This window comes from Tatumella saanichensis, assembly GCF_000439375.1.
Lineage (GTDB): Bacteria > Pseudomonadota > Gammaproteobacteria > Enterobacterales > Enterobacteriaceae > Tatumella > Tatumella saanichensis.
On sequence record NZ_ATMI01000041.1, the window covers coordinates 1 to 57,671 of the forward strand.

Annotated in this window: 53 protein-coding genes, 1 tRNA gene and 7 pseudogenes (1 of these 61 running past the window's edge); 33 read left to right on the forward strand and 28 right to left on the reverse strand. The window is 50.7% G+C overall.

All coding sequences use genetic code 11. The features are described 5' to 3' along the window. Window positions 1-867 (reverse strand): annotated as a pseudogene (locus DW47_RS17280) (IS3 family transposase); the annotation flags it as partial. Between the two features lie 97 nt (window positions 868-964). Next, window positions 965-1,609, reverse strand: coding sequence for a LexA family protein (locus DW47_RS0111570; RefSeq protein WP_029686579.1), 645 nt, complete (start codon window positions 1,607-1,609; stop codon window positions 965-967). A 347-nt stretch (window positions 1,610-1,956) separates the two neighbouring features. On the opposite strand from DW47_RS0111570, the pseudogene DW47_RS16420 reads away from it, so the two are divergent. From DW47_RS16420 to DW47_RS17510, 5 genes and pseudogenes are all read left to right on the forward strand, one after another. Further along, a pseudogene (locus tag DW47_RS16420) lies at window positions 1,957-2,452 on the forward strand (YmfL family putative regulatory protein); the annotation flags it as partial. A gap of 4 nt (window positions 2,453-2,456) precedes the next feature. Continuing rightward, window positions 2,457-2,660 carry a hypothetical protein gene (locus tag DW47_RS17030; RefSeq protein ID WP_071846644.1) on the forward strand — a complete coding sequence of 68 codons (204 nt, stop codon included), beginning with the start codon at window positions 2,457-2,459 and terminating at the stop codon, window positions 2,658-2,660. Continuing rightward, on the forward strand, window positions 2,641-2,823 hold the full coding sequence (locus DW47_RS0111580) for a DUF4222 domain-containing protein (protein WP_029686580.1): 183 nt from the start codon (window positions 2,641-2,643) through the stop codon (window positions 2,821-2,823). Before DW47_RS17030 ends, DW47_RS0111580 begins: the two co-directional genes overlap by 20 nt. After that, window positions 2,820-3,647, forward strand: coding sequence for a conserved phage C-terminal domain-containing protein (locus tag DW47_RS0111585; protein ID WP_029686581.1), 828 nt, complete (start codon window positions 2,820-2,822; stop codon window positions 3,645-3,647). Before DW47_RS0111580 ends, DW47_RS0111585 begins: the two co-directional genes overlap by 4 nt. Window positions 3,648-3,715: 68 nt before the next feature. Next, the gene (locus tag DW47_RS17510; RefSeq protein WP_161606705.1) at window positions 3,716-3,871 is read left to right on the forward strand and encodes a hypothetical protein; all 156 of its coding nucleotides are present in this window, start codon (window positions 3,716-3,718) and stop codon (window positions 3,869-3,871) included. A 362-nt stretch (window positions 3,872-4,233) separates the two neighbouring features. Here the strand turns inward: DW47_RS17510 and DW47_RS0111595 are convergent, their stop codons facing one another. Further along, a complete protein-coding gene (locus DW47_RS0111595; RefSeq protein WP_029686582.1) occupies window positions 4,234-5,076 on the reverse strand; it encodes a hypothetical protein in 843 nt (280 codons plus the stop codon). A 294-nt stretch (window positions 5,077-5,370) separates the two neighbouring features. Between DW47_RS0111595 and DW47_RS16425 the strand changes: the two genes are divergently transcribed. The 7 genes and pseudogenes from DW47_RS16425 (at window position 5,371) to DW47_RS0111625 (ending at window position 9,011) form a co-directional block, all read left to right on the forward strand. Further along, the gene (locus tag DW47_RS16425; RefSeq protein WP_051150923.1) at window positions 5,371-5,697 is read left to right on the forward strand and encodes a hypothetical protein; all 327 of its coding nucleotides are present in this window, start codon (window positions 5,371-5,373) and stop codon (window positions 5,695-5,697) included. 438 nt (window positions 5,698-6,135) lie between these two features. After that, window positions 6,136-6,612 carry an SLATT domain-containing protein gene (locus tag DW47_RS0111605; protein ID WP_029686583.1) on the forward strand — a complete coding sequence of 159 codons (477 nt, stop codon included), beginning with the start codon at window positions 6,136-6,138 and terminating at the stop codon, window positions 6,610-6,612. After that, complete coding sequence (locus tag DW47_RS0111610; RefSeq protein ID WP_029686584.1) at window positions 6,609-7,241, forward strand: hypothetical protein; 633 nt, start codon at window positions 6,609-6,611, stop codon at window positions 7,239-7,241. The genes DW47_RS0111605 and DW47_RS0111610 overlap by 4 nt, the downstream gene beginning before the upstream one ends. Then, window positions 7,241-7,633, forward strand: coding sequence for a hypothetical protein (locus DW47_RS0111615; RefSeq protein ID WP_029686585.1), 393 nt, complete (start codon window positions 7,241-7,243; stop codon window positions 7,631-7,633). Before DW47_RS0111610 ends, DW47_RS0111615 begins: the two co-directional genes overlap by 1 nt. Window positions 7,634-8,114: 481 nt before the next feature. Next, the gene (locus tag DW47_RS0111620; protein ID WP_241430750.1) at window positions 8,115-8,402 is read left to right on the forward strand and encodes a KilA-N domain-containing protein; all 288 of its coding nucleotides are present in this window, start codon (window positions 8,115-8,117) and stop codon (window positions 8,400-8,402) included. Then, window positions 8,386-8,622 (forward strand): annotated as a pseudogene (locus DW47_RS17035) (DUF968 domain-containing protein); the annotation flags it as partial. The gene DW47_RS0111620 and the pseudogene DW47_RS17035, both read left to right, overlap by 17 nt. A 17-nt stretch (window positions 8,623-8,639) precedes the next feature. Further along, window positions 8,640-9,011, forward strand: coding sequence for an antiterminator Q family protein (locus DW47_RS0111625; RefSeq protein ID WP_029686587.1), 372 nt, complete (start codon window positions 8,640-8,642; stop codon window positions 9,009-9,011). A 27-nt stretch (window positions 9,012-9,038) separates the two neighbouring features. Here the strand turns inward: DW47_RS0111625 and DW47_RS0111630 are convergent, their stop codons facing one another. Then, a complete protein-coding gene (locus tag DW47_RS0111630) occupies window positions 9,039-9,443 on the reverse strand; it encodes a hypothetical protein (RefSeq protein ID WP_029686588.1) in 405 nt (134 codons plus the stop codon). A gap of 1 nt (window position 9,444) precedes the next feature. Continuing rightward, complete coding sequence (locus tag DW47_RS0111635) at window positions 9,445-10,443, reverse strand: hypothetical protein (RefSeq protein WP_029686589.1); 999 nt, start codon at window positions 10,441-10,443, stop codon at window positions 9,445-9,447. 357 nt (window positions 10,444-10,800) lie between these two features. Here DW47_RS0111635 and DW47_RS16435 point away from each other — a divergent pair. The 6 genes and pseudogenes from DW47_RS16435 to DW47_RS16665 all read left to right on the forward strand — a co-directional run bounded on the left by DW47_RS16435 (window position 10,801) and on the right by DW47_RS16665 (window position 14,181). After that, a pseudogene (locus DW47_RS16435) lies at window positions 10,801-11,044 on the forward strand (phage holin family protein). Next, window positions 11,031-11,456 (forward strand): annotated as a pseudogene (locus tag DW47_RS16440) (lysozyme). Before DW47_RS16435 ends, DW47_RS16440 begins: the two co-directional pseudogenes overlap by 14 nt. After that, window positions 11,453-11,887, forward strand: a complete 435-nt coding sequence (locus DW47_RS17705; protein WP_029686590.1) for a lysis protein — start codon at window positions 11,453-11,455, stop codon at window positions 11,885-11,887. The pseudogene DW47_RS16440 and the gene DW47_RS17705 overlap by 4 nt, the downstream one beginning before the upstream one ends. A gap of 52 nt (window positions 11,888-11,939) precedes the next feature. Further along, a complete protein-coding gene (locus DW47_RS0111655; protein WP_029686591.1) occupies window positions 11,940-12,383 on the forward strand; it encodes a hypothetical protein in 444 nt (147 codons plus the stop codon). Between the two features lie 83 nt (window positions 12,384-12,466). Next, window positions 12,467-12,643, forward strand: a pseudogene (locus DW47_RS17840) (DNA-packaging protein); the annotation flags it as partial. Window positions 12,644-12,897: 254 nt separating this feature from the next. Further along, complete coding sequence (locus DW47_RS16665; RefSeq protein ID WP_051150925.1) at window positions 12,898-14,181, forward strand: phage tailspike protein; 1,284 nt, start codon at window positions 12,898-12,900, stop codon at window positions 14,179-14,181. Window positions 14,182-14,367: 186 nt separating this feature from the next. Here DW47_RS16665 and DW47_RS0111670 read toward each other — a convergent pair. The 3 genes from DW47_RS0111670 to DW47_RS0111680 all read right to left on the reverse strand — a co-directional run bounded on the left by DW47_RS0111670 (window position 14,368) and on the right by DW47_RS0111680 (window position 16,518). Beyond that, a tRNA-Pro gene (locus DW47_RS0111670) sits at window positions 14,368-14,444 on the reverse strand. A gap of 73 nt (window positions 14,445-14,517) precedes the next feature. Continuing rightward, on the reverse strand, window positions 14,518-16,272 hold the full coding sequence (gene yejM / locus DW47_RS0111675) for an LPS biosynthesis-modulating metalloenzyme YejM (RefSeq protein ID WP_029686594.1): 1,755 nt from the start codon (window positions 16,270-16,272) through the stop codon (window positions 14,518-14,520). 18 nt (window positions 16,273-16,290) lie between these two features. After that, complete coding sequence (locus DW47_RS0111680) at window positions 16,291-16,518, reverse strand: YejL family protein (protein WP_029686595.1); 228 nt, start codon at window positions 16,516-16,518, stop codon at window positions 16,291-16,293. Window positions 16,519-16,803: 285 nt separating this feature from the next. On the opposite strand from DW47_RS0111680, the gene yejK reads away from it, so the two are divergent. Next, window positions 16,804-17,814, forward strand: coding sequence for a nucleoid-associated protein YejK (gene yejK / locus DW47_RS0111685; protein ID WP_029686596.1), 1,011 nt, complete (start codon window positions 16,804-16,806; stop codon window positions 17,812-17,814). 53 nt (window positions 17,815-17,867) lie between these two features. Here yejK and rplY read toward each other — a convergent pair whose 3' ends face one another. Both rplY and radD read right to left on the reverse strand, forming a co-directional pair. Beyond that, window positions 17,868-18,152: a 50S ribosomal protein L25 gene (gene rplY / locus DW47_RS0111690; protein WP_029686597.1), complete on the reverse strand. Its 285-nt coding sequence runs from the start codon at window positions 18,150-18,152 to the stop codon at window positions 17,868-17,870. A gap of 140 nt (window positions 18,153-18,292) precedes the next feature. After that, window positions 18,293-20,047, reverse strand: coding sequence for a DNA repair helicase RadD (gene radD / locus DW47_RS0111695; protein ID WP_029686598.1), 1,755 nt, complete (start codon window positions 20,045-20,047; stop codon window positions 18,293-18,295). Window positions 20,048-20,189: 142 nt separating this feature from the next. Between radD and rsuA the strand changes: the two genes are divergently transcribed. Together rsuA and DW47_RS0111705 are read left to right on the forward strand one after the other, a co-directional pair. Beyond that, window positions 20,190-20,924, forward strand: a complete 735-nt coding sequence (rsuA, locus tag DW47_RS0111700) for a 16S rRNA pseudouridine(516) synthase RsuA (protein ID WP_029686599.1) — start codon at window positions 20,190-20,192, stop codon at window positions 20,922-20,924. Window positions 20,925-20,952: 28 nt separating this feature from the next. Beyond that, window positions 20,953-22,134 (forward strand): Bcr/CflA family multidrug efflux MFS transporter, encoded by a 1,182-nt coding sequence (locus DW47_RS0111705; protein ID WP_029686600.1) that lies wholly within the window; start codon window positions 20,953-20,955, stop codon window positions 22,132-22,134. Between the two features lie 95 nt (window positions 22,135-22,229). Here the strand turns inward: DW47_RS0111705 and mepS are convergent, their stop codons facing one another. Beyond that, window positions 22,230-22,811 (reverse strand): bifunctional murein DD-endopeptidase/murein LD-carboxypeptidase, encoded by a 582-nt coding sequence (mepS, locus tag DW47_RS0111710; protein WP_029686601.1) that lies wholly within the window; start codon window positions 22,809-22,811, stop codon window positions 22,230-22,232. Between the two features lie 694 nt (window positions 22,812-23,505). On the opposite strand from mepS, the gene DW47_RS0111715 reads away from it, so the two are divergent. Beyond that, window positions 23,506-25,068, forward strand: coding sequence for an APC family permease (locus tag DW47_RS0111715; protein WP_029686602.1), 1,563 nt, complete (start codon window positions 23,506-23,508; stop codon window positions 25,066-25,068). Between the two features lie 287 nt (window positions 25,069-25,355). On the opposite strand, the gene DW47_RS0111720 is transcribed toward DW47_RS0111715, so the two are convergent. Together DW47_RS0111720 and yeiP are read right to left on the reverse strand one after the other, a co-directional pair. Then, window positions 25,356-26,054, reverse strand: coding sequence for a phosphatase PAP2 family protein (locus tag DW47_RS0111720; RefSeq protein ID WP_029686603.1), 699 nt, complete (start codon window positions 26,052-26,054; stop codon window positions 25,356-25,358). 256 nt (window positions 26,055-26,310) lie between these two features. Further along, window positions 26,311-26,883, reverse strand: coding sequence for an elongation factor P-like protein YeiP (gene yeiP, locus DW47_RS0111725; RefSeq protein WP_029686604.1), 573 nt, complete (start codon window positions 26,881-26,883; stop codon window positions 26,311-26,313). 203 nt (window positions 26,884-27,086) lie between these two features. Here yeiP and DW47_RS0111730 point away from each other — a divergent pair, with 203 nt between their 5' ends. The 4 genes and pseudogenes from DW47_RS0111730 to fruA all read left to right on the forward strand — a co-directional run bounded on the left by DW47_RS0111730 (window position 27,087) and on the right by fruA (window position 31,541). Next, window positions 27,087-27,341, forward strand: a complete 255-nt coding sequence (locus DW47_RS0111730) for a YkgJ family cysteine cluster protein (protein ID WP_029686605.1) — start codon at window positions 27,087-27,089, stop codon at window positions 27,339-27,341. A 410-nt stretch (window positions 27,342-27,751) separates the two neighbouring features. After that, on the forward strand, window positions 27,752-28,885 hold the full coding sequence (gene fruB / locus DW47_RS0111735; protein ID WP_029686606.1) for a fused PTS fructose transporter subunit IIA/HPr protein: 1,134 nt from the start codon (window positions 27,752-27,754) through the stop codon (window positions 28,883-28,885). Further along, window positions 28,882-29,820, forward strand: a complete 939-nt coding sequence (fruK, locus tag DW47_RS0111740; RefSeq protein ID WP_029686607.1) for a 1-phosphofructokinase — start codon at window positions 28,882-28,884, stop codon at window positions 29,818-29,820. Before fruB ends, fruK begins: the two co-directional genes overlap by 4 nt. Window positions 29,821-29,836: 16 nt before the next feature. Then, window positions 29,837-31,541 (forward strand): annotated as a pseudogene (gene fruA, locus DW47_RS0111745) (PTS fructose transporter subunit IIBC). Window positions 31,542-31,597: 56 nt separating this feature from the next. Here the strand turns inward: fruA and nfo are convergent. Together nfo and DW47_RS0111755 are read right to left on the reverse strand one after the other, a co-directional pair. Further along, complete coding sequence (gene nfo / locus DW47_RS0111750) at window positions 31,598-32,455, reverse strand: deoxyribonuclease IV (RefSeq protein ID WP_029686609.1); 858 nt, start codon at window positions 32,453-32,455, stop codon at window positions 31,598-31,600. A gap of 54 nt (window positions 32,456-32,509) precedes the next feature. Then, on the reverse strand, window positions 32,510-33,568 hold the full coding sequence (locus tag DW47_RS0111755) for a YeiH family protein (protein ID WP_029686610.1): 1,059 nt from the start codon (window positions 33,566-33,568) through the stop codon (window positions 32,510-32,512). 140 nt (window positions 33,569-33,708) lie between these two features. Here DW47_RS0111755 and yieE point away from each other — a divergent pair, with 140 nt between their 5' ends. Together yieE and DW47_RS0111765 are read left to right on the forward strand one after the other, a co-directional pair. Then, entirely contained in the window at window positions 33,709-34,611 is a 903-nt protein-coding gene (gene yieE, locus DW47_RS0111760) for a DNA-binding transcriptional regulator YeiE (protein ID WP_029686611.1), read from the forward strand. Window positions 34,612-34,732: 121 nt separating this feature from the next. Further along, a complete protein-coding gene (locus DW47_RS0111765) occupies window positions 34,733-36,208 on the forward strand; it encodes an amino acid permease (protein ID WP_029686612.1) in 1,476 nt (491 codons plus the stop codon). Between the two features lie 75 nt (window positions 36,209-36,283). Here DW47_RS0111765 and DW47_RS16670 read toward each other — a convergent pair whose 3' ends face one another. From DW47_RS16670 to ptrR, 3 genes are all read right to left on the reverse strand, one after another. Beyond that, complete coding sequence (locus DW47_RS16670) at window positions 36,284-36,889, reverse strand: DUF305 domain-containing protein (RefSeq protein WP_051150926.1); 606 nt, start codon at window positions 36,887-36,889, stop codon at window positions 36,284-36,286. A gap of 157 nt (window positions 36,890-37,046) precedes the next feature. Beyond that, window positions 37,047-37,886 (reverse strand): S-formylglutathione hydrolase, encoded by an 840-nt coding sequence (fghA, locus tag DW47_RS0111775; protein ID WP_029686614.1) that lies wholly within the window; start codon window positions 37,884-37,886, stop codon window positions 37,047-37,049. A 58-nt stretch (window positions 37,887-37,944) separates the two neighbouring features. Further along, entirely contained in the window at window positions 37,945-38,850 is a 906-nt protein-coding gene (gene ptrR, locus DW47_RS0111780) for a putrescine utilization regulator PtrR (RefSeq protein WP_051150927.1), read from the reverse strand. 239 nt (window positions 38,851-39,089) lie between these two features. On the opposite strand from ptrR, the gene folE reads away from it, so the two are divergent. Continuing rightward, window positions 39,090-39,755 carry a GTP cyclohydrolase I FolE gene (gene folE, locus DW47_RS0111785; protein ID WP_029686616.1) on the forward strand — a complete coding sequence of 222 codons (666 nt, stop codon included), beginning with the start codon at window positions 39,090-39,092 and terminating at the stop codon, window positions 39,753-39,755. A 55-nt stretch (window positions 39,756-39,810) separates the two neighbouring features. After that, window positions 39,811-40,950 (forward strand): DUF418 domain-containing protein YeiB, encoded by a 1,140-nt coding sequence (gene yeiB, locus DW47_RS0111790; RefSeq protein ID WP_029686617.1) that lies wholly within the window; start codon window positions 39,811-39,813, stop codon window positions 40,948-40,950. On the opposite strand, the gene sanA is transcribed toward yeiB, so the two are convergent. The 4 genes from sanA to metG all read right to left on the reverse strand — a co-directional run bounded on the left by sanA (window position 40,933) and on the right by metG (window position 46,775). Beyond that, window positions 40,933-41,712, reverse strand: coding sequence for an outer membrane permeability protein SanA (gene sanA / locus DW47_RS0111795; RefSeq protein WP_084689066.1), 780 nt, complete (start codon window positions 41,710-41,712; stop codon window positions 40,933-40,935). The two genes, yeiB and sanA, sit on opposite strands and share 18 nt — an antisense overlap. Window positions 41,713-41,820: 108 nt before the next feature. Next, window positions 41,821-43,518, reverse strand: coding sequence for an NAD-dependent malic enzyme (locus DW47_RS0111800; RefSeq protein ID WP_029686619.1), 1,698 nt, complete (start codon window positions 43,516-43,518; stop codon window positions 41,821-41,823). 96 nt (window positions 43,519-43,614) lie between these two features. Then, the gene (gene cdd / locus DW47_RS0111805; protein WP_029686620.1) at window positions 43,615-44,505 is read right to left on the reverse strand and encodes a cytidine deaminase; all 891 of its coding nucleotides are present in this window, start codon (window positions 44,503-44,505) and stop codon (window positions 43,615-43,617) included. Window positions 44,506-44,708: 203 nt separating this feature from the next. Next, entirely contained in the window at window positions 44,709-46,775 is a 2,067-nt protein-coding gene (metG, locus tag DW47_RS0111810) for a methionine--tRNA ligase (protein WP_029686621.1), read from the reverse strand. Between the two features lie 176 nt (window positions 46,776-46,951). Between metG and apbC the strand changes: the two genes are divergently transcribed. The 3 genes from apbC (at window position 46,952) to ahpF (ending at window position 50,395) form a co-directional block, all read left to right on the forward strand. Continuing rightward, on the forward strand, window positions 46,952-48,064 hold the full coding sequence (gene apbC, locus DW47_RS0111815; RefSeq protein WP_029686622.1) for an iron-sulfur cluster carrier protein ApbC: 1,113 nt from the start codon (window positions 46,952-46,954) through the stop codon (window positions 48,062-48,064). 129 nt (window positions 48,065-48,193) lie between these two features. After that, entirely contained in the window at window positions 48,194-48,757 is a 564-nt protein-coding gene (gene ahpC, locus DW47_RS0111820; RefSeq protein WP_029686623.1) for an alkyl hydroperoxide reductase subunit C, read from the forward strand. A 66-nt stretch (window positions 48,758-48,823) separates the two neighbouring features. After that, window positions 48,824-50,395 (forward strand): alkyl hydroperoxide reductase subunit F, encoded by a 1,572-nt coding sequence (gene ahpF / locus DW47_RS0111825; protein ID WP_029686624.1) that lies wholly within the window; start codon window positions 48,824-48,826, stop codon window positions 50,393-50,395. A gap of 41 nt (window positions 50,396-50,436) precedes the next feature. On the opposite strand, the gene dbpA is transcribed toward ahpF, so the two are convergent. The 6 genes from dbpA to mdtD form a co-directional block, all read right to left on the reverse strand. Then, on the reverse strand, window positions 50,437-51,813 hold the full coding sequence (dbpA, locus tag DW47_RS0111830) for an ATP-dependent RNA helicase DbpA (protein WP_029686625.1): 1,377 nt from the start codon (window positions 51,811-51,813) through the stop codon (window positions 50,437-50,439). 130 nt (window positions 51,814-51,943) lie between these two features. Continuing rightward, the gene (yegS, locus tag DW47_RS0111835; RefSeq protein ID WP_051150957.1) at window positions 51,944-52,879 is read right to left on the reverse strand and encodes a lipid kinase YegS; all 936 of its coding nucleotides are present in this window, start codon (window positions 52,877-52,879) and stop codon (window positions 51,944-51,946) included. Between the two features lie 148 nt (window positions 52,880-53,027). Continuing rightward, window positions 53,028-54,392 (reverse strand): prephenate-dependent tRNA uridine(34) hydroxylase TrhP, encoded by a 1,365-nt coding sequence (trhP, locus tag DW47_RS0111840; protein WP_029686627.1) that lies wholly within the window; start codon window positions 54,390-54,392, stop codon window positions 53,028-53,030. A 120-nt stretch (window positions 54,393-54,512) separates the two neighbouring features. Continuing rightward, a complete protein-coding gene (gene baeR / locus DW47_RS0111845; protein ID WP_029686628.1) occupies window positions 54,513-55,232 on the reverse strand; it encodes an envelope stress response regulator BaeR in 720 nt (239 codons plus the stop codon). Further along, window positions 55,225-56,625, reverse strand: a complete 1,401-nt coding sequence (baeS, locus tag DW47_RS0111850) for an envelope stress sensor histidine kinase BaeS (protein WP_029686629.1) — start codon at window positions 56,623-56,625, stop codon at window positions 55,225-55,227. Before baeS ends, baeR begins: the two co-directional genes overlap by 8 nt. Further along, a protein-coding gene (mdtD, locus tag DW47_RS0111855) for a multidrug transporter subunit MdtD (protein WP_051150928.1) crosses the window boundary here: on the reverse strand, window positions 56,622-57,671 show its 3' portion. Its footprint extends 378 nt past the window's final position; the window shows 1,050 of its 1,428 coding nt (coding positions 379-1,428); its start codon lies off the right edge, out of view — the gene reads right to left on this strand; its stop codon occupies window positions 56,622-56,624. The genes baeS and mdtD overlap by 4 nt, the downstream gene beginning before the upstream one ends.

The following is a 57,671-nucleotide window of genomic DNA, read 5'->3' on the forward strand; positions in this document are numbered from 1 at the left end:
TTCTCACCAACATAATACCCCATGATTTTTCTTGAGCAGGCATCGGTGACAAGACTCAGATAAGCTGTTCCGGTGCGCAGTGGCAGATAAGTAATATCTGCACCCAGACCTGTTCCGGATGAAGCACCTTAATCTGCCCCGGACCGGGTTTGAGCAGATTAGGATGCCGATAAAACCGATGATGGCTGTTGGTCGTTTTATGATAAGCGCGTTTTACGGGTATCAAGAGGCGGTGTTCATTTAACAGCGTAAACAGGCGGTCCCGCCCGATATTCAGGCACTTGTTTGTCTCACTGTTCAGAAGATGATGGAGTTTACGTGTACCGATACGGGGCTGACGACACCGGATACGAGCAACAGAATCAAGTGCCTGAGCATCCTGCTCCTGACGTATAGTGTATCGAGCATTACACTGATACCATGCCTGTCTACTATGCCCCAGAAATTGACATGCCCGAGTTACGGTGACTCCGGAGCCCTGGTTTTGCGAGAAGACTTGCCGGGCCGCTTTTTTACGATACTCACTCCGTAATCACTTTTTAGAACGTTAATAACCGCTTCAAAAAACTCCGCTTTTTGATTTGCCAGTTTAAGCTGCTCTTCCAGTTCTTTGATTTTTTGTTCAGGTGTTAGAGGCATGTTTATCTTAGGCACGGACAGTCTCCTCTTTGAAAGACCTGGAGTCCCGGGGTTCCAGTCAAGCCGGCCGTACTTACGCAACCAGACAAGAACAGTAGAGCGTCCCTGGATACCATATCGTTGCTGAGCCTGTTTATAGGTCATTTCGCCTTTTTCAACCTGTTCAACAACAGCTACTTTAAAGGATAGAGGATAATCTCGTTGGGTGCGTTTGAACTCTGTCATCATCACGTTCTCCAGAATTAGAACAGGAACGTGTCAACGCTATTCAGGACGGGTCAGGATCAAGAAAAAAGCCTAAATAATTTTAGGCTCATCTAAAAATTTATCGGCGAATAAGTCTGCGATGCTCGACAAGTACACCGATGATATGAAATTTTTCTTTTGCTGAGCTTCTTACAGCATAGTCATTATTCAGGGGGACGAGTTCGAAAATATCCTGACCTTCGTCATCGTAACCTCTCGCGCGGTATTTTTTGAAAGTTGCTTCGTCTTCACCATTTTTAGCGACAACGAAATCGCCGGGATGAGGGGTTAACTCAGGGTCAACCAGAATCAAGTCACCTTCAACGAATTCTGGTTCAATTGATTTACCTTTGATTTTAAGCGCAAAAGTTCCTTGAGATATATTGCTTCCGCTTAGGATGTATTCAATATTACCCTCAAGGTCCCTGGCATAGCTCTTAGCACTCCATGCACCAGCCTGAACGTAATTAATCACCGGTACTTTTACTGCTCCAAGAACAGCAGGTAAGGCCTTGGAATGATCCTCTTTACCATAGAGCAAATATGTTTCACTCACCCCGAAGTATTGCGACAACTTAGATAGAGACTTTCCGCCGAGAACATTGAGATCCCGCTCCCAGTACCCAACCGTCACATCAGAAACACCAATCGCCTTACCAAGCTGACCCTGGGTAAGTTTTCGCTCTTGTCGTAAGGCGTAAATTCTTCTGCCGAGTGAACTCACAGTCACGTCTCCCAATAAAATTAGCTAAGTAATCTTAGTTTTTATTGGCCGAATTTAAATTGGAAAATAACATCTAAAAATTCTTAGCGAGGTGGCTATGACGACCGTAAAGTTAGAAAAGTACTTCGGTACCCCAAACAAGGCAGCAGCTTTTTTTAGCGTCTCACCCGAGGATTTTTATTAATGGCGAAAAAGACCTAGGGGATTAATCCCAAGAGGTAGAGCTGCAGAAGCCGATTCTAGAACTAACGGAAAACTTAAATTCAATCCGTCCCTTTACGGAAAGATTAACGGAAGTTCAGCTAAGTAAATACCACAGTATCGAGGTATGAACCGTAGATCAGAAGAACTGGAAAGTAGAGAAACAACCGGACTGGTGGCTATGCAGAGGCATCTGACTGGATTGGTGTAACGGAGAACGCGCTGTTTAACCGGCTGCGTCATGTCGGTGACCAGGTATTCACGATGGGCTGGGCTGATGTGTTGCAGAAAGCTGGTGGCACTCACCACGTTGCACATGCCGTTGCCAGAGCATCCGGTGGTGTCTTTGTCCCAATGCCGGCAGATATTGGCGAAATCGACAACGCAGATATTAATCAGCGGCTACTTGAGGCACTGGAACAGATCTCTGTCTATTCGAAACAGGTCAGGGAAGCGATTGAAGACGGTGTTATTGAGCTCTACGAAAAAGAAGCGATAGACGATGAACTTTACAGCGCGATCAGCAAGCTGCAGGAACACACAACGCTGGTTTACAGGATTTATTGCGAGTCAGAAAGGTTGAACGCCCCAAGTTGCAGCTCAGGGCGTTCGGGTGCGACCAAACTTACGTGTGGAGAATAATCGCATGAGCATTGTAACAGCAGAACGAAGACTCCCGCAACTCAGGGTACTGCCTGTCACTGGTGGAAAAGCTCCGGCCATTTACTGCTATGCGGTGATGGTACATGGCAAATGGGTACCGGTGAACCACAGCTTTGCGGAATGGGCTATGGGCGATGTGGCCAGCCTGAATAAACAGGAGGCAGTATGTGGAAGACGAGATCATTAAACCATGGTTTGAAAGATACAGGGACTGGCGGGGTATTACGGTGGAAACCGTTGGTGTCGATATTGCCAATCAGCGGGTTATACACCGGCGCCCTGGTTATGAGTTTGTGTGCGTCTGCCCGCGGCGTGACTGGTCAAAGAAATTCAGGAAGGTAGAGCAATGAGTGTGGAATTAAGTTCGCACGTCTGGGATGGCTGTGCTGCATCAGACGTTAAAGGCACTCAGTTACTGGTTATGGCGCGCCTGGCTGACTTTTCCAGTGATGAGGGTACCTGTTTCCCAGGCATAGACACCATCGCCCGCCAGGTTGGCGCTGGCCGCAGTACTGTAATCACAGCGATCACGCAACTGCAAAACGCTGGCTGGCTTACACTTAAGGAACGGCGTACCGGTAACCGTAATAAAACCAATATGTACTATCTGAATGTGAAGAAACTTCGCGATGCGGCATCTGCTTATTGCCCTGATAGTCCAGAAAATGAACATTCAAATACTGAACATTCAAATACTAAATATTCAGATTTGGAACATTCAGAATCTGAACGTACAGAATCTGAACGTTCAGAATCCGGAGAAAACACCGGTTTTGACCGTCCAGAATCTGGAGGGGATCCGTCAGTAACTTCCAAACCAGATCCATCAGTAAAATCAAAACCCTTTTGTCAGGTTGCGCCGCAACCCGACCCGGATGTGGTGATCACTGACCAGGCCAGAGAGGTTTTAAAACACCTGAACCAGACCACCGGCTCACGTTTCACGGCCTCGAACTCATCGCTGGAAAACATCAGGGGCCGTCTGCGGGAGAAATATACACCTGAAGAGCTGCAGCTGGTCGTCGATTATAAGACCGGGGACTGGCGGGGTACGGAGCAGGAGCAGTATCTCCGGCCGGCAACTCTGTTCATCCCGAAAAACTTCCCGGGCTACCTGCAGCGGGCTGGAAAGTGGGATACCGCCGGGCGGCCGAAGAAATTGAATGGCCGCTAGGCTAAGCCCGGGGCTATCACCAAAATCGATACACCGGACAGCGCCACGCCGGCCGGTTTTAGAGGGGCATGATGGAACTTGAAAACAGAATTATCGCGGTAATTGCGGAAAAGCATCCGGTGAAGTCCTATGAAATTTTCGCTGCGGTAGGCGGATCAAAAATTGAGTACAGCAGGACGATGAAGTTTCTGGTTAAAACCGGCCGCATTGATCGTGACAAATAGAACTACTTTACTATCTTTTTTAAGATCATATACGAGCCAACTAGAGATGTTAATGGAGGTGTTTTTAATACATATTGGATACTTCATTTTATGCATCAAATCTCCAATTAGTTACAATTTTTTTGTTTTTCATGATTCGCAAACTTAACTTTTCCAGAAGTTTTGTTGGTTTAATTACATGGTATTTATCGCGCCGGATTAATAATCAACGCGGAAGGAATAGCCACATACAATTTATATAAAGTTAACTCATGTAAAAATATTTACTTTGTATGTTAGAGATTCCTATGGCCGGCTAAAATCATAAAAGAAATGATAGTAGCCGGCTAAATTTATTTACAATGAACAGTTTTAAAGCTCGTCTAATTCTTTCGTCCAATTATTTTTAGTTGCCGTCCATCAAGGTTATATAATGCACTAGGCCTCCCAATGCCAAAATTACCAATGGAGTTTTCACTGTCAATCGAATTGTTTAAAAAAGTGAATATTGCTTCAGATGGTTTGACTGTAGGGGCGCAATTATTTAAAGCATTTAAAGCATTGGCCCTGAACTTAATTTTTTCACCGATAACAGCCAGTTCATTAATTTTTATTTGACGGAATTCTACTTTTGCACCTAAATTATCATCAGGAACTATTTCATATTGATATAGCATATGTTTTTTTGTTTTTTCACATTGAACACCAAAGATGAATTCAGCTTGATAGGCAACAAATAGTTTCTTCATTGAACCGTGTTTTTTTGCTTCTTTGAGTACGGCTTCTATTGAATGACAAACTACTTTGGATAAGTATTCACCTGTAAGAATTCCATCTAAATCTTTTTCCAAAAACATATCATCACTATAAATACCATTGGCTTTTAAATGCACCTCCTTCTCACAAGGCATTGCGATTTGATAACGACCATCCCTGTATATAGGATAAAGTTCTGAAAGATGATTTTTCATAGAGTTAATAATATGCTGAGCAACTAAAGAACTACCGGCAAATGCAATAGCACATGAACTTTCATAATTGTTTTCAGCGTAGCTATGAAAGTATTCACCACAAAAATTCAATCCTTTAACTCTAATAGGCAACTCTATTACTTTTTTAAACCCCTTGACTAATATGTTGTTGTTTTGGCTTATATGGCTGTCTGCAGCGAAATAAACTCCATTTTCCAATACACCCTTACTATAACCAGCAATAACAAGCGTCATATTAAATTTTCACCTTTTACAATTAAATGTTGGGTAATTAAAGCATAAATCTACGTTGATTAGTCTGCTTCTTTAAATCTTAACTGAAATATAATTGTATGAAAATAAAAAATCATATGGATAGTGTGTTTACAGCACTACAAGTAAAGGTTGTAACCATTCATTTAAAGATAATGGCACCGATACAAAAGTTTATAAAAACATATTCTTAACTACAGATGGGCGATGTATCAACTAACCTTCCTTTCTCCTGCTGTACAGGCATATGTGTTGTCATAACGGAAACCATTGCAAATGGCTATGGCACTGATGAATGAAACAGCAGGACAAATCTGTCACGCAATATCGCTAGGCTTGAAAAAGGTATCCATTATTTTTCTGACTGGCTCAGAACTAAAGGTGTTCAAGAACAGAGTTGCTAATAGTAACGCTGTTGGAAGCAATGCCAGAACACTGACTCTGTGGACAGAGAAGGGTGCCGCCCGTATGTCCAAGATAGTTGATACCAATCAAGCCTGGGATTTCTTCGAGAAACTGGAAGACAGTTATTTCAATCTGCGTGAAGTGTACGGCGTTATACTGCCCAACATAGATGATCCGATTCAACTGGGCAGAGGCTGATTTGATGCTATGAAATTAGCATGAAATTTTGCTTAGAGCGAACAGTGGATGTTAAACTGATAGCGTAACCTATCGGGATTAAATTTTTGGGGTTCTAACGAAAAAAAACGTGCGATTTGAAGTACCATTTCATTTCTCCTGCCACATTTTTGTTGAAGTACTATTGCAAATTATTGATATTAATGTGTAATATTGATTCCCATTAAAGGTTTTTTATATCAGTGTTTAGGTCGGGACATCCTTTTCAGCTTTGATAAGCCATTTTTTGATTTGATTTTTTTTAAGATAAGTAATATATATCAGTTAAAGGATTAAGTTGTGGTTATCGCATGGATTACATAAGGTTTTTCTCTTTGAGAGCTAAGTTTAATGTTCTCATTGAATTGATGAAAATATATTTTTGATTTTAATTCTAAAATTTATCTAAGATGGTGTTTCGTGAATACAGAACATAACCTAAAGAGTTTGGTCGAACTGGAGACTCAGATTGGAAGGCGTATTTCAGAGTTCGAGGGGAAACGAAGGGAGAATCAGAGGAATAATAAGTTTTTCTCTATCTCTCAAATTATATTGTCTGCTATTACAACTCTTCTTGTAGCTATCAATGCAGATGTTCATATGTTATTTGTTGCAATATTAACTCTTATTGTAAGTATGTGTTCAGGTATTGCAGGGCAGTTGCTGAATAAATTTATGTACCAAGAAAGAATGGCTATGAATATTGCTACAATTTGCTCCCTTTATGAATTGCAGCAGGTCATTACTATGGCAAAAAGGATTGAGGAAGATGATGCAAATAGTAAAATTACAATCAGAGATGTAGTGAAATATCAGGGCCAATATCAAAATATCCTGAATGCGGCTAATGGCCATTGGCAAAATAACATTCAAAACTCTAAAAGTTCAGAAAAATGATTTTTTTCTCTAAGATACTAACGCTTAATAAACTTCATATTGTTGAAAATGTAATTGGTTGTTTAGATGGCGGGAGTTATAAATCCGATTATTATCATATTGGCTATCCGGTGGGGAACCCCCCTCTTTTGCGCGGTTCAATAGTGATTGAGTTAAACCTAGATTTTCTCACTGAAAATATTGACTGCTTTCGCATGGGAAGTCCAGTTGACACTGGTGGTATTAAATTTGGCTTTCTCAATCCAAATATGGATAGAGAGCTTTTTCTTAAAATGGCGATCTGTGATTATGATAAGTTCTATTCTCTAATATCAGACCTAAATAGTCTTCCTGAATTATCTATAAATAGTATTAATAATCATACTTCCTGTGTGACATTAAAACCAGTCCTGACTAAGTATTTTCAAGACGTATTAATAAATTTTATGTATACCTCAGGAAATCCTCATTCTTGGCTTTTCGAGTTTTGTTTAGATTCGGGGTATGTTATCAAGGGAGAGCATATTAGGAAGTTATTTATTCCCAATACTTATCAATCTAACCCTAAGATAAGACAGTTGAGTAAATTACTCAAAGGTAAATTGGTAAAATATAATCCTAAATATGGAATCGAAGGGAGGATGTATTGATGACGTCATTTTATGTTGTTGGAGCCTATGAAGATTACAAACTGGATATTTTTCCCTCTCATGTTTCTCCTATCATTGCGGAATTTAATATGGGGCAATACCGGCGATGGGCTTATCGGATTGAAAATCCGTATAAAATAGTTCCTTCCCATGCCGTAGGTGTTTTTCATGACTCCATTGATAAAATGTTTCCATTTTTAACTTATAACCTTGTGGCACCAGTGATGTTAAGGCAGGATTCGCAAATTATCGCTATATCTAAAGATAAGTTAATAGTAGAGTGTAATGTCTATTTATTATGTTGTAAGATTTTTATTGAGGCTATTAAGAGAATAGAAAATCCAAAATTTTTATATCGTTCTTTAATATCTATAAAGAACTGTTTGACTTGATTTAATGTAACTAATTTTACGTTGAGTTAGAAGTAATCAATGTTACGAGTACATTATCTATCGCAGTCACAACATATATTGCTCCTTGTGAGTATTAATAATCAATTACTACTCTTAGATTAATCCATAATACGCTAAGTATAGCAAAGAAATACTACGGGGTATGTTACATGACTCAAACATAGGCATCCAGGTCGCTATGGATTTTATACATCATGTTGTTCTCTACTCAGAAAAATTAAATTTTATTAACTTCCGTTTCTGGCATAAAGTGGATGTAGTATCTCTATGTACTGGATATTTAATCAGCACCTGTAGTAAGCTTAGTGGTCTGGTGTATTTGCAGCACCACCAGCTCAGGTTGGTCCCGTTCATTTGCAGATGATGGGGCGGGACCGATACAAAAATAGTGTGGAGAATCATATGAAACAGAAATTCATTATCAATGAAGTTGCTGTATGCGATGACGATTGTTAATCGTATGAGAATTAACGATTTTCACCGGGATTCCGGTGGTGAAAAGAAGAACAACTCTTACGAATGGCTTAGGCTAAATCAAACTCAGGAACTGATAGCCGAGATTCAAAAAGAAACTACGGTGATTCCCGTAGTTACTGTTGAGGGCCGAAATGGCGGCACCTATGTCTGTCGGGAACTTGTGTACTCATATGCTATGTGGATCAGTCCGACCTTCCATCTGAAGGTTATCAGGACTTTTGATCACTACGCTACATCTGAAAATGTGCCTGATGTGTGCATGCTGTGGTAAACCTGCAGATGACCCGCACCACATCATCGGGTACGGTCAGGGGGGAACTGGTACGAAAGCCCATGATATATTTGTTATACCGCTTTGCCGTGATCACCATGACGAATTACACCGGGACCCGGCAGAGTTTGAAAGTAAATATGGCAGCCAGCTTCTGCTGCTTCTAAGAATTCTTGATCACGCCTTTGCAGTAGGTGTCATCAGGACTGATAAAAAATAAGTGTGGAGACAGAGATCATGCGTGATATTCAGCAGGTATTAGAACGCTGGGGCAACTGGTCAAAGCACCGGATTGAAAGCGAAACAGGCCATTCCTCTACTGCTGCCGGCTTCAAAGGGTTGCTTCCCGAACGTGGCTGTGGCATCAGCTGTACAGAGAACGATGCGCTTATCATCGATACCTGTGTTGGCCGGCTGAAACAGAAACGCCCTGATGAATACGCCTTGCTGGTGGACCATTACATCAAAGACATTTCAAAGCATGCGATAGGCAGAAAGCTGAAGCTGTCAGAGGGCATGATCCGGATTAAGTTTCAGATGGCCGAGGGGTTCATTGACGGGTGTCTGTCCATGCTGGATGCAGAGCTTGAGATGGACAACACGTTTTAGCGACAGAAACCCACCCGGTGTGGTCTTTTAAAGCTGCATCATGACCATTTTTATCAGACTCATTACAATAAAAATTGCATATAAAAATAACGCTAAAACTGAAAGGTAATAATAATTATCGATCCACTTTGTGATGCTTATATCAAGACTTCTCAGAAATTCGGAAACAGCAACCTTCTCTTTTGGTTGAAAAATTATTTTTTTACCATTTCTAAGTCTTGAGAAAAAATAAGACATTCCAAAAGACCCAAAAAAACCCATAGCCCCATAAAATTTATACAGTGGTGGTAGTTCAAATTTGCTATCGTGATAAATGGATAACAAAACGTTGTATTTTTCTTTGTTGATAGAAAAAATTACAAACTGTAAAAAAGTAATAAAAAAAGGGATGACGGCACATCCCATAGCTATGTAAAGCAGAATATATTTCATACTATTTTAGCCAAAGGTCGATGATATGATCGCTTGCTGAACCTGCAACAGTTCCACCGACTAATGAACCGACAGCAGCGCAAGCAACACCTCCTACGCCAGCGGTGGCTATGCCGACCGCAACGCAAACACCCATACCAGCAGACGCACCCAAAACACCGCCAGCCATGCCAGCGAATGTACCGCTTGTGAATTTCGCATATTCTTTAAACGCAATTTTCCCGCATTCCCTTTCGCGGCCTTTGCTGCATGCTTCAATCACATCATTAGTGGTTCCTGCAAAGGCGAATCCAATGCCAATATATCCACCCATCCTGAGGAATCGCGCCGCTCTGGCTGCATTGCCGACATAATACGAATATCCGGGTATACCACCCAGTCCCGCTGTGGACCACTCATGTACAATCGAACGGCTGGAGAGGTTTAACGCCCGTTTCATATTGTCATACTGTTGGAATTTCACGGTATTCCGGGCAAGGGATTTTAACAGTGGCTTGTTAACCAGTTCTTTTAACTGATTCAGCAGACGATTACGCTCAGTGAAAAACTGCTGACCGATTAATGTTCCCCGGGTACGAAACTGATTCTGATAGCTGGCCTCGATTTTTTTCAGGGTCTGGTTAATGGCGTTGAAATACTTTTCACCCGCATCTCCCGCAGTACTGAAAATCCTGTCACCGGCACCGGTCAGTGCGGCAATCATCCCGTAGTGTTTCTGCATAAACCCGGCATCTTCATCACTCAGGCCGGTAAATGCCGCGTTGGTGTTACTTTTTACCCGGCGGAGTGTTGTCAGCATCTGCATCGTCAGCAGGTCAGGTGCATCCGGGTCAGCCACAATCAGAATCTGGCCTGGTTTGAGGTACTGCGTATCTGCATTGAGTTTCATAAACAGGCGGGCGGCGGGGGAACGCACATCCCTGAATAATTCCCGTGCCTGATAATCCAGTGTACCTTGTCGTTTTGCTACGCAATATCCGAGGGCTGAGTTACGCGCCATGCTTCCTTTCTCCGTTGGTTGTTAACCGGGCGTGATGCCTGCCATACCTGGCACTAATCTGATAGCTCAGAAAATAACCGTATTAAATATAAAAAAAGAATACTGCGTTACGCAAAAAGTGTTGTAACTCTGCTAAGAGTGGTCACTGCGACACACTGCTTAATCATCGAAATCCTGCAGCTGGCGGGGTTTTTTCGTTTCGGGTGCATAATGATTTCATACAGGCTCTGCTACGGCAGGGCCTTTTTTATTTCTCATTTTATATATAGCCACTCGTCCCGGGAGGCGGAGTAACTAAAAATGCCAGGTCGTGCTCCGGATTCTTATGGGTTGTTCGCGTGGGTACTTATAACTGCAATGTCGATATATGGGGGCTTCGTGAAATACATCATCGATGTCCGTAACAATAAATTCTCCTGGAGCTGGTTAGCAGCACTGGCACAGGTGGCAATATCCGGCTTCGCTGGTTTTGCTGGCTATCGAGTCTGGCCTGAGTATTAATTACGTTCCGGTCGCCGCAGGGATATCTGGCACGATGGGCAGCGCTGCACTGAACTATTCCTGGGAACGTCTGACGGGGATAAAAAATGAAAATCAGTAACCGTGGTCTGGACTTGATTAAGCGGTCTGAAGGACTGCAGACGACGGCCTGTCTCTGCCCAGCGGGTATCCGGACTATTGGCTACGGTCACACGCAAGGTGTTAAGTAGGGCGATGTGGTCACCGGTCAGCAAGCTGATGCATTTCTGCGTGAGGATTTAGCGGTTGCTGAACTGGCTGTTAATACAAACGTTAAGGCTCAAATGAGCCAGGGCCAGTTTGATGCACTGGTATCGTTTGTATTCAATGTCGGTGCAGGGAATTTTGTCCGGTCCACGTTGTTGCGAAAACTGAACGCAGGCGATTATGACGGTGCCGTTGCTGAATTTGGCTGCTGGGTATTCGCAGGTAAAACCGTGCTGCCGGGGCTGGTCAGACGTCGTGCCGCAGAGCGTGAGCTGTTTCTGTCATGAGCGGGAGAACGCTCGTTATTGTCATTCTGCTGGCTGCTGTTGTGGTGTTGTTTCGTACCACGTTTTACTACCGGGAACAGAACACTGCTGCTGCGAGTCTGGCAGCTGAACGACAGGAAACAATCAAAGATATGCAGCGAAGGCAGAAAGATGTCGCGCTGCTGGATGAAAAATACACCAAGGAGCAGGCGGATGCTCGGCGTACTATTAAAAATCTTGAGTCCAACATTGCTGCTGATCGTAAGCGGCTGCGTGTCGCAGCAACCCGTAGGAAGCAACCAGCCACCTTCGGCAACATGGGCGATGCTTCCGGCACCCGACTTAATGACGCCGCTCAACGGGATTATTTCATTCTCAGAGAGCGAATCACCACCGTCACAGGGCAGGTGAAATACCTGCAGGATTACATCCGGCAACAATGCATGAACTAACCTGGCCTCGCTGACGCGGGGCTTTTTTTATTCCCAGTATAGCGAGAACCTTATGGCTCAACCTCCGGCCACACAATGGCCTATGAAAAATATTTTCAATCCCTGGCCGGTTTATACGGACGATGTGTCAAATGTGATTGCGGTCAAAATTGCCGGCATCCTGCCGCATACCGATGGCTCAATCACTATCGTGCCTGAAGGGGATTACTGCGCGGTTTATGAACCTCAGATGTTCGTAACAATATTTTCGCCTGAGGCGGGCGGCTATCTGATACGCGATTCTGATAGTCAGGATCTCTACATGCCTTCAGCAACGTTTGAAAGCACGGATAAAGCGGTTCCGCGAGGCTCTGACGGTCAGGATGGTCAGGATGGTCATGCCACACAGTTCTGCAGTCTGACGACAAAGACAATGAAACCGTTGAGTCTTGCAGGTGGCGACGGAGGAACGGATCCAAACTATTTACTTACATACTGGTATCAGAAACCATCCTGAGGAACTGAAATACTCAGGCTGTTTATGAGTACCTGAATACTAATGCGGTTTATTTATATCGGTGCAGGGAGGGAGTAATCAAAATGGCAGCACCAAAAGGCAACCGGTTCTGGGAGGCCCGCAGCAGTCACGGGAGAAATCCTAAGTTCGAAGCTTCCGGAGCATTGTGGCTGGCATGTTGCGAATATTTCGAATGGGTGGAAGCCAATCCGATGTGGGAAATGAAAGCATTTGCTTATGTGGAAAAAGCCATACAGGAAGCAGGTAATGCGTTAAAAGCCGGAGGGTCAAAAATGACTGTTGGTGCTGCTGAAAAAAGACTTTTCCGCGATCCGAAGATACCGGCGATTCTTAATAAAGAATTCAGCCGGGAAGAAGCCAGAGCCATCCGGAGAATGGGTATTGTAATGACAATCAGCGGGCTGGAAGCATGGCAGGCAGATTAATAGCGATTAATCCCTTGCCCGGAAATGCCTGAATTGAGTGAATTCAGACAATTGTGAGGATATTTAAAATGTCAGCAAACTCAGTATCACTTTCACTTCCCGTTGAAATTTACACCCTTCCAAGGCAGTTCAGCACCGTGTTTAACGGAAAAATTTATGTCGGTAATCCGGACACAGACCCGACAGCAGAGGTGAACCGCCTAACCGTTTACCATGAGGGTGAGGGCGGAACACTGACGCCCATAGCTCAGCCGATCAGCATTAACGCTGGCGGGTACCCGGTTATCAGCGGGCAGGTGGTGAAGCTGGTGGTCACACAGGATTATTCGATTGCGGTTTATGACCAGCTCGATGCCCAGGCCTTATATTTCCCGCGCTGCTCCGGGCCGTATGTGCTCAGGGTATTTCACGACCAGACCCTGCACGGTGAAGGGACCGAAACTGATCCATTGGGAGTAACGTTGTCGGAAAGTGCAGGTAACCTGCTGGAAATCCGGGACGATGGCCTCTACTACGGCACGTCAGCAGATGATGAAACCTTAAATCTGTATGTCGATGCTGTTAATGGCAGTGACGACAATATCGGATCGCGGGAGAAGCCTCTCAATACGCTGAACAGGGCCCTTGAATTGACCCCCGAAAATAAAAGTAACACCATCCATCTTAAATCCGGGCAGACCTTTATTCTGGACAGGGATGCAAATATTGTGGGCTGTACACGGATAATCCAACCGTATGATGATCCATGGATGGACGGGGATAAAGTTCCGGACATTACCTCGGCTAATCCAGCCTATTTTCCGTGGTGTGCTAAAGCACTGGCAAGACCCGTGATTAAAGCACACCTGAGTTATAACTCTGCGAACCACCGTTATACTCATAATCAGCTGTATCTGACCACCGGCGCGACCCTGAAAATGTTCGGTCTAATAATTGATGCTGTTCCTGATAACGACAGACAGGAAACCGGAGACTGGCTGCCATTCAATTTTGGTCCTATTTACGGTGACTCAGGCTGCACAATTATGTTTGGTGGATGCTATCTGATCACCAGCCCTGATAATCCGCCTGCCGATTATGATTACCCGTCAGTGGTTGTCGCAAGCTTATCTCAGGGGGGAATGCCATCATTACTGTTCTGCCGTTGTAATATCCTCAGTGGTTACTCTGTTGTTGAAATGCAATCATGTCCCTCCGGAAGCATCGCATGCCAGGATGACTGGCCGACTGAGTACGAGGTTGACTATGTCGAGGGGAATACTGCATCGGCATTTAAGGAAGGGGCAATAACAGGTATTTTGCGTGGGCCGAATAATGAGCCGCGTAATCTGATGATAAATATTGTGATTTAATTGGAGTGATTATCATCCTCAAATGCACTGTCGGATCGTGATTTAGCGGAGTTTTCGGGAGTTGAATTCGCAGCTATTTTCCCGCGTAAGAGCGCTACTTTTAGCAGACTTTTACCATCTTTTTACAATTTTTAAATTTCAGGTAATAAAAAAGCAGCCGTAAGTGGCTGCTTTTTTTGGATTATTTGGTCGGCACGAGAGGATTTGAACCTCCGACCCCTGACACCCCATGACAGTGCGCTACCAGGCTGCGCTACGTGCCGACTCTGTGGCTACAATAGTACGGAATATCCGACAAAAAGCAATATCCTTAGCGGCTAACTGTGTTATTTATCATCAGTTTGCGATGAAGCGTTTTTCTTGGGTTAGTACCTGCAGTAGTAACTCCAGCTCCGGCCGCTGTTTGTCCAGTTTACGGCCATTAACATCATAAGTGGTGTAATTACCGTCATTATCCAGAACCAATGTCAGTTGTGGAGTGGTAATGATCAGACGGTTATCATTATTGCTGGTCACCCACTGATGCTGACGCTCCGGACTGAACAGGTCTTCACCCTGCGAGTAATCCTCAGGCGGGGTAGTGACTTTCAGTAATCGCTGCATCACGGTGGTCATGATATCCTGCTGATCGGTTAGATGATCGATGGTCTGTGCTGGCGTTGATGGCCAGTGCAACACCAGTGGCACCTGGATCAGACGGCGATCCCCGTCATTATCCTCAGAGCTGCGTGGGTCGATACCCCGGGCAGCGGTAATGATCACCACTGTATTTTTCAGCGCATCTTTTTGCTGTAAAGCGGTTAAGATGCGGCCTATTTGCTGGTCAGTGGACAATGCACTGCGATGATAATCGGCATTACGTGTCGTCGGCGTATTACCGTTATCGCTAATCCCGTTCAAGGAGACCCAAGAGAACCAAGGGGTAGTGCTGTTTTGCTGGCTACTGTACCAGTCTTGCCACTGTGTGACTGTTTGCGAATTGTTCTGTCTGCTGGCTGCCGGCAGTGAGTAATCGGCCAGTAGTGCTTGCCGATATAAGGGTTGGCTGAAACCATCGGAAGAAAATAACCCGAACTGATAACCCTGCGCATTCAGTGTCGAAAGCAGTGCAGAAGGCATCCGGTTGGCAAGAATACCGTTCATGTAACTGGCAGAAATCCCGTAGAACAGCCCGAAGAGTCCACTTTCCTGTTGGGTACCCGAACTGAAATGTTGGCTAAAGCGGACATTCTGGGTGGCGAACTGGTTAAGTATCGGGAAGTCATCAGCCAAATGCGAACCTTCCGCTTGGTTAAGGGTGATCAGCAGTAAATTGTGCGGATGCGTATTACTGGCGGACTGAATATCGCTGAGCGGATAGGCCACCGATACTGCGTCCGGGTCACCCTGCTGGATCAGACGGCGCTGATATTCCTGCGGATCCAATAGACCATGTTTTTCCAAGAAGCGTCGCGCCGTCATCGGATAGGAGAGCGGCAGGTTTGCTTTCTGCATGGTGATTGGTCGGTAGAAGTTGGCATCTGCCCAGATATACATCATATGACTGGACACAAAAGACAGAATAAACAAGAGTGCCAAGGGCTTACCGAAACTGCGCCGGTTGAGGCTGCGTAATTTCTGCCAACTCCAGGTGGCAAACAGCATCTGCACCAAGAAAATCACCGGCACAGCAATAAACATCAGTTGCCAGTCACGGCTCATCTCACTCTGCTGTGGATTGATCACCAAGTCCCAGACCACTGGATTGAGATGCAGGTGAAAACGGTTGAACACTTCACTGTCGACCAACAGCAGTGTCATGCCACTGGTCGCAATGATGGCCGAAATCACCCTGAGTAGGCGTTGTGACATCACCACAAAGGTGAGAGGAAAAAGCACCAACAGATAAGTGGCAAATACCAAAAAGCTGAAATGGCCGATCCAGCTACAATAAGCATAAACTCTGCCTGCCAGCGAGGCAGGCCAGTCAGTGACCAGCAGGTAACGGCTACCCAGAATAAGCGCAAAAAAGATATTGAACAGGGCGAACCAATGCCCCCAGCTTATCATCCGGGAGACTTTTTCCCTGTAGCTCTGCTGGCTGTTTACCATAGGGTTCAGATCACGTCATTAATGTGCATGGTCATCACGTACCGAGGCCTGTAGGGCTTCTGCAAAGGTACGCGCTAAGGTACGACGTTGCGCTGGCGCAACGCTGGAGTTGAACAGGTTCGTCACCATATTTCCGAGTACCATCAGGGAGAGGTCGGTGGGAGCCTGATCTTTTTCGAGTACTTCTGCAAGTTCTGCGAGCAGGCGTTCAACGCGCTCGTCACTGTATCTGGATGATTGTGGCATATTATAAAATTAATTGAGTCGTAAAAGGCGGCTATTCTACTGCAAACACGACTTTTTTTCTGCAACTTTATTGTCTGATTTGCTTCAAGATAACGCTAACTGACAGTGAACGGTAGAGGATAGTTGGCGGCGATGATCGGAATTTAGTTTTTCTATTTCAAATGCTTAAAGAAAACCTCTCCCTATGCCTGTAGGGCTTGGGGGCAGTGTGCGTTCGGCAAATAACATTGAAACACAGGCAGGGCAGTGGTTGAATACGCGTCTGCAAATGAAGGAGAGACTGCCATGAGTCTGGATATTGACCAGATTGTTGTACATCAGTTGATTAAACGTGAAGAAGATCAACTGGAAGTCGTGCTGCGTAATTCGTTGCTGCCTGCCAGTGAAGCGGTTGCTGACATGCTGGAAGAGCTGCATCGGCTGTACAGTGCGAAGAACAAAGCCTATGGGTTATTCACTGAAGAGAGTGAATTGGCAGCGTCCCTGCGGGAATGCCGACAGGGTCAACAGGATTTTCTGGCCTTCAGCCGCGCGGCTACCGGAAGATTACGCGATGAACTGGCAAAATACCCGTTCGCCGATGGCGGCGTGGTGTTATTTGCTCACTACCGTTACCTGGCTACTGAATATCTGCTGATTTCGGTACTTAACAGCCAGAGCAGCATGCGGGTCAATGAAAGTTTGGATATCAGTACCACCCACTATCTGGATATTAACCATGCCGATATCGTCGCGCGCATCGATTTAACTGAATGGGAGGTGCAGCCGGACTCTCAGCGTTATCTGACCTTCCTGCGTGGACGCGTCGGGCGTAAGGTTGCCGATTTCTTTATGGATTTCCTCGGTGCGACCGTCGGCCTGGATACCAAGGCGCAAAACCGCAGTCTATTACAGGCGGTCGATGACTACTGCGAAGAAGCCAGCCTCGATAAAAAAGAGCGTCAGGAATACCGGCAGCAGGTTTACAGTTACTGCAATCAGCAGTCCCAGGCGGGAGAGGAGATCAGCGTTCAGGAACTGTCTGCTGAGTTACCGGAAATCGGTGAGCGCAGTTTCGGTGATTTTACCCGTGAGCAGGAGTATTCACTGGAAGAGAGCTTCCCTGCGGATCGCAGTACGCTGCGTCAGCTCACCAAATATGCGGGGAGTGGCGGGGGACTGACCCTGAATTTTGATGCCATGCTATTAGGAGAACGCATTTTCTGGGATCCGGCTACTGATACCCTGACCATTAAAGGGACGCCGCCGAATTTGCGTGATCAGTTACAGCGCCGTACCGGGCCAAAAGGTGGATAACGCCCATAAAAAAACGCCGCATAATGCGGCGTTTCTTCTCACTCAGTCAGCGATTACGCGCGAACGAAGTCGATGTGCTGCAGTTTTGGCTTGAACGGGTGACGCTGAACAGCCTGAACTTTAACTTTAGTTTCTTTACCTTCAACAACCAGGGTCAGAACTTCAGAGTAGAACTCTGGGTTCGTCTGCATGTTGATCACATAGTCGTGGTCCAGTTCAATTGAAACAGCTGCTTCATTACCGCCATAAATGATGGCTGGGAATTTTTTAGCTGCACGCAGGCGGCGGCTCGCACCCTTACCCTGCTCTTTACGAGTTTCTGCATTAATAGTAAACATCATTATTTCTCTTGGTAATTCTGTTACAGGCGACCCAGCAACAGAAGGTTATTCAAAAGCGCCTTCACAGGATGTAAAAGCGCGCGGCATTATAACGGCTCAGCCCGCTACGGGCAAATAAAAAACTACCGGCCCGCTCTTCAGCGCAATTGATGGGCTTTGCGGAAACGACCTTGGTAATCAAAGACCTTATGGCGGATCTGCCAGTAATTGTTTTTACTCCGCGCCACGATAAAGTCGGGATAACGGAAATGATCGCTGAGCGCCACCAAGTCCGCAGCGCTTTGCCATGAGAGGGCCACCCCCGGCGCTTTATGGTGAGGGCGAATAAACAACTGTTCCAATATATGGCGCTGTGCGGGAGTTTGTAGCCGAAAACGTTCGCTGACTTCGGTGCCATCCTCATCGTAATAGCTGACCTTAAAACTGTCACCACGGCTGTCTTGTTCAGCTTTTAGGACCATGCCACCACAGCGTAGCACCAACGCATCTTTCAGTTTTAGCGCTGCTTTCAGCATATCATCGGGGTCGGTTAGCACCGCCTGGCACTGATGACACACCCGGGCAGCGATATCGTTTTCCGCATTACAGTGTGGACAGGATTTAAAACGAAAGCGGAAATCGCACTGTAATTTATCACCGTCTGGCGGCTCAATGACCCCCTGGCAGCGGCGGCCAAAGTGTTCGATAAGCGTGCCGTCGGCCGCGGTCTTGCCCCAGAACGTATTGGCAAAGCCACAGGCAGGACAAAACACTTGTACCGGCTGATTATCGCTAGCCCCTTTTGGCGTCCCGATTTCTGGGCTGTAGAGATCGTGGGGATTGCCCGCGTAATCGAGGATCAGGCAATCGGTTTTACCCGGTGATAAGCGTAGCCCGCGACCGACAATTTGCTGATAAAGGCTGACAGATTCGGTAGGACGCAAGATAGCGATAACATCGACATGGGGGGCATCAAAGCCAGTGGTTAACACCGATACATTAACCAGATATTTGATCTGCTGTTGTTTAAAGGCATTCAGCAATCGGTCACGTTCTGCACCAGGAGTCTCGCCACTGATCAGCGCACTGTCCTGCGGCAGTAAACCGAGAATTTCCCGAGCATGCATGACAGTGGCAGCGAAAATCATCACCCCTTTTCGTGATTCTGACAGTTCGACTATCTGGCGGACGATGGCCGGGGTAACCCGTGGCTGTTTACTGATCTGTTCATTCAACGCTCGCTCGGAGAACAGACCTTGCTGCGTGGCAAACAGGGCGGAGAAGTCGTAATGGATCACCGGCATATCCATCCGCTGCGGCTCGGTCAGATACTGATTCTTAATCATATAGCGCAATGGTAATTCATAGATGCATTCGCGAAATAGGGCGTTTTCATCACCGCGCACCATACCGTGATAGTGGAAATGGTAGATCCAGCCTTTACCGAGGCGGAAAGGGGTAGCGGTCAAACCGAGTAAACGCAATTCAGGACAGCGCTCGCGCAGATGGGTGAGTATGGTCTGGTATTGGCTTTGCTTATCGTCGGCAATGCGGTGGCACTCATCGACAATCAGCAAGGAGAAGGCATCGTCGAAAGCGTCAAGATTACGGGAAACCGATTGAACACTGGCGAACACGACTTTTTGGGTGCTCTGTTTTTGTTGTAATCCTGCGGAGAAGATCCCCGCATCCAGCCCCAATGCCTGATATTTTGCATAGTTCTGGGCGACCAGCTCTTTAACATGAGCCAATACCAATACCCGCCCCTTGGCTTTTCGCGCCAGTTCGGCGATCACTAAGCTCTTTCCTGCCCCGGTCGGCAGGACGATCACCGCCGGTTGTCGGTGTTTGCGGAAATAGCGGATGGTGGCATCCACCGCTTCCTGTTGATAGGGACGCAGGGTAAAAGACATATACTCACTTTTTTAAACACGCAGCTAAGGAATTTCAAGCCATCACTGACAGCAGGACCGGGTTCACGGTATACTGGCGGCCTGAAAATGACGGTCTGCGTCATTGTATTAACCCTTCGCTGCAACAGGCAAAAAGAAATTCATGCGACTCGATAAATTCATCTCTCAACAACTGGAAGTCAGCCGGGCGATTGCATCCCGTGAAATCCGTGCCCAGAAAGTGACCGTCGATGGGGACATTGTCAAAGACAGTGCCTTTAAAGTCACGGCCGACCACGAGGTAGAGTACGACGGTAACCGCTTACAGATGATCACTGGCCCACGCTATTTTATGCTGAATAAGCCGCAGGGATATGTCTGTGCCACCGAGGATGAAGAGCATCCGACCATCCTCTATTTCATTGAGGAACCACTGGCTTGGAAACTGCACTCTGCTGGGCGTCTGGACATTGATACCACCGGCCTGGTCCTGCTCACTGATGACGGTCAGTGGTCACACCGCATTACTTCACCGCGCCATCACTGTGCTAAAACCTATCATGTCACACTGGATACGCCGCTGGATCCGTCGGTTGCAGCTAAGTTTGCAGAAGGCGTGGCATTGCATGGCGATAAAGAACTGACCAAACCTGCGGTATTGGAGGTGATCACCCCGACAGAAGTGCTGCTGACTATCAGTGAAGGGCGCTATCACCAAGTGAAACGCATGTTTGCTGCGGCCGGTAACCACGTAGTGGCCTTACACCGCCAGCAGATTGGTGACATTGTACTGGATGACGATCTCGCCCCCGGCGAGTACCGCGAACTGACCCATGAAGAGATCGACAGTATCGGTCTACCTGCTGAATTACAGCAAACCTCTACCCGCCGTAAATGATCGGCGCTGAGCGCCGTGGAGAGACATTGTGAAATTGATCGTCATTCTAGGCTTACTGGCGATGTTGATGCCGCTGTCCATCGACATGTATCTGCCAGCGATGCCCCAGATTGCCCACGAGTTAATGGTCTCTTCCGGCCAGGTGCAGATGACCTTGAATGTGTACATTCTTGGGTTTGCCGTCGGTCAGCTGTTCTATGGCCCGCTATCTGACAGCCTAGGGCGCAAAAAGGTCCTGTTACCGGGGATTGCGATATTTATCTTGGCGGCGGTAGGGTGCGCACTGTCTGGTAGTATTGAGCAGTTAATTGTGATGCGTCTAATTCATGGGTTAGCCGCGGCTTCTGCTGGCGTGGTGATCAATGCAATCATTCGTGATTCTTACGCCAGTGCGGAATTTTCACGGATGATGTCAGTAATGATGCTGATCACCACCTTAGCGCCGTTGCTAGCGCCGATCCTAGGCGGCTGGTTGCTGATGACCGGTGACTGGCAATCTGTATTTTGGGCACTGGCGCTGGCAGCGCTGGCAGGTTTTACTTTGGTCTGCCTGCGGGTAAAAGAATCTCTCCCTCCGGCACGGCGTCAACCCCTGCATTTTCGTACTATCATCAATAATTTTGTGATCCTATTTCGTAACAAAACGGTATTTGCCTTGATGATGGCCAGTGGCTTCTCGTTCGCTGGGCTATTTGCCTTCTTGAATGCCGGTCCCTTTATTTACATCAGCCTTTACCATATTTCACCGCAACACTTTGGTTACTATTTTGCGGTCAATATTGTGGTGCTGTTTATCATGACCTTTATTAACACCCGGTTGGTAAGGGTCACGGGGGCATTATTTTTATTTAGGCTGGCGTTGAGTATTCAGTTTATTGCTGGGTTGGCATTGCTGGTGGTTTGTGCGCTGGATCTCGGCCTGTATCCGTTGATTGCCTGCGTAGCGCTGTTTATCGGGTGTGTGTCGATGGTTTCCTCAAACGGGATGGCGGTGATCCTCGATGAATTCCCACACATTGCCGGCACAGTTTCCTCCCTAGCGGGTACGCTGCGTTTCGGTATCGGTGCCCTGACTGGGGCATTGCTCTCTCTGTTCAGTTTCAGCAGTGCCTGGCCGATGGCGGCCACCATCGCGGGGTGCGCGAGCTGTTCAGTATTGCTGTTCTGGTATGCCAGTCGGGCAAAGGGTAGGGCGGTCAAACACGTCTAACCCGAACGACTTATCGCTCATAGAGCGCGACCATAAAAAAGCTGCCAGTTGGCAGCTTTTTTATGGTGTCTGGCTAAGACTTTGGCCCTGCGGTATTAACCGTTGACGTTATTTACGTTACTTAATACTCGGCGAGCTTCGCGGTAGCGTTTTTTCCAGTAACTGTCATTCAGGCTGGAAATCATTACACCACTACTGGTAGAGGCATGCACGAAATTACTGTTGCCGAGATAAATACCGACATGACGGCCAGTTGAACCTGAATGGAACAGTACCAGGTCGCCAGGACGCAGCTTGTTACGGGCTATTTCTGAACCAGTGTCCTGCTGCTCGTAGGTTGAGCGCGGCAGGTCTAAACCAAACTGTTCGCGGAATGTCCGCTGAACAAACGCAGAACAATCGATGCCACGCTTAGTATCACCGCCCATACGGTAACGGACACCTTTCCATCCGGCGTACTGATCCATGATGCGGGTTTTAATATCCACATTACGAACCATCTGCTCGAACTCAGCCTGAGACGCCTGAAGTAAAAAACCATTTTGGTTGTTAACTTCATGCTTCTCTACCCGAGCGGTTTGGTTACTAGGAGTGCTACAGGCTGACAATAACGTTGCTAATACTACTGCGGGGACTGCCCGCCACAGATATCTCAGGGTAGGTTGAGATTTGACCATTGTGAGTGATTTCCTTCAAAGTCCTTACGACAGAATGTCGCTAGCCAGATAACAAAAAAGAAAATGCCCGGCAGATAAACAGCATCAGCTTTATTCACTTAACCTAAAAAAGCAGTGAAAGCGGGAATAAAGCACATTAAATAACAGCACTTGGCCGGTGGAAAGCAGATTACCGCATAAAATCTTAACTGGCGAGAGCTTTCAAGTAAATTTTAAGCAATTTTTTGATATGAATTAAATTCTGATTTCTTCGCCTGATCTTTTTACATGGAATTCCCGCCATGATGGTTTCGTAGTAGCTTAATAACCTCGCTAATGATTTGTTGGGTGAGCATTTTGTGTGCACAGCTTATTTTCGCCTATATTGAAATAATTCCTTTAATTCTCAACGAATAGACCTCGGTCCAATACCGACGATGCGCTGAAGTGAGGGGGGATCATTATGGTGCAACAGCGGGTGGTATGCACCTTCAGTGATCATCATTTACGTGCAGTCAGCTGGATCTGGTTCCAGCCTCGGAAAATAATTGTTTCGCCCGTTATCCCCTATATTGCGGCTTGGGATAGGTTAAGACTATTCTTATTTATAAGTGATGATTATTTATGGCACGAAAAATGCTTTAATTAGGGGGCAAGGAAATAACAACAGCAATGATCTCTAAGGTCAGCAGCAGCACAACATAATGAGGTATTTATGGCGAAGGGTGCATTTAAACAAAAATTAGGGCTGGTGGATCTCAGCCTGCTCGGCATTGGGTCGATGATTGGGTCAGGTTGGCTGTATGCAGCACTGACCAGCGCCGGCTATGCGGGGGCTCAGACTGGCTGGGCATGGGTATTGGGTGCCATTATTGTTTTACTGATCGGTTTAGTGTTTGCTGAACTCTCCTCGGCCATTCCCCGTGCCGGCGGTTTTGTACGCTACCCTAACTTTTCTCACGGTAATGTCGTCGGGTTTGTTATCGGCGTTAGCTCACTGCTGGCTTATACCAGTACGGCGGGTGTAGAAGTCGAAGCCGTACGTCAGTATGCCCAATACTGGTGGCCAGCACTGAGCCACACCGACGGTAGTCCGACCTCCCTGGGCTTCCTGGTACAGATCCTGTTACTGGTCGGCTTTTTCCTGTTGAACTACTGGAGCGTTAGCGTCTTCGGTCGTGTCAACACCATCATTACCACCTTTAAATTTGTGGTGCCGTTACTGACGATTGGTACGTTATTTATGTACTACCACGGCAGCAATTTAGACGTGCCACCACCACCACCAGGTGGCGCCCATGGCATCTTCACCTCTCTGACCGGTGCCGGGATTGTGTTTGCCTACCTCGGTTTCCGTCAGGCGGTAGACTTCGCCAGTGAAGCGAAAAACCCACAGCGTAACGTGCCGTTGTCGATCTTTATCGCCATCGCGGTCAGCTTTGTGATCTACTTGGCGCTGCAATACGCGTTTATGGGTGCTGTGCCTTCTGAAGCGTTATCAGCCCACGGTTGGGATGGACTTAAGCAGGTGTTCCAATCCCCGTATGCGGATCTGGCGCGTAGCCTGGGTATTACTTGGCTGATAAACCTGATCCTGGTGGATGCGGTGATCTCCCCAGCAGGTACCGGTAACATCTATCTGGCAGGGGCTAGCCGTGTGCTATTCGCTTGGGCACGTAACGGCCACCTATTCAAAGTCTTTGGTGAAGTTGACCCGAAATCGGGTGTGCCACGTGGCGCACTGTGGTTATCCCTGTTACTGGCGATTGCGTGGACCTTACCGTCTGAATTCCAAGTATGGGGCGGTTTGATCGGTGCAGTAACTTCCGCGACGGTGTTTACTTATATGCCAGGTCCTGTGACGCTGGGGGCTTTCCGTAGTCACCTGCCAGGTATGGCTCGTCCATTCCGTCTGCCGATGGCTGCTATCTTAAGTCCATTAGCCTTCGTCGCCAGTACTCTGCTGATTTATTGGAGTGGCTGGTCAGTGAACGAATTGCTGATCCCTGTGCTGATCTTAGCGTGGGTCGGTTATGTGGTATTTGCCAAGAAAACCGTGACCTCAGCCCGTGATCTGAAATGTGGCTGGTGGTTACTGGTGTACTACGTGCTGATCCTAGTGATCTCTTATCTGGGAACCTTCGGCGGCATCAATGCCATCGGCGCACCGACCGACATGATCCTGGCGGCGGTTGCGGCATTGGTCTGCTACTACTGGGGCGTCGCTACCAGTCTGCCGGTGCCAGAAATTAACGACCATGAAGAGTTGGAAGACTAAAAAACTGAGCTTCGCTCCCTGATATGGGGCGAACCAGTTATATACAAGACGCCTACGGGCGTCTTTTTTTGTCACTGTGACAAGGGAGAGTGATCCGTGTCGCTATGACGCGGGTGATAGTAAAAGCGGTACCGGCCAAGAGTCATTACCTTGGTAGGGTGACAGCTACAATCCGCGAGATCCAAGATGATGAGTGGGACCCAAGCGCTGTAGGCCATTACGTCCAGGCAAAAAAAAAGCCTGACAGAGAACCTGTCAGGCGCCTTACGCATTGGTCGCTATAGGGATTAACGCTTCCTACGTGGCAGCTTTTTATCCAGATAATTGACCAGATAATCGCTGCCTGGCGTCAGCAGCCACCAGCTCATCCCCACCAGTACCACTGACAGAGAACCTACCGCGATATCGGTAAACCAGTGTGCACCTGCCATCACCCGCGGCGTGGCAAACACCACCAGGATAATCAGCGCCTTGATAAAGGCACGGCCACCAAAGTAGCGCCACATAAAGCAGGCGAAGATCATCAGCATCATCCCGTGGTCGCCTGGGAAGCTGTCGCTAGAACCGTCTTTGGTCGGAATGCCAGTCAGTTCACCAGCGCGGTGTGCATTCTGGAAAAACAGTGACGGGCTGCTATGTACCACCGGAATACGGTGGCCCAGTTGGTTGAGTACCACTGCACTGATAAGCATGGTAATACCGATGGCCAGCATACGATGACGGCCATTGGCGTCATTTTTACGCCAGTAAGAATAATAGAGCAGTCCCATGGCGATCAGAGAAACCACGTCAAAGCCGCGGAAGTTAGTGATCGCAACGAAAATCGCAAAGCCGTGGTGCGTCACCATACGGTCATTAAAGGCGAAGAAGATCGACTTATCGAGATCGAACCAGGCCCCGTGGTTTGCTGGCAGATACCATGAAAAAAACAGTGCAATACCGACAGCATTGAGTAACAGAATAAGAAACAGACGTGAGAGGCGCATTATATAGACTCAATTGGAATTAGCAGAGCAGGGTAGTACAGAAAAACTAAATGAAATTTCAACCTGCCGCAAATGAACAACAAAAGCACGGATAACTGACGTAACAGTCCCGCGGACGCTGACAGCAGCGCCATTATACAGATAATTGAGTAAATAAATTTGTCAAATCAAGTGATAACGTTACAACTCTGCCTACGGCCCGTGGCGGCGAAACAGTTTGTGTACGGGGTCTGCTCACCCCGTACACAAGAGCGTGTTAGTCAGCACGGCCCATATAGCGGCGCTCAGGGATATGAATACGGATTTTATCACCGTTACTCAGGTATTCAGGCACCTGAACTACCAGGCCGGTACTGAATCCGGCAGGTTTAGTACGGGCGCTGGCAGAAGCGCCTTTGATCCCTGGAGAGGTGTCGGTAATTTCCATATCCACGGTCTGGGGCAGTTCCAGAGCCAGGATCTGGCCATCCATGGTCAGGACATGCATGCCCGGGATACCGCCTTCAGGGATAAACAGCAGCTCCTCTTCGATCTGGCTTTTATTAAAGTGATAAGGCGTATAGTCCTCATCATCCATAAATACATACTCTTCACCGTCGAGGTAGGAGAAAGTCACCGCGCGACGGCTCAACGAGATAGCCTCGATAATGTCATCGCCCTTAAAGCGTTCTTCGACTTTTAGACCGGTGCGGATATCAGTAAAACGCATTTTATACAGGGTCGCTGCGCCGCGGGCGCTTGGGCTCTGCACATCAATATCTTTAACCAGCAACAGCTTTCCGTTCCAGCTTACCGCCATACCACGTTTGATTTCATTTGCCTTTGGCATTGAGGGTGTCTCTCTATCAGCAATACAGGGATCCTGCGCGCCACGTTACCCGCGCAATTCCTGCCAAGCAAGTGAAACAAGATAAATATTTTTAGCCCGCTGCGAGCGGTGCCGTTTAATGCTATGGTGGCGGCCAAAATCCCTGTCAGCCGTTAGACGGCGGTAGTTACCTTGCCGTCAACGTATCTATAAAGAGGTCAAAAATGGAGTGTCGTTTCGGCTGTGGTGCCTGTTGTATTGCCCCTTCAATTTCCAGCCCGATCCCGGGTATGCCAATGGGGAAACCGGCTAATACTCGTTGCGTCCAACTGACCGATGAAAACCTGTGTGCCATTTTTACCTCACCTTTACGCCCAGCGGTCTGTGCAGGCCTGCAACCTTCCACTGAAATGTGTCACGACGACCGTCAACAGGCGATGGTCTGGCTGCTAGAGTTGGAAAAACTGACCGCCCCTTAACCCGCCGCAGGAACAGGTGCTGAAGGTGCTGAAGTCGTTGCGTCTACGGAGGTGGGCAGCCCTAAAAGCATAACAGCAGCGCCATCATAGCCTAAGGATAAGGCCTATAATTGGAGCAATGACCTACCTACTGTCATGTGCTGAGCAACCACTGAACCGCTATTATCGTAAAGTTTGATGCTTGAGTCGGCAGCAGCCGGTTCCACAAAATTCTCTTTAAATGAGGGAATTGTGCGTAGCCTCAAAGAATCAGTCGATGAAATAAAGTATTTATTGCAGCACTATTTTTACAGTGTCTATATTAGTGAAACGTTTCAGCGCCCGGGAGGGCCACTAACTACCGGCCGAAATGTTTCTTTTTTAGCCGCTTGCTGAAACGATTCAACTAAAAAGAAAGAGTGAGGAGTCTTATGTTCCAGCTCGATGTAAAGGCGATCCATACCGCTGCTAGTGCCAGTGATAAAACGGATGCTATCCGCCAAGTCGCGGCTGCGCTGGCCGCTGCCGGAAATGTCAGCGATGCCTATGTAAACGGAATGCTGGCCCGCGAACAACAAACCTCCACCTTCCTTGGCAATGGTATTGCCATTCCCCACGGCACCACTGATACCCGCGACTTGGTGCTCAACACAGGTGTGCAGGTGTTCCAGTTTCCGCAGGGGATCCAGTGGGGAGAAGGGCAGACAGCCTATGTGGTGATTGGCATTGCGGCAAAATCTGATGAACATCTGGCGTTATTGCGTCAGCTGACCCATGTGCTGAGTGATGACTCGCTGGCTGATACCCTTAAATCCGCTTCTGCAGAAGAGCTGCGTGCCATCTTAATGGGCGAGAAGCAGGCCGCGGCGTTCCTTTTTGATAGCACGCTTATCCAGACCGATGTTGCCGCCAGTGACTTGATTACCCTGCAGGCGCTTAACGCCGGTCGGTTACAGGCAGTTGGTGCGGTAGATAGCCAGTTTGTCAGCGAAGTGATTTCTCGCCAGCCATTACATCTTGGGCAGGGCGTTTGGTTGAACGACAGTACTCGCGGTAATCAGGTGAGTGCTATCGCTGTCAGCCGCGCGGTGACACCGTTCACTGGCCCTAACTCGCTGCCAGCACAATTGCTGATCACCGTGGCGGTGGCTGACGATCAGCCCCTGACCGCACTGGGCTATCTGCATCAATTACTGATCAAACAGAAAGCCGATGCCCTTCTGAGCGCTGATAAAGCCGGCATTTTAGCGTTGCTGACCAGTGAATATGTCGAGGCCGAGGAAGTGGTGAGCGCCGAGTTCGTGATCAATAACGAGCATGGACTGCACGCCCGTCCAGGCACTGCGCTGGTCACCACTATTAAAGGCTTTAAAAGCGATATTACGGTTACCAACTTGGATGGTAGCGGTAAACCGGCCAATGGCCGTAGCCTGATGAAAGTGGTGGCGCTTGGGGTGAAAAAAGGTCATCGCCTGCGCTTCACTGCCAGCGGCGAAGATGCCGCCGCTGCCATTGCCGCTATCGGTGAGGCGATTGCCAGCGGTCTCGGGGAGGGTGCAGCATGAGTAGACGTGTCGCGACCATTACCCTCAACCCAGCCTATGATCTGGTGGGATTTGTCCCGCAAATTGAGCGCGGTGAGGTCAACCTAGTGACCACTACCGGCCTGCACGCTGCGGGTAAAGGCATTAACGTGGCCCGGGTGCTGAAAGATCTCGGCGTGGATGTCACCGTCGGCGGATTTCTCGGCCGTGATAACCAAGACGGATTTCAGCAACTGTTCAGCGAACTGGGGATCGCCAACCGCTTTCAAGTAGTTGAGGGCAGAACACGTATCAACGTCAAGCTCACCGAGCAGGACGGTGATGTTACTGACCTGAACTTTTCCGGATTCGCCGTGACCGAGAAAGATTGGGAACGTTTCAGCAGCGATTCACTGCACTGGCTGGGACAGTTCGATATGGTGTGTGTCAGCGGCAGTCTGCCGCAGGGTGTTTCACCAGAGGCTTTCACGGATTGGATGAGAGCACTGCGCAGCCTCTGTCCGTGCATCTGTTTTGACAGCAGTCGCGCCGCTCTCGAAGCCGGATTAAAAGCGGCTCCTTGGCTGGTAAAACCTAACCGTCGTGAACTGGAAACCTGGGCCGGTAAACCGTTACCCGAACTCCAAGATGTGATCACCGCGGCGCATCAACTGCGCGATCAGGGCATTGCCCATGTGGTGATTTCGCTGGGTGCAGAAGGGGCGCTGTGGGTCAATGCCTCAGGAGAATGGTTGGCAAAACCACCGGCCTGTGAGGTGGTCAGTACCGTTGGGGCTGGGGATTCCATGGTCGGTGGCCTGATCTACGGCTTGCTAATGGGAGAGTCCAGTGAACATACCCTAAGGCTGGCTACTGCGGTGGCAGCAATGGCCGTTAGCCAGAGTAATGTAGGTGTTGCTGACAGAACAACGCTGGCGGCAATGATGGCACGTGTTGATTTACACCCCGTGCACTGACAGCAGGAGAGGAATTATAAATGAAAACGCTGCTGATAACTGATGCAACACTGGGTAAAGCCAGTGCCTTTATGGCCGCTCAACAGGCGGCAACCGCGGTGGAAGCCAGTGGGCTGACCCTGACTTCTGTTGCCAGCGATGCTGAATTGGTGGTGGTAGCAGGCAATACTGTTCCCGCAGACCCGGCCCTGAGCGGGAAAAAACTGTGGCGTGGTGAATTACAAGCGCTGCTGGATGATCCACTGGCTTTTTTAACCACCGCCCGCCAACAGGCCACGCTCTGGCAACCGGCTGCCGAGGAGTCAGTGGGATCGGCTGCACCCGCGGTCACCACTGAGAGTGCCAAACGTATCGTTGCGGTTACTGCCTGTCCGACCGGCGTTGCGCATACCTTTATGGCCGCTGAGGCTATTGAGGCGGAAGCGAAAAAACGTGGCTGGTGGGCAAAAGTCGAGACCCGTGGTTCTGTGGGAGCGGGTAACCCTATCTCTGCCGAAGAAATTGCCGCTGCCGACCTGGTGATTGTGGCGGCGGATATTGACGTTGATCTGGCAAAATTCGCCGGTAAACCGATGTACCGTACGTCAACTGGATTGGCGCTGAAGAAAACTGCTCAGGAATTTGATAAAGCGCTGAGTGAGGCTAAACCTTACCAGCCAGCGACCCGTGGTGCTAAGCCAGCTGTTGACAGTGATAGCGGTCAAGAGAAAACTGGTGCTTACCGGCATCTGCTGACCGGGGTCTCTTATATGCTGCCGATGGTAGTAGCCGGTGGGCTGTGTATTGCTTTGTCGTTCGCCTTCGGCATCAATGCCTTTAAAGAAGCCAATACCCTGCCTGCAGCACTGATGCAAATAGGTGGCGGCAGTGCCTTTGCCCTGATGGTGCCGGTTCTGGCAGGGTTTATTGCTTTCTCGATTGCTGACCGTCCAGGCTTAACGCCAGGCCTTATCGGCGGGATGTTGGCCAGCACTACCAGCGCTGGTTTCCTCGGCGGCATCATCGCTGGGTTTATTGCCGGTTATGCGGCCAAATTTATCAGCACCCGGTTGACGCTGCCACAGAGTATGGAAGCGTTAAAACCGATACTGATTATTCCGCTGTTGGCGAGTTTGGTCACTGGTCTATTGATGATCTACGTGGTTGGCAAACCGGTCGCTGCCATTATGGAGTGGTTGACTGCCTGGCTGAGTAATATGGGTACTGCCAACGCAGTGCTGTTGGGGGCGGTACTGGGTGGCATGATGTGCACCGATATGGGGGGACCGATCAATAAAGTGGCCTATGCGTTTGGTGTCGGCTTATTAAGCAGCAAAGCTTATGGCCCGATGGCGGCGATCATGGCTGCAGGGATGGTACCGCCGCTGGCAATGGGCCTGGCGACCTTGTTGGCCCGTAAAAAATTCAACAAAGGTCAGCAAGAAGGGGGTAAAGCGGCGCTGGTTCTCGGACTGTGCTTTATCTCTGAAGGGGCGATCCCGTTTGCGGCCAGAGACCCGATGCGGGTGATCCCATGCTGTATGGTCGGCGGGGCAGTGACCGGAGCCATATCGATGGCGATAGGTGCCAAGTTAATGGCACCGCACGGTGGCCTGTTTGTGCTGCTGATCCCAGGGGCGATCACACCGGTACTGGGTTATCTGCTGGCGATTATCGCCGGAATGTTGCTGGCGGGAGTGGCTTACGCACTCCTGAAAAAACCGGAGCCGGTCACCGCCTAACTAGCGATGATTGAGAGCGACAGGGCGCGGAATGCGCCCTGTTTGTTTTTCCTGTTTTAGACCCCGTCGGCAGCGTTCTGCTGGGCTTTCAGCCAAGCAATTTCATCTTTCCAGATATCCGGATTAACGGTTTCTAGGATCAGCGGGATGCCGTCAAAGCGCGGATCTTTCATCAGCCAACTGAACACCGTAGTACCAATATTCCCTTCCCCTAAGCTGTGGTGACGGTCGACTCGACTACCGAATTCGCTTTTAGCATCATTCAGGTGCATCCCCCGCAGATACTCAAAGCCGACCACCTTATCAAACTCACGGAACGTGGCTTCACAGTCTTCAACGCTGCGCAGCTCATAGCCCGCCGCGAAGGCATGGCAGGTATCGATACAGACACCGACTCGGCTTTTATCTTCGACGTGATGGATGATTTCGGCCAGGTGCTCAAAGCGGAAACCGAGGTTGCTGCCCTGACCAGCGGTATTCTCGATCACTGCGGTCACGCCGTGGGTCTGATCCAGAGTCATATTAATGGATTCCGCAATCAGCTTCAGGCACTGCTGTTCGGGGATCTGTTGCAGATGGCTACCTGGGTGGAAATTCAGTAACGTCAGGCCCAACTGTTCGCAGCGCTGCATCTCATCGAGAAAAGCCAACCGAGATTTTTCCAACGCTTCAGCCACCGGGTGACCGAGGTTAATCAGATAACTGTCATGCGGGAGGATCTGTGCACCACTGAAGTGATATTTTTCGCAGGCCTCACGAAAAGCATTGATGGTTTTAGCAGAGAGATCAGCGGCCCGCCACTGACGCTGATTTTTGGTGAACAAGGCAAAGGCTGTGGCTTCCAATTCGTGGGCACGCAGGACGGCATTTTCCACCCCGCCGGCCGCGCTGACATGGGCACCAATATACTTCATAACTGTTTCTCCTGACTTGCGGGTTCTGTATTGGCGTTTATGATACCTGATGGATCACGACATCACATGCCAAAGCCACAGATCCACTGCTGCACCGCCGATAATCAGCCATAAAAATACCATCAAACCTAACAACAGCGGTTTTCTTCCGGCCTGTTTCAGCTCACTGATACGGGTACTAAGTCCTAGCGCCGCCATCGCCATTGTCAGCAGTAGACTGTCACCTTGGCGGATCATTGCAAGCACTGGAGCAGGGAGCCAGCCCAGGGAGTTTAGGCCGGCGATCATGATAAATCCTAGCGCAAACCACGGGAAGGTCACCGCCTGTTGTTCCTCAGTGACATGACCGTTGCGGTGGCGCAGCCACTGACCGAGCAGTAACAAGAAGGGGGCTAGTAGCATCACCCGCAGCATTTTCGCCACCACCGCGCTGTTCTCCGCGTGTGGACTGATGGCATGTCCGGCCGCGACTACCTGTGCTACCTCGTGGAGAGTGGCTCCGGTATACAGCCCGAACTGGCGGTCGGTGACTGACGGTAAGCTGTGGCGGGCAAACTCCCACAGTAACGGATAGAGGAAGATCGCGCAGGTGCCAAATAGCACGACCGTGGCCACCGCGACTGCTACTTTACCGGCGTCGGCCTTGATCACCGGCGCAGTGGCCAGCACGGCTGCCGCACCACAAATGCTGCTGCCGGCACCGATCAACCATACCGTTTGCGGGTCCGCGCGTAATAGACGGATGCCGAGAAAACAGGTCAGTAAAAAGGTACTGCTGAGCATGATCACATCGGTAAGCAAGCCGGGCAGACCAATACTGCCTATCTGGCTAAAGGTAACATTAAAGCCATAGAGAATAATCCCTCCTCGCAGCAATCTCTGTTTGCTAAAGGTGACCCCGGGGTGGGCCATCGCGAGTATGCGAGACGGTAATAAATTTCCCACCAGCATTCCGCAGGCAATCGCTAGGGTGAGGGAGCCGAGACCGAGGCTCGCCAGCCACGGCAGTTGTAATAACACTAGTGCGCTGCCGGTAACCAGCGCACACAGCAGCAGACCCGGCAGAGAGGCGGGAACAGGGAGGTGGGTTTTTCTTAGAGGATAAAGGGTCATGGCGGCTCCGGTAATCAGTGACTAGCCTCTATGCTGCCGGGGTTTTATATAAAAGAGAAATTCATTATATTTTTATAATTGACCGGTTAAACTGGTAAGTAATGGGTCATCTCGGCCTTCATCTTTAAGGATACTGAATTTTGCATATCACTCTGCGGCAACTGGAAGTTTTCTGTGAAATTGTCAAAAGCGGCTCTACCACCCAAGCCGCGCAGCCTCTGGCATTGTCCCAGTCTGCGGTCAGTGCGGCACTGGCGGATCTGGAGCACCAACTCTCGGTACGCCTGTTTGACCGGGCGGGCAAGCGACTGGTGGTCAATGAACATGGCCGCTTACTTTACCCGAAAGCGGTGTCTCTGCTGGAACAGGCACGGGAAGCAGAGCAGTTGTTTGTTGAGGATGATGGGGCAATACGTATCGCCGCCAGCAGTACCATCGGTAATTATCTGCTGCCCGCGATGATGGCTGACTACCGCCGAGACTTCCCAAGGGCACCACTGGAGTTAACCGTCGGTAATAGCCAGGAGGTGATCCAGGCCGTCAGCGAATTTCGCGCCGATGTCGGACTGATCGAAGGGCCTTGTCATGTGGCGGGGATCAACAGTGAAAGCTGGCTACAGGATGAACTGGTGGTGTTTGCAGCCCCGGAATGCCCGTTATTTGAGAGACCGGTGACCCTGAACCGCCTAGCAGCGTCTAGCTGGATCTTGCGAGAGCGGGGGTCCGGTACTCGGGAAATTGTTGATTACCTGCTGCTGTCTCACCTGCCGCATTTTAACGTGGCGATGGAACTGGGTAACTCAGAAGCCATCAAACACGCGGTGCGTTACGGTATGGGGATCAGTTGTCTGTCGCGGCGGGTGATTGCCGATCAACTGGAAAACGGCAGCTTGCGACAGGTAGAGTTACCATTGCCCGCGCTGACCCGTACGCTGTACCGCATTCATCACCAACAGAAACATCTGTCCCGATCGCTGAACCGGTTTCTCTCCTACTGCCGTGAGCCTGAAGCCCCGCCGATCTTCGTAACACCGTGTGGGTGATGCTGTTGCTTATAATTATTAGAGGATCATGAAGGTAACTTATAACCCGGTGGTAATGCTATACAGTCTAGGGTTAGCTGCTACAATCGCGCCTCATTTTTATCCAGCATAGTGTTTACTGATGAATAATAACTCAAATACAACAGATAAGCCCGGCCTGAAGCGTGTGTTGAAAGCCCGTCATCTGACGATGATTGCGATCGGCGGTTCAATTGGTACCGGGCTGTTTGTCGCCTCTGGGGCCAGTATTTCTCAGGCAGGCCCTGGCGGGGCGCTGCTGTCTTACGCCATCATTGGGCTGATGGTGTACTTTCTGATGACCAGTCTCGGTGAGCTGGCATCTTACATGCCGGTTTCAGGCTCTTTCGCGACCTATGGCGCCAAATATGTGGAAGAGGGCTTTGGTTTCGCCCTTGGCTGGAACTACTGGTATAACTGGGCGGTCACGATCGCTGTGGATCTGGTGGCTGCGCAACTGGTGATGGGCTACTGGTTTCCAGAGGTGCCGGGCTGGATCTGGAGTGCGCTGTTCCTCGGAGTGATCTTCCTGCTGAATGTAGTGTCGGTCAAAGGTTTTGGTGAAGCCGAGTACTGGTTCTCATTAATCAAAGTGGTCACCGTGGTGATTTTTATCATTGTCGGTCTGATGATGGTCACTGGCATTATGCGCGGCGGCGAACAGGGTGGTTGGCATAATTGGACAATCGGCGATGCACCTTTTGCCGGCGGCTTTTCCGCCATGATTGGCGTGGCGATGATTGTGGGGTTCTCGTTCCAAGGTACCGAATTGATTGGTATTGCTGCCGGTGAGTCCCAGGACCCAGGCAAAAATGTGCCGCGTGCTATGCGTCAGGTATTCTGGCGTATCCTGCTGTTCTATGTGCTGGCCATCCTGATTATCAGCCTGTTACTGCCGTACACTGATCCACGTTTGTTACATAACGATGTGCAGGATGTCGGGGTCAGCCCGTTTACGCTGGTGTTCCGCAATGCGGGATTGTTGTCAGCCGCTGCGGTGATGAATGCTGTGATCCTGACTTCGGTACTGTCTGCGGGTAACTCAGGGATGTATGCCTCTACCCGGATGCTGTTTACCCTTGCCCGTGAAGGCAAAGCGCCAAAGATGTTTGGTAAATTGACCGCCAGTGGGGTGCCGCGTAATGCCTTGATCGCCACCACCGTGGTCGCAGCGCTCTGTTTCCTGTCCTCGAGGTTCGGGAACCAGACTGTGTATATGTGGCTGCTGAATACTTCGGGAATGACCGGTTTTATTGCTTGGCTGGGTATTGCCATCAGCCACTACCGTTTCCGTAAAGGCTATGTGGCCAACGGTCATGACCTGTCGGCACTGCCTTATCGCTCAGGGCTGTTCCCGCTGGGGCCGGTATTTGCGTTTGTGCTGTGTCTGGTGATCACCCTCGGCCAGAACTATCAAGCATTCTTAGCCGATAAAATTGACTGGTCCGGTGTGGCAGCGACCTATATCGGTATTCCACTGTTCCTGATCATTTGGTTCGGCTACAAGCTGACCCGTGGCAGTCGTTTTGTGAAATACCATGAAATGGAATTTCCGGCGGTGACCAAAGGGGAGTCATGATCGGTCACACGTTGAGTGCGTAAAAAACCAAAACCCATGCCGAGCATGGGTTTTTTATGCTTAAAAATAAAACCATTAAGATTTAAGCAGCGTCATCATTTGTCTGTGCTGCTGTTTCTGCTGCTGGATCATGCCGCGAGCGAGTTTCAGCAGAGCCGGATCTCGTCCGAGCTTCAGTTCAGCCGTGGCGTAACCGATGGCCCGCTGATGATGTGCCGCCATCAGCCAGTTAAACTGGCGATCGGCATCGCCGTTTAACGGTTGACGAAATGCCTGCCGGGCCTGGTTATCGGCGGCCTGCAATAACTGTTTCTCTTGTTGATAGCGCGGGTCTGTGGCGGGTAGCGGACTGACTTGGCTGCTGACCGGGGCATTACGGTCGCGGTGGGCAAGGATGCCGGAGGCGATCGCCCGCAACTGAGGATTCTGGCCGTCATGGATTTCCGCTTCTGATAAGCCGACACCGGTCAGGTGCTGAGGCACCAGAAAGGTCGCAAAGTCATGGTCAATATCTCCGGACGGCGGATGCTGATCAATACGTTGTAGATATTGGTGGCTTTGCTGTAACAGTGCCGGTAACTCCGCGGACAGGGCTGGACGCACACACAATAGCACTGGCACTGCCAGCCATAACGTGTTGAGTAATATTGACGGACGTCGGCATAAAGACGCGGATAACATCGTTATTCTCCTTCAGCGGGTGTCAGGTGGCCTAATCAAGGGGGCGCTAACAGCCCCCCAACCTTAGGGCAGCATCTCAAAGCCATCTGCGCCTGTACAGGAAAACAGTGTTACGACATTACACCGCTCACTGAACAGTGAGCGTTTAGTCGTGTCATCAAGGCAGTAAATAACGGCCATGGAACCGCAGGTGATCTTCCACCACGCTGGCGATAAAGAAGTAGCTGTGGTCATACCCTTTCTGCCAGCGCAGGGTAAATTCAAAGCCTTGCTGTTGGGCAACTGCTTGGAGAGCCTCAGGTTGTAACTGCTGTGGGTAAAAATTATCACTGTCACCCTGATCGACCAGTACTGGTAAGCGGTGGCTAGCCTTAGCCATCAGCAGGGTCGCATCATAACCTTCTGCCGCAGCGCGGTCGTCGCCGAGATAGGCGGAAAAGGCTTTCTGGCCCCAAGGCACCGCACAAGGGTTTACAATGGGTGCAAAGGCCGACACCGAGGTGTAGCGTCCGGCCTGACGCAATGCCAGCACCAGTGCCCCATGACCGCCCATGGAATGGCCCATGATCGCTTGACGTTCGGTGACGGGGAAGTGTTCCGCTAGCAGAGTAGGCAGTTCCACCGTCAGATAGTCATACATCTTAAAGTGGCGGTCCCAAGGGGCTTGAGTTGCGTTGAGGTAGAAGCCAGCACCCTGACCGAGATCATAACTGGCATCGTTTGGCACATCCTCACCACGCGGACTGGTATCCGGCATCACCAGCGCGATCCCCAATTCTGCAGCCAGACGCTGCGCCCCAGATTTTACCGAGAAGTTTTCATCGGTACAGGTTAGCCCGGCAAGGCACCACAGCAGCGGCACCTTACCTTTGGCGGCCTGCGGGGGCAGAAACACGCTGAACTTCATTTCACAGTTAAGGCTAGCTGAGGTGTGCTGCCAGCGTTGCTGACGGCCAGCAAACATCAGATGCTCTTCACAGAGTGTCAGTGCAGACATAGGAACTCCTGTTAGGTCTGTATAGAGGGCCACTGCAATGCAGCGCCCAGAGAAAAAGTCAGGACGGTAGCTCCCCAGAGGTATCCGTCACAGGTGAGGCTGAGGTAAAGAAGCTCTGCATCAGAGACTTCAGGGCTTCTACATTGGGAGTAAAGGCATCTCGTCGCCAAATCAGGCAGGTGGAGACTGCACCGTACTTTTCCGGCAAGCGGTGGACACGGATACGCGGCCGATCGCTCATCTGTGCCAGTACTGACGCCGGAATAATGGCAAGCCCGGCTCCCCCAGCTACACACGCAATCATCGCATGGTAGGAGTGGATCTCCATGATGCTACCGGGCTGAGCATCCCCTTCGCGGAACCAAGCTTCCAGTTTCAGTCGGTAAGAACAGCTATTGCGGAAAGCAAAAAAGGTTTCGCCTTGCACATCCCGCGGGCAGGTTACTTCGTCATGCTCACTGCTGGTGATCAGCACCAGTTCTTCATCAAAAGCGCTACAGCTGTGCAGTTCATCATAGCCTTCTGGGCTATCCGCCAAGGCCGCCGCCACCGTTCCTTCGCGCACATGATCAATGATTTCGCCGGAAGTCCCAGTGATCAGTGACAGCGAGACAGCTGGATAGCGTTGGTGATAAGCCGCTAGCAGCCCCGGCAGACGAGTGGCTGCAGTACTTTCCATAGTGCCCAGTGCAAAGTTACCTGCCGGCTCTCCCTGACGAGTCATGCTCATGGCTTCTTCGCTGAGGGCCAGGATACGCTGGGCATAATTGAGAAAATTATGCCCCATTGGTGAGAGACGCACGCGCTGTTTCTCACGGATCAGGAGATCGGTACCCAGTTCCTCTTCCAGTTGTTTCAGACGGGTCGTGAGGTTGGAGGGCACCCGATGCAGCATCTCAGCGGCTCGGGCGACCGAGCCGCTGTCTGCGACGGCACAGAACATTTTCAGTTGTACCAGATCCATATATATTCTCTTAGTGAAAATAAGTGATATAAGGTTATTCATGATTTGAGATATTTTAATCGGATGAAGGTACCGCGACAAGCAGTGATTAAATGACAGCAGCGAGAAATATTTGTTTGGGATCGATGCCGATCCGTGTCAGATACTGGATTATCCTTGCGGACTGATTCACAATAGGCTGTTATTACGATTCACCGCCCGTTACCAGGGCTGGGAATTCACCTGCCGGAGAATAGTTGATGTCCCTTTTAAGTCAGGAAGCGGCGCTGGTACATGAAGCACTGGTGTCCCGTGGACTGGAAACCCCATTACGTACTCCCGCCCGTGAGCTGGATAATCAGACACGTAAGTCACTGATTGCCGGTCACATGACGGAAATTATGCAACTGCTGAACCTCGATCTGGGTGACGACAGCCTGACCGAGACGCCGCACCGCATTGCCAAAATGTATGTCGATGAAATTTTCTCCGGTCTGGATTACCAGAATTTCCCGAAGATCACTGTCATTGAAAACAAAATGAACGTTGATGAGATGGTGACGGTTCGGGATATCTCTCTGACCAGTACCTGTGAACATCATTTCGTCACTATTGACGGTAAAGCCACCGTTGCCTACATCCCCAAAGATAAGGTGATCGGGCTTTCAAAAATTAACCGTATCGTGCAGTTTTTTGCCCGTCGTCCGCAGGTCCAGGAACGTCTGACCCAGCAGGTGTTAGTCGCCTTACAGACACTGCTCGGTACTAATAATGTCGCGGTCTGTATTGATGCCGTGCACTATTGTGTTAAAGCCCGTGGGGTACAGGATGCCACCAGTGCCACCACCACTACCTCATTGGGGGGCTTGTTTAAATCGAGCCAGAATACCCGCCAAGAATTTTTACGTGCGGTAAGACACAATTAATCCGTATTACAGCGCTGCCCCTTGATGGCAGCGCTGTCCTTTCCCGAGTATCACTATGCCGCGTTATCCCCAGCTTGACGTTATCCGTGGTGCCGCGATTGCCGGCATTCTGTTGCTGAATATTGTCAGCTTTGGCTTACCCTCTGCGGCCTACCTTAACCCTGCTTGGCAGGGCTTTATCACCATGCCCGATGCCATCAGTTGGCTGCTGACCGAGCTGTTTGCGCGGCTGAAGTTTCTCAGTTTATTTGCCTTATTATTTGGCGCGGGTCTGGTGTTTCAGATCCCCAAAGGTGCTGCCTGGATCCAGTCACGGCTGCTGTGGTTGGTGCTTTTTGGCCTACTGCATGCGGTATTCCTCTGGCAAGGGGATATTCTGGTAGCCTGGGGGATCACCGGGCTGCTGTGTTGGCGACTGATCCGCGATGCGCGCTCTGCGCAGCAGCTGATCCGTACCGGCATCCTGTTTTATGCCGTCGGTGGTCTGATGCTGCTGCTGTTTGGGGTGCTCTCTAGCGGTCATGCGGGTAATGATTGGCTGCCGAGTCCAGCCGACATCCAGATGGAACGCTGGCGAATGTTGCATCCGGGCATGGCGGGTATTGATTATCGTATCAGCTACTTGCAACCGATGCTGATCTCGTTGTTCAGCCAGTATGGCTGGGAACTTGCAGGGCTGATGTTGATCGGCGCTGGGCTTATCCATAATGGTTGGCTACTGGGGAAATATTCTCGCCAGGACTATCTGCGGCATGCAGCCTGGCTACTGATCCCGTCACTGTTGGTGGAGTTGCTGACTGCACTGCTGCAGTGGTACAGCGGCTGGTCCTTTCGCTGGAGTGGTTTTTATCTGCAGGTACCTGGCGAACTCGTTAGTCCACTGGTCAGCCTCGGTTATGTGGCATTACTGCTGGCTGTCTGGTCACGTCTGGCCTCACTGAAAGTGACCGCAATGTTAGCCGCCATTGGTCGGATGGCGCTGAGTAACTATTTGCTGCAGACAGTGATTTGTACGCTAATTTTCTCGGTAGGGGGCCTGTTTATGCAGTTAAGTCGCTGGCAATTACTGCTGATGGTGCCTGCGGTTTGGCTGATTAACGCGCTGTTTTCGTTGTGTTGGCTGCGCTATTTCTGTCGCGGACCGATGGAGCAACTGTGGCGAGTACTGACGGATAAATCAGCGGGTAGGCGCTGACACCGGCGCGGGTTTGCCCGGTGAGATGGTCTTGGCTGGCGGCACTGGTTGATCTTTTTCAGTCATCGCTTCGACTTGCCGCGGCGTCACTGCCGGATAGCCAGGCCCGTTATCAGGCACTTCTGCTACCGGCGGGATAGGGATCAATGGGCCGAGGAAACGCGGTTCACTTTTAAAGAGATAAAGATCGGCCAATGCTGCCATTCGCGCAGCAATTTCACGTATGCGGATATCAAACATATCTTTCGGTGCCGGAACCGCATAACACTGGGCCTGGATCCCCTGATACATGGCAATAAACAGTGCCCGCTCGCAATGGAAACGTTGGGTAATGATGGTGAAGTGATTGGTATCGAAAACTTTACGGGTGCGGACAATAGAGTCCAGAGTGCGGAAACCGGCATAGTCGAGCACGATATCTGCCGGATCCACCCCAGCACGGATCAAATCTTTGCGCATGGTGCGCGGTTCATTGTAACTCTGTAGCGCATTATCGCCGCTCAGTAGTAGATAATTTACCTTGCCACTGTTATAGGCATTGACTGCGCCCTGAATGCGGTACAGATAATACTGATTCGGCTCACCGTTGCGGTAATACTTTGAGGTGCCCAACACCACACCGACTTCTCGTGCCGGTAATTTATCGACATTTTCGTAAATGTAGGGGGCGGTTTTCCAGCTGATCCAACGGTCTAGTCCCAGTGCTATGACACCTGCCAACAGGATCAGGCAGCAAACAAGGATCAAAAGGCGTTTCAGCATGTACACAGGTCACTTATTCTCAGGGTGAAACAGGGTGGCTCAAGGGTACTTGAGCCACCCGGGTCAGGCAAGTGTCGATCACAGTGAACGGCGGATATAGTAGCACTATCACAGCGACGTGCGACGGTATTGGCGATAGGCTGGTGTCCAAAAGTTATCTTCTATCGCCTGCTGTAACACTTCCGCAGAGGTGACGGTGGCCACCCCGGAAATCTGTGCCGCCCGTCCTACCTCAAAGGCGATACGTTTTGAGACTTCACGGATCTCACTGAGCGCCGGAAGCACCGGTCCACTGCCGAGGCAGGCCAGAGGCGAGCAGTCTGCCAGGGCGCGACTGGCACTCAGCAACATGGCATCGGTAATGCGCTGCGCACCGCTGGCCACTACGCCAAGGCCGATGCCCGGAAAAATATAGGCATTATTGCACTGAGCGATGGGAATGCGCTGACCTTGCCATTCCGCCGCCGGAAAGGGACTGCCGGTGGCGATCAGTGCCTGGCCATCGGTCCAGTTCAGCAGTTGTTGCGGAGTAGCTTCCGCCCGCGAGGTCGGATTGGACAGTGGCATGATCACCGGCCGCCGACAGTGACGGTACATTTCTCGGATAATCTGTTCGGTGAACAGGCCTGGCTGTCCAGAAACGCCAATCAGTACCGTGGGTTTGACATGGCGGATAACGGTGAGCAGGTCAGGGGCATCACCGCTAGTCGCCTGTGACGGAACACTGCCAGCAGGACGGGCCAGCGGACGCTGGAAGGGCAGCAGTTCCGGTTGATCATCGGTGAGCAGGCCGTCACGATCGACCATCAGTACTTGGCTACGGGCCTGATCCTCGCTGAGCCCTTCAGTGAGCATCTCGGTGATGATCTGCGCAGCAATGCCACAACCGGCCGACCCGGCACCCAGGAATACCACTTTTTGGGCAGATAGCGGTGTACCGGCTGCACGACTGGCGGCAATCAGCGTGCCAACCGCGACCGCAGCGGTTCCTTGGATATCATCATTAAAGCAGCATAACTGATCACGATAGGCCTCCAATAGGGGCATGGCATTCTGTAGCGCAAAATCTTCAAACTGTAACAGCGCCTTTGGCCAGCGGCGTTTAACCGCTGAGATAAAGCTTTCTAGGAAGGCGCGATACGCCTCGCCGCCGATGCGTGAATGCCGCCAGCCCATATACAACGGGTCATTCAGCAATTGCGGGTTATTGGTGCCGACATCCAGTGTCACCGGTAAAGTGTAGGCAGGACTAATGCCGCCGCAGGCGCTGTACAGCGACAATTTACCGATAGGGATCCCCATGCCACCGATACCTAGGTCGCCGAGGCCGAGGATACGTTCGCCATCGGTGACTACAATCACTTTAACGTTCTGTTTGGTGGCGTTTTGTAGCATATCTTCAATATGCTCACGGTCTGGCCAAGAGATAAAGACACCGCGCGCGCGGCGATAAATCTCTGAAAAACGCTGACAGGCGCGTCCAACCGTTGGTGTATAAATCACCGGCATCACCTCATCCAGGTGATCAGCCACTACCCGATAGAACAAGGTTTCGTTAGTGTCCTGAATATTGCGTAGGAACACATGACGGTCATCATCATTGGTAAAGCCCTGATACTGCTGCCAAGCCCTTTTAGCCTGTTCACTAAGGGTTTCGACGGCCCCCGGCAGCAATCCACGCAAGTTAAACTCATGTCGCTCTTCTAGGCTAAAGGCACTGCCTTTATTCAGCAACGGAAATTCCAGTAGCACCGGGCCAGCATAAGAAATATACAACGGCCGTTGGCTTTCGTACTCCAGTTCCATTATCAATACTCCGCTATTTGCTCCGCTGCCGACCGGCAGCAGAAACTGTCAGGTAAAGGGAGAAAGCAGGGAATTCCGGTATCAGAGGGAAGAGGCTTATCCGGCCGGTAAAAAAACGCGGCTTAGGCTGTCACAACCCAGGGCGGACAAAGTTGCGGCGGTCGCGCTGTATTGGCTCAAGGCTGCCCCTTCAGGCTCCGCCAACACTGCGCGGCGTAGGGTAGTGATGTCACCACCACGCATATTTACCAATATCAGTGCGGCCTGTAACGGAGGTAGCGTTGGGTTATAGGCGGCATTTTCCGCATAACGGCCAGACCATAGGGAACCGTCAGCGGTTTCCAAGGCAACGCCACTAAAGGCACCGCTGTAGGGGGCATAGCTGTGGCTAGCCGCCGTGATGGCCGCCTGGCAAAGCGCATCTCCGTGCAGAGGATAGTGGCGATCACGCTCATCCATCAATACCGAGTGAATATTGAGATCCGCGGGGCCAAACGCCTCCGGTAAAAACTCACCGAGGGTACGTGCCGCCTTACCCGGCAAGCAGATACGCAGTTGTTGGCCGCTATTCAGTTCATTCATAAACTGACGACAGTGTCCACAAGGGGTATAGTTCACCGTGACCGCCTGCAGTTGGCGCTCACCGGATAACCAAGCATGGGTAATAGCGCTTTGCTCAGCGTGAACCGTCTGTTGCAGCGGGGTACCGCTAAACTCCATATTGGCCCCGAGATACCAGTTGCCGCTGACCCCACGGGCAATGGCGCCGACATTAAACTGTGACAAGGGTGTCACCGCATAGGCTGCGGCCACCGGCAGTAATGCTAACGCCAAGGCATCTTCATTCAAGCCACTGGCCTGCTGTAGGGTGGATAGCATGTCTGCACTGAAGATACCTTTAAAATCGGCCTCTTCCAGAAATGGGAACAGGGCTTGTTGCAGACCTTCATCAAGTGTCGCAAAAGCAGAAGTAAAGCGTGGGTGCATACAAAGCCTCGCAAAATAAGATTCGGTTATCCCTGACTTTATCGGTGATTTTCCCCAAGGACACAATGTAATCATTGATTGCATTGGATTTCTGAGTGCTATACCGCAAAGTCTGATAAAAATTGAGGATTACATTCCCCTCGGATTTTGCTGCAAAAAAAGCCGGCTTTCACCGGCTCAGGACAAATGATCGCTCTGTGAGATTAACGCACCGGCATACCCGGCTGCGCACCGCTGTCTGCTGACAGGATAAACAGGTCCTCGCCGCCATTACCGGCAGACAGAACCATGCCTTCAGACAGACCGAAGCGCATCTTACGCGGTGCCAAGTTGGCGACGATAATGGTCAAACGGCCGACCAATACCGCTGGATCTGGGTAGGCAGCACGGATACCGGAGAAAATTTGACGCTTTTCGCCGCCAACATCTAGCATCAGGCGCAGCAATTTATCGGAGCCTTCAACCAGTTCGGCCTGTTCAATCAGCGCCACCCGCATATCGACTTTGGCAAAGTCATCAATGGTGATCACGCCTTCCGGTTGTTCGGCGGCGGGTTTAGCCGGTTTCTGCTTCTCTTTGGCCGCTTTTTTATCAGCGCTGGCCGGGGCACTGGCTTGGGACGCATCTTGTTTCGAGGCATCAATCAGCGCGGTGACTTTGCTCATGTCGATACGCTGATACAGGGCTTTAAACGGTGCCACAGTATGGCCGGTCAGCGGCTGAGCAATACTGTCCCAGCGCAGTTCACTGTTAAGGAACGCTTCGGCACGGTCCGACAGTTCTGGTAGTACTGGTTTCAGCCACGTCATCAGGACGCGGAACAGGTGGATACCCATTGAGCAGATAGCCTGCAGATCGGCATCACGGCCTTCTTGCTTAGCGACCACCCACGGGGCTTGTTCATCAACATAGCGGTTAGCCAGGTCAGCCAGCGCCATGATTTCACGGATAGCGCGGCCAAACTCGCGGCTGGCCCAACACTCACCAATCTTGTCGCTCGCCTCAACAAAAGTCTGATACAGCGCCGGATCGGCCAAGCTGTCTGACAACTGACCATTGAAACGCTTGGTGATAAAACCGGCATTACGGGAAGCGAGGTTAACCACTTTGTTAACCACATCCGCATTGACGCGCTGTACGAAATCTTCGAGATTAAGGTCAATATCATCGATACGGGATGACAGTTTAGCCGCATAGTAATAGCGTAGGCTGTCGGCATCCAGATGCTCTAACCAGGTACTGGCCTTAATAAAAGTGCCACGGGACTTCGACATTTTGGCACCGTTGACCGTCACATAGCCATGGACAAACAAGTTATCCGGTTTACGGTAGTTGCTGCCCTCCAGCATCGCTGGCCAGAACAGGCTGTGGAAGTAGACAATGTCTTTGCCGATAAAGTGATACAGCTCGGTTTTACTGCCTTTATTCCAGTACTCGTCGAAATCCAGGTCGCCACGCTTGTCACACAGGTTCTTAAAAGACCCCATATAGCCGATTGGCGCATCCAGCCAGACATAGAAGTATTTGCCTGGCGCATCCGGGATCTCAAACCCGAAGTACGGCGCATCGCGGGAGATATCCCACTGTTGCAAGCCGGATTCAAACCACTCTTGCATTTTATTGGCTACTTGCTCTTGCAGGGCGCCGGAACGGGTCCAGCTCTGCAGCATGTCGGAGAACGCCGGCAAATCGAAGAAGTAGTGTTCAGAATCACGCATCACCGGGGTTGCCCCTGAAATCACCGATTTCGGTTCGATCAGTTCGGTCGGACTGTAGGTGGCTCCACAGACTTCGCAGTTATCGCCATATTGATCGGCGGCTTTACATTTAGGGCAGGTGCCTTTCACGAAACGATCCGGCAGGAACATGCCTTTTTCTGGGTCGAAAAGCTGGGAAATAGTACGATTTTTTATAAAGCCGTTGTTTTTTAGGCTGCCGTAAATCTTACCGGCCAGTTCACGGTTCTCATCGCTATGGGTCGAGTGGTAATTGTCATAGCTAATGTTGAAGCCCGCGAAGTCTTTCTGATGTTCTTGACTCATCTCTTCGATCATTTTTTCTGGGCTGATCCCCAGTTGCTGTGCTTTCAGCATGATCGGAGTGCCGTGGGCATCATCAGCACAGATGAACCACACAGTATTGCCACGCATTCGCTGGTAACGGACCCAGATATCCGCCTGGATGTGTTCCAGCATATGTCCGAGATGGATAGATCCATTCGCGTACGGCAGGGCGCACGTTACCATTAGTTTTTTTGCGACTTGAGTCATAGTTTGCGTAGCTTTCTGTTATTTGGAAAAGAACCATGAATGTTAACCGAAGGCATGGCGCAGGTAAACCTGTGACAGCGGATAAAGCCTGCATCGCCGCCGGGTGGCGTCATCTGCTACTATAAGCGGATAGGTGTCGTTTAGCGGGCGTATTGACTGCCCGACCAACAGGAGAAATGACCATGGCCGATCCCCGTGCCGCAGCCCCGGATATCATCTATCATCAGGTGAGCGAGGTACTGAAACGCTTTACCCATCCCACCCTGCAGCAGGATGTGGTGCAACTGAAATCCTTGCACCATGTGGCGCTGTTGGACAGCACCTTGCATATCGAGTTGCAGATGCCGTTTGCCTGGCAGTCAGGTTTTGAGACATTACAGGATTGGGCTACGCCACTGTTGCTGAGTCTTGATGGCATCGACGCTGTGGATTGGCGACTTAGCCATGATATTGCTACTCTGAAACGCGTCAAGGATCATGCGGCCACGCCAGGGGTGAAAAACATCATTGCGGTGAGTTCCGGCAAAGGGGGAGTTGGCAAGTCATCCACGGCGATTAACCTAGCCTTAGCTCTGAAAGCGGAAGGGGCCAGTGTCGGCCTGCTGGATGCGGATATCTACGGCCCATCGCTGCCGTTAATGCTGGGCAGCGAAGGGGAGCGTCCTTCTTCTCCGGACGGTAAACATATGACGCCGATCGCCGCCCACGGACTGGCTAGTAACTCTATCGGCTATCTGGTCACCGACGACAATGCCATGGTGTGGCGCGGACCAATGGCCAGCAAGGCGCTGATGCAGTTGCTTAATGAGACCCTGTGGCCGGAATTGGATTACCTGATCATCGATATGCCCCCAGGCACTGGGGATATTCAGCTGACTCTGGCGCAAAATATTCCGGTGACCGCGGCACTGGTGGTCACCACGCCACAGGATGTGGCGTTGCTGGATGCCCGTAAAGGGATTTTGATGTTCAACAAGGTGTCGGTCCCGGTGATTGGTATGATTGAGAACATGAGCCAGCATATCTGTAGCCAGTGCGGCCATCATGAAGCCATATTTGGTACCGGTGGCGCGGAAGCGCTCAGTGAAGAGTATGGCATCCCGTTGGCGGGGCAGATACCGCTGCATATCACGTTGCGTGAAGACCTAGATGCTGGACAGCCGACGGTAGTGCGCCGCCCTGATAGCGAATTTACCCGTTTGTACCGAAACATGGCCGCGACTATCGCCGCCCGCCTCTATTGGCAGGGCGAGGTGATCCTGCCGGATATCAGCCTGCGTACACTGTAGGTCTTAATAGGGCGCAATCTGCTTGCGCCTTATTAATAGGTTTTAGTGATTGCATTGATAAAGACAGAGTATTAGCCGCTGATAGCGGCTGGCGCTACTGTGGAGCTCAACTTTTACGGAGGGCTCCTTATGTCAATCATCAATACTCAGATTAAACCATTCAAAAACAGCGCATTTAAAGAGGGTCAGTTTATCGAGCTGACAGAAAAAGATGTGGCTGGTAAATGGAGTGTGTTTTTCTTCTATCCTGCTGACTTCACCTTTGTCTGCCCGACCGAACTTGGCGATGTGGCTGACCACTACGATGAATTTCAGAAGCTGGGCGTCGATATTTACTCTGTGTCCACCGATACCCACTTTACCCATAAAGCTTGGCATGGCAGTTCCGATACCATCGCGAAAATTCGCTATGCGATGATTGGCGACCCGACCGGCGCGCTGACCCGTAACTTCGATATTATGCGTGAAGATCAAGGGCTGGCTGATCGCGGTACCTTTATCGTCGACCCACAGGGGATCATTCAGGCGGTAGAAATCACCGCGGAAGGTATCGGCCGTGATGCCTCTGATTTGTTGCGTAAAGTGAAAGCGGCACAGTACGTGGCCACCCATCCGGGCGAAGTCTGCCCAGCCAAATGGAAAGAAGGGGATGCCACGCTGGCCCCTTCCCTAGACCTGGTCGGTAAGATCTAAGTCTGACCTTTCATCTTTTTTAGCGGGTGCGTTGGCACCCGTTTTTTCCTCTGGGGGGCCCTAAATATGCTAGATAACACTTTACAACAACAACTGCGTAGCTATCTTGAAAAGCTGACCCGCCCTGTCACGCTGGTGGCATGTCTGGATGAGGGAAAAGCCTCCTCAGAGGTCAGCGCATTGCTTGAACAGATCACCGGTTTATCCGACCTTATCACCCTGGAGCGTGACGACAGCCTCTCAGGACGTAAGCCGTCCTTTATGGTGACCCAACAAGGGCAGCGGCATGGGCCGGTGTTTGCTGGTTCACCCCTCGGTCATGAATTTACCTCGCTGGTACTGGCACTGTTGCACACCGGCGGTCATCCATCGAAAGAGAGCCAAGCACTGCTCAGTCAAGTGGCCGAGCTTGACGACGACCTGCACTTTGAAACCTACTATTCACTCACCTGCCACAACTGTCCCGATGTGGTTCAGGCGTTAAATCTGATGGCGGTGCTCAACCCGAAAGTGACCCATACCGCAATTGATGGCGGGGTGTTCGGCGAGGAAGTGACACAGCGGGAAATTATGGGGGTGCCCGCGGTATTCCTTAACGGCCAGAGTTTTGGTCAGGGAAGAATGACGCTGGGGGAAATCCTTAGTAAAGCAGACAGCGGCAGTGCCCGAAAAGCAGCACAGGCGCTGAGCGAACGCACCCCTTATGATGTGCTGATCGTCGGCAGCGGTCCCGCCGGGGCCGCCGCCGCGGTTTATGCGGCCCGTAAAGGGATCCGCACTGGGCTTATCGGCGAGCGTTTTGGCGGGCAGGTACTGGATACCGTTGATATCGAAAACTATATCTCAGTTCCAAAAACCGTTGGTAGCCAGTTGGCGGGATCACTGCGTCAGCATATTGATGATTATCAGGTCGATGTGATTGATACACAGTCGGTGACAGCGCTGACCGCTGCACAGCAGGAGGGTGGTTTCCATCAGCTGCACACCGCGTCGGGCGCGACCCTGGCGGCACGCTCTGTGATTATTGCGACCGGTGCCCGTTGGCGGAATATGAATGTACCGGGGGAGGAGACCTACCGGACTAGAGGGGTGACCTATTGCCCACACTGCGATGGCCCATTGTTCAAAGGCAAACGGGTGGCGGTGATCGGTGGCGGCAACTCCGGTGCAGAAGCGGCCATTGATCTGGCGGGGCTCACCGAGCATGTCACCTTACTGGAGTTTGCCCCATCATTAAAAGCGGATCAGGTGCTGCAGGATAAACTGCATAGTTTGGGCAATGTCGACATTATCGTTAATGCGCAGACCAGTGAGGTGCTCGGAGATGGTCGTCAAGTGACGGGCTTGCGTTACCTTGATCGTCTCAGTGGCGACAGCCATGCGTTGTCTTTATCGGGAATTTTTGTGCAGATCGGACTGTTGCCGAATACCCAGTGGTTGGAAGGCACAGTAGAACGTAATGGCATGGGGGAAATTCTCGTCGATGCGAAAAATGAAACCAGCCAAAAAGGTATTTTTGCCGCCGGTGACTGCACGACCGTGCCTTATAAACAGATCATTGTCGCCTGTGGAGAAGGGGCTAAGGCTTCGTTATCGGCGTTCGATTATCTGATCCGTACCCCATCCATCGAGGGGTAAATAAACGGCCAGTCCAGTCGGGCTGGCCGTTTTTGTGTCGGTTATTTCAACAACCTGACTTTACAATTTTTCCCTTTGATCTTCACCTGTTGCAGTTGCTTAAAGGCTTTGCCGGCAGCGGTCTTACGGATAGCCACATAGGCGTGGATCGGGAACATATCAATTTTGCCGACGTCTGCTGCCGTCAGACCGGCATCACCGGTCAGTGCCCCGAGAATGTCCCCTGGGCGGATTTTGGCTTTCCGACCGCCGTCAATACACAACGTCATCATCTCTGCCTCCAGCGGTGCAGAACCACTTTTCAGTTCCTGTGCGGATAACCACTGTGGTTTCAGGTCGATATAGTCCTCAAGGGCATTGGCACGCTGAATTTCAGAAGGGGCGACGAAGCTGATAGCTAACCCTTTTTGTCCAGCGCGTGCGGTACGGCCAATACGGTGGACATGCACTTCTGGATCAAAAGAGAGTTCGTAGTTAATCACCAGTGCCAGCTCTTTGATATCCAAGCCGCGGGCGGCCACATCGGTGGCCACCAGTACGCGGCAACTGTGGTTAGCAAAGCGTACCAGTACTTGATCACGATCCCGTTGTTCCAAATCACCGTGCAGCGCCAGTACACTGATACCGCGGGCAGACAACTCATCAGAGACTTCTTGGCAGTCACGTTTTGTATTGCAAAATACCACACAGGAGGCAGGCTGATGCTGACTCAATAGGGTACGCAGTAACGGCAGTTTTTCACCCCGAGAGGTTTCATAGAACTGTTGCTCGATATCCGGTAACGCAGAGACATCGCCGGTCGATATCGCCACTGGCTGACGCTGAAAACGGGCGCTAATGCGTTCGATATTTTGCGGATAGGTAGCGGAGAACAGCAGCGTCTGGCGGTCTGTGGGCAGATAGCTGATTACGTCATCGAGAGCATCGGCAAAGCCCATGTCCAACATCCGATCCGCTTCATCCAGCACCAACACTTTGACACTGTCTAGGCGTAGGCTCTGCTTACGCAAGTGTTCCTGAATACGGCCCGGCGTACCGACCACAATATGTGGGGCATGGGCAAGGGAGGCCAGTTGCGGTCCCATGGGCTGGCCACCGCACAGGGTCAATATTTTAATGTTTGGTATCGAACGGGCCAGACGACGCAGCTCTTTACTGACCTGATCCGCCAACTCGCGGGTGGGACACAGCACCAGTGACTGGCTGGTAAACTGCGAAACATCAATTTGTTGCAGTAATCCGATGCCAAAGGCTGCTGTTTTGCCGCTACCGGTTTTCGCCTGGACACGAACATCCTGACCGCCGAGGATCACTGGCAGGGCTTCTGCCTGTACCGGCGTCATGGAGGCGTAACCAAGGTCAGCCAAGTTATCCAGTTGTGCCGCGGGCAGCGAAAGGGAAGCAAAAGATTGGGTCACAGGATTTACTCTATCAGACAGTTAACAGGGCAGATGGCAGGGCGGTCAGGCCTGACACCCGCGTAAAAGTAAAGTATATCAGAGAAGGCTGGCGGGGTGCAGCGTAAACCACACCCATGGTCGGGAGATGTCAGCCGAGGCTGTCGGTGGTGGAATGATGAGAGTGCTCAGACAGTAATGGGCAGGTTGCCGGAAGACGGCAGGGTATGGCCTGCGGGATCAGCGACATCGTAAAACGGTTGCCACTCAAGGGTTCCCCATCGAGATTAAAGGTCATCTCATGCTCAGCGTGGATCTCCACGCTTTTGCTGCGGGTGCGTATAATATTCGGGTTTTCATCATCACTTGTTAGGGTATGCATCAGAGTCGGTAGCCACTCACGGGCGGTAATAATGCTGATATCCATTAATCCGTCATCAATCAGTGCTCCAGGACAAAGACGCTGACCGCCGCCGGCCTGACGGCCATTACCGATCCCTACCACTAGGGCATCCCCCTGCCAGTTAAAATCTTCACAGCTTAAGGTGAAGTGGTCGGCTTTTAGGGTATCCACCTGCGACAGTCCATGCAGTAAATAGGAGACACCGCCAAGTGCTGCTTTCAGTTTGGCCGGTGTCTGCGAGGTGATACGCGGCCCGAAGCCCCCGGTCGCCATATTAATAAAATAGTGCTTATGGTTAACGCAGATGATATCGACCGGCGTGACCGGGGCGGTGACCGCCAAGTGCAAGGCTGATGCCAGATCTTCCGGGATACCGACGCTGGTGGCAAAATCATTGGCGGTGCCTAACGGTAAAATCCCCAGTGCCGGACGCTGTTCAGGGTCAAGCCCCGCCAATTGGTTGACGATCTGATTAATGGTGCCATCGCCGCCACCGGCAATCACCGTACTTGCACCCAATTGCAGCGCTTCTTGCAGGTAGCGTCCGGTATCGCTGCTCTCCCAAGTGAGGCGCACTTCCAAACGATAACCCGCATCACGCAGGTCATTGATGGCCTGGCGCAGCAATTCATTGCCCGCGTTTTTTCCGTTAATAATTGCCAAAGCGTGACAGTGATTTGCCATGGAGAGACTCCCAAAACTGTGATGGATAAGGTATAGCATACCATTGACGGCGACCGCTCCCGGAAAAAGTGCAAAAAAATGCCCGCTATAAACAGGCATCATTACAGGATCGCTAACAGGCAGGGGAGAAGTGCCGTGTCGGTAGACGTTAGCTGCCCATCGGGGCTTGAGTGGTCGCACCGGCAGGCAGATTGCGCAACAATAGCGCATAGTCGAGAGTGATATCATCGGGGACTGCCAGCCAGACCTTATGACCGTCTCCTGGTGCGACCTCAGTAGATTGACCTTTGCTGTTGAGCATCTGATCCAACGTTAAAGTAATATTTCCCGCAGGGGTCATGATCTCCAGTGAGTCGCCACACAGAAATTTATTTTTTACCGCCACTTCAGCCAAATTATCACGGCGCTGCCCCGTGAATTCACCGACAAACTGTTGACGGTCAGAAGCAGAATAGCCTTGCTGATAATTCTGGTAGCTGTCATGGGTATGGCGGCGCAGGAAACCTTCGGTATACCCCCGATGTGCCAGCCCTTCAAGGGTTTCCAGCAGGCTCGGGTCGAATGGTTTTCCGGCCGCCGCATCGTCGATAGCACGACGATAGACCTGAGCGGTACGGGCACAGTAGTAAAAAGATTTAGTGCGGCCTTCAATTTTCAAAGAGTGTACACCGGCCTGGCTAAGACGTTCCACATGGGCGACGGCCCGTAAATCTTTGGAGTTCATGATGTAGGTGCCGTGTTCATCTTCAAAGGCACTCATAGGTTCTTCAGGACGCATTTTCTCTGTCAGCAAAAATACCTGATCGGTTGGCGTCCCTGTTCCCAATGTCGGTTCTATGGGGGTAACGGGGATCGGATCGTATTTTTCCACAATGTTACCGACCTGATCTTCACGAGCCGGTTCGACTTTATAATCCCAGCGGCAGGCATTGGTACAGGTGCCTTGATTCGGGTCACGCTTGTTCAGATAGCCGGAAAGTAGGCAACGGCCTGAGTAGGCCATGCACAGGGCGCCGTGTACAAAGACTTCAATTTCCATCTCTGGGACCTGTGCACGAATTTCTTCAATCTCTTCCAGTGACAGTTCGCGGGACAGGATCACGCGGCTCAGCCCCATCTGACTCCAGAATTTCACCGTCGCCCAGTTTACCGCATTGGCCTGTACCGACAGATGGATAGGCATCTGCGGGAAAGCTTCGCGAACCAGCATGATAAGCCCAGGATCCGACATAATCAGCGCATCCGGCTGCATGGCGACCACTGGTTGCAGATCACGGATAAAGGTTTTCAGTTTGGCGTTGTGTGGGGCGATGTTCACCACCACATAGAATTTTTTCCCGAGCTGATGCGCCTCATTAATTCCCTGCTGCAGGTTTTCATGGCTGAATTCATTGTTACGTACTCGCAAGCTGTAGCGGGGCTGACCGGCATACACCGCATCGGCACCGTAAGCAAAGGCGTAGCGCATATTTTTCAGGGTCCCAGCAGGGGACAGCAGTTCAGGCTTAAACATGGCAACTCTCATAATCTGATATCAGGTCAGGGCAGGCCCGGGAAACAGGGTCAGTAATCACCCTATAAAAAGGAGGGGATTGTAGTGAGCGGCGCACGGATTGTAAATCCTTTCTACGCCTTAAGATGATTGCAGCACGCTCTGGCCCGCATCCCAGCGGTAACCCAATCCGTAGACGGCTCTGATCGGCGGCTGTCCGTTATCTGGGGTCTCCAGTTTACGGCGCAGGTTTTTGATGTGGCTATCGATGGTGCGATCGGTCACAACTCGGTAATCATCATATAGCAGATTGAGTAATTGCTCGCGGGTGAATACCTTACCCGGTGTCTGTGAGAGCGTTTTCAGTAGACGGAATTCCGCCGGGGTCAGCGCCAACGGCTGGCCGTTCCACTGAGCCTGAAAACCGCTATTATCGATCAGCAGCGCTGGCTGTGGCTGATCACTAACGTTTTCCGGCTGGCGCAAACATCGACGCAGGATCATTTTTACCCGTGCCACTACTTCTCTCGGGCTAAAAGGTTTACACACATAATCATCGGCACCGCTTTCCAACCCGAGGAGGCGATCGATCTCTTCGCTACGGGCGGTCAGCATTATAATCGGGATATCTGAAAAAGCGCGGATTTCCCGACATAGAGTCAGTCCATCTTTTCCAGGCAGCATCAGGTCCAGAATGATCAGCTGTGGTGAGTGTGCAGTAAGCTGCTCGATCACTTCATCACCACGGTAAATCACTTGGGTGCGGTATCCCCCGGCTTGAAGATAATCTTCCAGTAACCGCGCCAGTTTCGGTTCATCTTCCACCACCATGATCAGGGGGATTTCTGTTGGTTCACTCATCCTGAGACTCCCGCAGGGTTAAAGGCAATAAGACATTGATAGTAACACCTCCCAACGGAGAAGACTGACAACGGATGCTTCCCTGGTGGGCGTCAGTGATGGCACGACAAATCGCTAATCCCAATCCCGCACCACCACTGGCACGGTTGCGGGAATGCTCTCCGCGGTAGAAGCGATCAAAAATGTGAGGTTGCTGTTGTGGGTCGATACCTGGAGCAGAATCCGAAAAGCTCAGTTGCCACCCGCCGGGCAGCAGACTGAGGGTCACCTGTAACTGACCACCGGCCTGGGTATAGCGTAGGCTGTTTTCCAGCAGATTGTGGCATAACTGACTCAGGCGGCCATAATCGCCGAAACAGGGGGCATTTTGAGGCAGATGAGTAGTCAGTCGCAAGCCCGCATCCTGGAACCGCTGACGGTTACTGGCACAGACTGTTTCCGTGAGGATCCGCAAATCGAGAGGCTGCATATGATAGCGCAACACTCCGGCATCGAAGAGCGCCAATTGGTGGAGGTCGTCGACCAGTTTATTCAGCGTCATCACTTCTGTCTGTAAGGAGGTCACTGCTTCAGGAGTCAAGTGGCGGACACCATCCTGTATGGCTTCCAACTCACCCTGCAATATGGCCAGCGGCGTCCGTAATTCGTGCGAGATATCGGCCATAAAGGCGCGACGATTACTTTCATTTTTTTCCAGTGATGCCGCTAACTGATTAAAGTCCCGTGCCAGTTGCCCAAGCTCATCGTCACTGGTGACTCTAACCCGAGTGGTTAGCCGCCCCTGGATCAGCTGCCTGGTACCACCCACCAGACGTTTGACCGGGGCTAACAATCCCCGTGATAGCAACCAGGTCACCACTGCCGCCAACAGGGTAGTCAGGGCGACAATGACCCAGCTGGCACGTTTTTGTTGCTGGTCAAAGTTGATGTCGGTACTACGGGTGAGTTGTTCGGGGGGCGAACCGATCACCCAGCCGACGACGGCTCCCTCGGTGGTGGTGATCGGATGTTCAACCCGCTCAATGGGCAATTTCTCCCGTGGGCCGATCAGTACCTGATAATGGTTGTCGGTGATCCAGAAAGGAGTGCGCCAGCCAGGGGAGGGGAGATTTCCCTGCGGCTGACTCTGCTCCAAGGAATGCAGCAGGCTATAGATCATACGATTATTATTACGCAGAAAAGCCCAACTGCCGTGCTGCTGATACTGTTCTGCCAAGGCTTCACTCAGTAGATTAAGCCGCTGTTCGTTTCCTTGGCGGATATAATCGACAAAGCCGTGTTCAAAACTGAGACGCACCGCGGCATTCATGGTAATCAACACGAGCAAGCAAGTGATAAAAATAGTCAGAAACAGCTTGGTGCGGATGGTCAGCCGCCAGCGCCAGCTCCTCATTTAACGCGTTTCTTTAATAAACTGTTACGACTCAGGTTGTCGGGAACAAACCAGAATACCGCCAGCGGCAGCCACAGGAACAGCCCGATCCAGATCCACACCTGACTGAAAATATGGCGGAGGCTCTCAGCATCACTGGCTGCCGACGAACCATACGCGGCCAGCATAATGCCCGCTAGTGTGACGCCGGTGCTCATAGAGAGTTGCATCACCATCGATAACAGGCTGTTACCTGCTGCTGCCAGATCATCCGGTAACTCCTTCAGCGTCAGAGTATTCATGGTGGTAAAACGCACAGAATTGACGCCGCCAAGCAAAAATAACACCAGCGGCAGGCTGCCAGTGAGGCCGAATTTCAGTACCAGCGGCAGCAGCATCACTACCATACCTAGCAGTAGAGTTGCGGATAGCAGCGCCTTACGGTAACCCACGAGGTTGACCAGCCGGACGACTATCCGCTTAATCAGCATACTCCCAGCCACCATTGGGATCATCATCAGGCCAGCATGCAGCGGGCTGAAGCCTAGCCCCAATTGGAGAAACAGCGGGATCATAAACGGCAGCATCCCACTGCCGGTACGGGCAACCATACTGGCGAGCAGACCAATGCGAAACACTTTGTTTTTGAAAAGTTTCAGGCTGAAAATGGCATTGTCGCGATGGCGAGCATAGACAGGATAGAGCAGTAGACTGCCGACCCCAACCAGCAGCAACAGGATCAGCCCGTGGCGGTCACTGCTGGCCCAGCCGCGGCTTTCCAAGGCGATGGTCAGGCTGGCCATGGCGACTGCCAGTAACAGAAAGCCGGGAAAATCGAAACGGCGCGGTGGCAGTCGATAATCCGGCAGCAATTTAAGGGTTGCCCAAGCGCCAACGATACCGACAGGAAGATTGATCAGGAAAATCCAGTGCCAACTAGCATATTCCACCAGTAAGCCACCAAGAGTTGGGCCAGCCAGCGGACCCACCTGACCTGGCAAGGTGACAAACGCCATCGCGGCCATATACTGCGCCCGTGGCACGATTTTCATCACTGTCAGTCGGCC

Coding starts and splice junctions, on each gene's coding strand:
- DW47_RS0111585 (WP_029686581.1), top strand. CDS start 2,820: ATGAGTGTGGAATTAAGTTCGCACGTCTGGGATGGCTGTGCTGCATCA.
- DW47_RS17030 (WP_071846644.1), top strand. CDS start 2,457: ATGAGCATTGTAACAGCAGAACGAAGACTCCCGCAACTCAGGGTACTG.
- yejK (WP_029686596.1), top strand. CDS start 16,804: ATGAGTCTGGATATTGACCAGATTGTTGTACATCAGTTGATTAAACGT.
- baeR (WP_029686628.1), bottom strand. CDS start 55,232: ATGAGTGAACCAACAGAAATCCCCCTGATCATGGTGGTGGAAGATGAA.
- ptrR (WP_051150927.1), bottom strand. CDS start 38,850: ATGGATCTGGTACAACTGAAAATGTTCTGTGCCGTCGCAGACAGCGGC.
- fghA (WP_029686614.1), bottom strand. CDS start 37,886: ATGTCTGCACTGACACTCTGTGAAGAGCATCTGATGTTTGCTGGCCGT.
- radD (WP_029686598.1), bottom strand. CDS start 20,047: ATGTCTTTTACCCTGCGTCCCTATCAACAGGAAGCGGTGGATGCCACC.
- yejM (WP_029686594.1), bottom strand. CDS start 16,272: ATGGTAAACAGCCAGCAGAGCTACAGGGAAAAAGTCTCCCGGATGATA.
- ahpF (WP_029686624.1), top strand. CDS start 48,824: ATGCTAGATAACACTTTACAACAACAACTGCGTAGCTATCTTGAAAAG.
- DW47_RS0111715 (WP_029686602.1), top strand. CDS start 23,506: ATGGCGAAGGGTGCATTTAAACAAAAATTAGGGCTGGTGGATCTCAGC.
- DW47_RS0111610 (WP_029686584.1), top strand. CDS start 6,609: ATGATTTTTTTCTCTAAGATACTAACGCTTAATAAACTTCATATTGTT.
- DW47_RS0111615 (WP_029686585.1), top strand. CDS start 7,241: ATGACGTCATTTTATGTTGTTGGAGCCTATGAAGATTACAAACTGGAT.
- yeiP (WP_029686604.1), bottom strand. CDS start 26,883: ATGCCAAAGGCAAATGAAATCAAACGTGGTATGGCGGTAAGCTGGAAC.
- rplY (WP_029686597.1), bottom strand. CDS start 18,152: ATGTTTACTATTAATGCAGAAACTCGTAAAGAGCAGGGTAAGGGTGCG.
- DW47_RS0111730 (WP_029686605.1), top strand. CDS start 27,087: ATGGAGTGTCGTTTCGGCTGTGGTGCCTGTTGTATTGCCCCTTCAATT.
- DW47_RS16665 (WP_051150925.1), top strand. CDS start 12,898: ATGTCAGCAAACTCAGTATCACTTTCACTTCCCGTTGAAATTTACACC.
- baeS (WP_029686629.1), bottom strand. CDS start 56,625: ATGAGGAGCTGGCGCTGGCGGCTGACCATCCGCACCAAGCTGTTTCTG.
- ahpC (WP_029686623.1), top strand. CDS start 48,194: ATGTCAATCATCAATACTCAGATTAAACCATTCAAAAACAGCGCATTT.
- sanA (WP_084689066.1), bottom strand. CDS start 41,712: ATGCTGAAACGCCTTTTGATCCTTGTTTGCTGCCTGATCCTGTTGGCA.
- DW47_RS17510 (WP_161606705.1), top strand. CDS start 3,716: ATGATGGAACTTGAAAACAGAATTATCGCGGTAATTGCGGAAAAGCAT.
- DW47_RS0111630 (WP_029686588.1), bottom strand. CDS start 9,443: ATGAAATATATTCTGCTTTACATAGCTATGGGATGTGCCGTCATCCCT.
- apbC (WP_029686622.1), top strand. CDS start 46,952: ATGACCATGGCCGATCCCCGTGCCGCAGCCCCGGATATCATCTATCAT.
- fruB (WP_029686606.1), top strand. CDS start 27,752: ATGTTCCAGCTCGATGTAAAGGCGATCCATACCGCTGCTAGTGCCAGT.
- nfo (WP_029686609.1), bottom strand. CDS start 32,455: ATGAAGTATATTGGTGCCCATGTCAGCGCGGCCGGCGGGGTGGAAAAT.
- DW47_RS0111655 (WP_029686591.1), top strand. CDS start 11,940: ATGGCTCAACCTCCGGCCACACAATGGCCTATGAAAAATATTTTCAAT.
- fruK (WP_029686607.1), top strand. CDS start 28,882: ATGAGTAGACGTGTCGCGACCATTACCCTCAACCCAGCCTATGATCTG.
- DW47_RS0111625 (WP_029686587.1), top strand. CDS start 8,640: ATGCGTGATATTCAGCAGGTATTAGAACGCTGGGGCAACTGGTCAAAG.
- metG (WP_029686621.1), bottom strand. CDS start 46,775: ATGACTCAAGTCGCAAAAAAACTAATGGTAACGTGCGCCCTGCCGTAC.
- DW47_RS0111595 (WP_029686582.1), bottom strand. CDS start 5,076: ATGACGCTTGTTATTGCTGGTTATAGTAAGGGTGTATTGGAAAATGGA.
- DW47_RS0111765 (WP_029686612.1), top strand. CDS start 34,733: ATGAATAATAACTCAAATACAACAGATAAGCCCGGCCTGAAGCGTGTG.
- DW47_RS0111635 (WP_029686589.1), bottom strand. CDS start 10,443: ATGGCGCGTAACTCAGCCCTCGGATATTGCGTAGCAAAACGACAAGGT.
- DW47_RS17705 (WP_029686590.1), top strand. CDS start 11,453: ATGAGCGGGAGAACGCTCGTTATTGTCATTCTGCTGGCTGCTGTTGTG.
- DW47_RS0111800 (WP_029686619.1), bottom strand. CDS start 43,518: ATGGAACTGGAGTACGAAAGCCAACGGCCGTTGTATATTTCTTATGCT.
- DW47_RS0111680 (WP_029686595.1), bottom strand. CDS start 16,518: ATGCCACAATCATCCAGATACAGTGACGAGCGCGTTGAACGCCTGCTC.
- rsuA (WP_029686599.1), top strand. CDS start 20,190: ATGCGACTCGATAAATTCATCTCTCAACAACTGGAAGTCAGCCGGGCG.
- DW47_RS0111620 (WP_241430750.1), top strand. CDS start 8,115: ATGAGAATTAACGATTTTCACCGGGATTCCGGTGGTGAAAAGAAGAAC.
- DW47_RS0111755 (WP_029686610.1), bottom strand. CDS start 33,568: ATGACCCTTTATCCTCTAAGAAAAACCCACCTCCCTGTTCCCGCCTCT.
- trhP (WP_029686627.1), bottom strand. CDS start 54,392: ATGTTTAAGCCTGAACTGCTGTCCCCTGCTGGGACCCTGAAAAATATG.
- DW47_RS16670 (WP_051150926.1), bottom strand. CDS start 36,889: ATGTTATCCGCGTCTTTATGCCGACGTCCGTCAATATTACTCAACACG.
- yegS (WP_051150957.1), bottom strand. CDS start 52,879: ATGGCAAATCACTGTCACGCTTTGGCAATTATTAACGGAAAAAACGCG.
- mepS (WP_029686601.1), bottom strand. CDS start 22,811: ATGGTCAAATCTCAACCTACCCTGAGATATCTGTGGCGGGCAGTCCCC.
- folE (WP_029686616.1), top strand. CDS start 39,090: ATGTCCCTTTTAAGTCAGGAAGCGGCGCTGGTACATGAAGCACTGGTG.
- DW47_RS16425 (WP_051150923.1), top strand. CDS start 5,371: ATGGCTATGGCACTGATGAATGAAACAGCAGGACAAATCTGTCACGCA.
- yeiB (WP_029686617.1), top strand. CDS start 39,811: ATGCCGCGTTATCCCCAGCTTGACGTTATCCGTGGTGCCGCGATTGCC.
- cdd (WP_029686620.1), bottom strand. CDS start 44,505: ATGCACCCACGCTTTACTTCTGCTTTTGCGACACTTGATGAAGGTCTG.
- DW47_RS0111720 (WP_029686603.1), bottom strand. CDS start 26,054: ATGCGCCTCTCACGTCTGTTTCTTATTCTGTTACTCAATGCTGTCGGT.